The 57,671-nt window shown below is 66.0% G+C and carries 44 protein-coding genes, 1 pseudogene and 1 riboswitch (2 of these 46 only partly in view); of the genes and pseudogenes, 32 read left to right on the top strand and 13 right to left on the bottom strand.

Going from position 1 to position 57,671, the window contains the following annotated elements:
* Positions 1-397 carry the 3' portion of a DUF1810 domain-containing protein gene (locus AC56LU_RS19795; RefSeq protein ID WP_497177326.1) on the top strand. The gene continues 23 nt to the left of window position 1, outside the view, so only the last 397 of its 420 coding nucleotides appear in the window; its start codon lies beyond the left edge, outside the window; it ends in the stop codon at positions 395-397.
* Between the two features lie 42 nt (positions 398-439).
* Here AC56LU_RS19795 and AC56LU_RS19800 read toward each other — a convergent pair whose 3' ends face one another.
* Positions 440-2,377, bottom strand: a complete 1,938-nt coding sequence (locus AC56LU_RS19800) for a PAS domain-containing hybrid sensor histidine kinase/response regulator (RefSeq protein WP_497177327.1) — start codon at positions 2,375-2,377, stop codon at positions 440-442.
* A gap of 161 nt (positions 2,378-2,538) precedes the next feature.
* On the opposite strand from AC56LU_RS19800, the gene AC56LU_RS19805 reads away from it, so the two are divergent.
* From AC56LU_RS19805 to AC56LU_RS19895, 19 genes are all read left to right on the top strand, one after another.
* Positions 2,539-4,167 (top strand): NYN domain-containing protein, encoded by a 1,629-nt coding sequence (locus tag AC56LU_RS19805; protein WP_497177328.1) that lies wholly within the window; start codon positions 2,539-2,541, stop codon positions 4,165-4,167.
* Between the two features lie 137 nt (positions 4,168-4,304).
* On the top strand, positions 4,305-4,721 hold the full coding sequence (locus tag AC56LU_RS19810) for a hypothetical protein (protein WP_497177329.1): 417 nt from the start codon (positions 4,305-4,307) through the stop codon (positions 4,719-4,721).
* 161 nt (positions 4,722-4,882) lie between these two features.
* A complete protein-coding gene (locus AC56LU_RS19815; RefSeq protein WP_497177330.1) occupies positions 4,883-6,856 on the top strand; it encodes a type VI secretion system Vgr family protein in 1,974 nt (657 codons plus the stop codon).
* A 75-nt stretch (positions 6,857-6,931) separates the two neighbouring features.
* Positions 6,932-7,630: a DUF2345 domain-containing protein gene (locus AC56LU_RS19820; RefSeq protein ID WP_497177386.1), complete on the top strand. Its 699-nt coding sequence runs from the start codon at positions 6,932-6,934 to the stop codon at positions 7,628-7,630.
* Between the two features lie 22 nt (positions 7,631-7,652).
* Positions 7,653-9,410: a lipase family alpha/beta hydrolase gene (locus tag AC56LU_RS19825; RefSeq protein ID WP_497177331.1), complete on the top strand. Its 1,758-nt coding sequence runs from the start codon at positions 7,653-7,655 to the stop codon at positions 9,408-9,410.
* Between the two features lie 5 nt (positions 9,411-9,415).
* Entirely contained in the window at positions 9,416-10,882 is a 1,467-nt protein-coding gene (locus AC56LU_RS19830) for a T6SS immunity protein Tli4 family protein (RefSeq protein ID WP_497177332.1), read from the top strand.
* 3 nt (positions 10,883-10,885) lie between these two features.
* A complete protein-coding gene (locus tag AC56LU_RS19835) occupies positions 10,886-11,152 on the top strand; it encodes a PAAR domain-containing protein (RefSeq protein WP_497177333.1) in 267 nt (88 codons plus the stop codon).
* 127 nt (positions 11,153-11,279) lie between these two features.
* Positions 11,280-12,749, top strand: coding sequence for a sodium:solute symporter (locus tag AC56LU_RS19840; protein ID WP_497177334.1), 1,470 nt, complete (start codon positions 11,280-11,282; stop codon positions 12,747-12,749).
* A 42-nt stretch (positions 12,750-12,791) separates the two neighbouring features.
* Complete coding sequence (gene sppA / locus AC56LU_RS19845) at positions 12,792-14,648, top strand: signal peptide peptidase SppA (protein ID WP_497177335.1); 1,857 nt, start codon at positions 12,792-12,794, stop codon at positions 14,646-14,648.
* Positions 14,649-14,916: 268 nt separating this feature from the next.
* On the top strand, positions 14,917-16,260 hold the full coding sequence (locus tag AC56LU_RS19850) for an efflux RND transporter periplasmic adaptor subunit (protein ID WP_497177336.1): 1,344 nt from the start codon (positions 14,917-14,919) through the stop codon (positions 16,258-16,260).
* A 130-nt stretch (positions 16,261-16,390) separates the two neighbouring features.
* Positions 16,391-19,501 carry an efflux RND transporter permease subunit gene (locus AC56LU_RS19855; RefSeq protein ID WP_497177337.1) on the top strand — a complete coding sequence of 1,037 codons (3,111 nt, stop codon included), beginning with the start codon at positions 16,391-16,393 and terminating at the stop codon, positions 19,499-19,501.
* Positions 19,498-22,758, top strand: coding sequence for an efflux RND transporter permease subunit (locus AC56LU_RS19860; protein ID WP_497177338.1), 3,261 nt, complete (start codon positions 19,498-19,500; stop codon positions 22,756-22,758). The genes AC56LU_RS19855 and AC56LU_RS19860 overlap by 4 nt, the downstream gene beginning before the upstream one ends.
* Before the next feature lie 8 nt (positions 22,759-22,766).
* Positions 22,767-24,176: an efflux transporter outer membrane subunit gene (locus AC56LU_RS19865; RefSeq protein ID WP_497177339.1), complete on the top strand. Its 1,410-nt coding sequence runs from the start codon at positions 22,767-22,769 to the stop codon at positions 24,174-24,176.
* A 96-nt stretch (positions 24,177-24,272) separates the two neighbouring features.
* On the top strand, positions 24,273-26,411 hold the full coding sequence (locus AC56LU_RS19870) for a S46 family peptidase (protein WP_497177340.1): 2,139 nt from the start codon (positions 24,273-24,275) through the stop codon (positions 26,409-26,411).
* Positions 26,412-26,583: 172 nt separating this feature from the next.
* Entirely contained in the window at positions 26,584-28,536 is a 1,953-nt protein-coding gene (locus tag AC56LU_RS19875) for a rhamnogalacturonan lyase B N-terminal domain-containing protein (protein WP_497177341.1), read from the top strand.
* A gap of 20 nt (positions 28,537-28,556) precedes the next feature.
* The gene (locus AC56LU_RS19880) at positions 28,557-29,132 is read left to right on the top strand and encodes a proprotein convertase P-domain-containing protein (RefSeq protein WP_497177342.1); all 576 of its coding nucleotides are present in this window, start codon (positions 28,557-28,559) and stop codon (positions 29,130-29,132) included.
* Between the two features lie 106 nt (positions 29,133-29,238).
* Positions 29,239-29,832, top strand: coding sequence for a nicotinamide riboside transporter PnuC (gene pnuC, locus AC56LU_RS19885; protein WP_497177343.1), 594 nt, complete (start codon positions 29,239-29,241; stop codon positions 29,830-29,832).
* Positions 29,829-30,377 carry an AAA family ATPase gene (locus tag AC56LU_RS19890; protein ID WP_497177344.1) on the top strand — a complete coding sequence of 183 codons (549 nt, stop codon included), beginning with the start codon at positions 29,829-29,831 and terminating at the stop codon, positions 30,375-30,377. The genes pnuC and AC56LU_RS19890 overlap by 4 nt, the downstream gene beginning before the upstream one ends.
* A 93-nt stretch (positions 30,378-30,470) precedes the next feature.
* Positions 30,471-31,436 (top strand): HDOD domain-containing protein, encoded by a 966-nt coding sequence (locus AC56LU_RS19895; protein WP_497177345.1) that lies wholly within the window; start codon positions 30,471-30,473, stop codon positions 31,434-31,436.
* A 59-nt stretch (positions 31,437-31,495) separates the two neighbouring features.
* On the opposite strand, the gene AC56LU_RS19900 is transcribed toward AC56LU_RS19895, so the two are convergent.
* Entirely contained in the window at positions 31,496-33,631 is a 2,136-nt protein-coding gene (locus AC56LU_RS19900; RefSeq protein ID WP_497177346.1) for a TonB-dependent siderophore receptor, read from the bottom strand.
* Positions 33,632-33,722: 91 nt separating this feature from the next.
* Positions 33,723-33,831: riboswitch (TPP riboswitch) on the bottom strand.
* 119 nt (positions 33,832-33,950) lie between these two features.
* Positions 33,951-34,934 carry a DUF535 family protein gene (locus AC56LU_RS19905; RefSeq protein ID WP_497177347.1) on the bottom strand — a complete coding sequence of 328 codons (984 nt, stop codon included), beginning with the start codon at positions 34,932-34,934 and terminating at the stop codon, positions 33,951-33,953.
* Between the two features lie 385 nt (positions 34,935-35,319).
* On the opposite strand from AC56LU_RS19905, the gene AC56LU_RS19910 reads away from it, so the two are divergent.
* Positions 35,320-36,027, top strand: a complete 708-nt coding sequence (locus AC56LU_RS19910; RefSeq protein ID WP_497177348.1) for a glutathione S-transferase — start codon at positions 35,320-35,322, stop codon at positions 36,025-36,027.
* Positions 36,028-36,056: 29 nt separating this feature from the next.
* On the opposite strand, the gene AC56LU_RS19915 is transcribed toward AC56LU_RS19910, so the two are convergent.
* Positions 36,057-37,262 carry an MFS transporter gene (locus tag AC56LU_RS19915; protein ID WP_497177349.1) on the bottom strand — a complete coding sequence of 402 codons (1,206 nt, stop codon included), beginning with the start codon at positions 37,260-37,262 and terminating at the stop codon, positions 36,057-36,059.
* Between the two features lie 104 nt (positions 37,263-37,366).
* Between AC56LU_RS19915 and AC56LU_RS19920 the strand changes: the two genes are divergently transcribed.
* The 5 genes and pseudogenes from AC56LU_RS19920 (at position 37,367) to AC56LU_RS19940 (ending at position 43,828) form a co-directional block, all read left to right on the top strand.
* A complete protein-coding gene (locus AC56LU_RS19920) occupies positions 37,367-38,263 on the top strand; it encodes a LysR family transcriptional regulator (protein ID WP_497177350.1) in 897 nt (298 codons plus the stop codon).
* Positions 38,264-38,351: 88 nt separating this feature from the next.
* The gene (locus AC56LU_RS19925; protein ID WP_497177351.1) at positions 38,352-38,837 is read left to right on the top strand and encodes a VOC family protein; all 486 of its coding nucleotides are present in this window, start codon (positions 38,352-38,354) and stop codon (positions 38,835-38,837) included.
* Between the two features lie 70 nt (positions 38,838-38,907).
* Positions 38,908-39,761 (top strand): annotated as a pseudogene (locus AC56LU_RS19930) (PhzF family phenazine biosynthesis protein).
* A gap of 235 nt (positions 39,762-39,996) precedes the next feature.
* Positions 39,997-40,779 carry an N-acyl amino acid synthase FeeM domain-containing protein gene (locus AC56LU_RS19935; protein ID WP_497177352.1) on the top strand — a complete coding sequence of 261 codons (783 nt, stop codon included), beginning with the start codon at positions 39,997-39,999 and terminating at the stop codon, positions 40,777-40,779.
* 166 nt (positions 40,780-40,945) lie between these two features.
* Positions 40,946-43,828: a putative bifunctional diguanylate cyclase/phosphodiesterase gene (locus AC56LU_RS19940; protein ID WP_497177353.1), complete on the top strand. Its 2,883-nt coding sequence runs from the start codon at positions 40,946-40,948 to the stop codon at positions 43,826-43,828.
* Here the strand turns inward: AC56LU_RS19940 and AC56LU_RS19945 are convergent.
* The 3 genes from AC56LU_RS19945 to AC56LU_RS19955 all read right to left on the bottom strand — a co-directional run bounded on the left by AC56LU_RS19945 (position 43,825) and on the right by AC56LU_RS19955 (position 45,683).
* Complete coding sequence (locus tag AC56LU_RS19945) at positions 43,825-44,214, bottom strand: DUF4124 domain-containing protein (protein WP_497177354.1); 390 nt, start codon at positions 44,212-44,214, stop codon at positions 43,825-43,827. The genes AC56LU_RS19940 and AC56LU_RS19945 overlap by 4 nt on opposite strands.
* Before the next feature lie 111 nt (positions 44,215-44,325).
* Positions 44,326-44,697, bottom strand: coding sequence for a RidA family protein (locus AC56LU_RS19950; RefSeq protein WP_497177355.1), 372 nt, complete (start codon positions 44,695-44,697; stop codon positions 44,326-44,328).
* Positions 44,697-45,683: a threo-3-hydroxy-L-aspartate ammonia-lyase gene (locus AC56LU_RS19955; RefSeq protein ID WP_497177356.1), complete on the bottom strand. Its 987-nt coding sequence runs from the start codon at positions 45,681-45,683 to the stop codon at positions 44,697-44,699. Before AC56LU_RS19955 ends, AC56LU_RS19950 begins: the two co-directional genes overlap by 1 nt.
* A gap of 125 nt (positions 45,684-45,808) precedes the next feature.
* Between AC56LU_RS19955 and AC56LU_RS19960 the strand changes: the two genes are divergently transcribed.
* Positions 45,809-46,348, top strand: coding sequence for a GbsR/MarR family transcriptional regulator (locus AC56LU_RS19960; RefSeq protein WP_497177357.1), 540 nt, complete (start codon positions 45,809-45,811; stop codon positions 46,346-46,348).
* Positions 46,345-47,385, top strand: coding sequence for a TIGR01777 family oxidoreductase (locus AC56LU_RS19965; protein WP_497177358.1), 1,041 nt, complete (start codon positions 46,345-46,347; stop codon positions 47,383-47,385). Before AC56LU_RS19960 ends, AC56LU_RS19965 begins: the two co-directional genes overlap by 4 nt.
* A 1-nt stretch (position 47,386) precedes the next feature.
* On the opposite strand, the gene AC56LU_RS19970 is transcribed toward AC56LU_RS19965, so the two are convergent.
* Together AC56LU_RS19970 and ompR are read right to left on the bottom strand one after the other, a co-directional pair.
* Positions 47,387-48,760, bottom strand: a complete 1,374-nt coding sequence (locus AC56LU_RS19970; protein WP_497177359.1) for a sensor histidine kinase family protein — start codon at positions 48,758-48,760, stop codon at positions 47,387-47,389.
* Positions 48,760-49,461 carry an osmolarity response regulator transcription factor OmpR gene (ompR, locus tag AC56LU_RS19975; RefSeq protein WP_497177387.1) on the bottom strand — a complete coding sequence of 234 codons (702 nt, stop codon included), beginning with the start codon at positions 49,459-49,461 and terminating at the stop codon, positions 48,760-48,762. Before ompR ends, AC56LU_RS19970 begins: the two co-directional genes overlap by 1 nt.
* 292 nt (positions 49,462-49,753) lie before the next feature.
* Between ompR and AC56LU_RS19980 the strand changes: the two genes are divergently transcribed.
* Both AC56LU_RS19980 and AC56LU_RS19985 read left to right on the top strand, forming a co-directional pair.
* A complete protein-coding gene (locus tag AC56LU_RS19980) occupies positions 49,754-50,143 on the top strand; it encodes a hypothetical protein (RefSeq protein WP_497177360.1) in 390 nt (129 codons plus the stop codon).
* Positions 50,144-50,320: 177 nt separating this feature from the next.
* Entirely contained in the window at positions 50,321-52,240 is a 1,920-nt protein-coding gene (locus AC56LU_RS19985; RefSeq protein WP_497177361.1) for a flagellar assembly protein A, read from the top strand.
* Positions 52,241-52,264: 24 nt separating this feature from the next.
* Here the strand turns inward: AC56LU_RS19985 and AC56LU_RS19990 are convergent, their stop codons facing one another.
* The gene (locus tag AC56LU_RS19990; RefSeq protein WP_497177362.1) at positions 52,265-52,768 is read right to left on the bottom strand and encodes a nuclear transport factor 2 family protein; all 504 of its coding nucleotides are present in this window, start codon (positions 52,766-52,768) and stop codon (positions 52,265-52,267) included.
* Between the two features lie 16 nt (positions 52,769-52,784).
* Positions 52,785-53,654 carry a DUF817 domain-containing protein gene (locus tag AC56LU_RS19995; RefSeq protein ID WP_497177363.1) on the bottom strand — a complete coding sequence of 290 codons (870 nt, stop codon included), beginning with the start codon at positions 53,652-53,654 and terminating at the stop codon, positions 52,785-52,787.
* 152 nt (positions 53,655-53,806) lie between these two features.
* Here AC56LU_RS19995 and AC56LU_RS20000 point away from each other — a divergent pair, with 152 nt between their 5' ends.
* Positions 53,807-54,469: an NUDIX hydrolase gene (locus AC56LU_RS20000; protein ID WP_497177364.1), complete on the top strand. Its 663-nt coding sequence runs from the start codon at positions 53,807-53,809 to the stop codon at positions 54,467-54,469.
* A gap of 65 nt (positions 54,470-54,534) precedes the next feature.
* Here the strand turns inward: AC56LU_RS20000 and AC56LU_RS20005 are convergent, their stop codons facing one another.
* Complete coding sequence (locus AC56LU_RS20005) at positions 54,535-55,827, bottom strand: RNA-guided endonuclease InsQ/TnpB family protein (RefSeq protein WP_497177365.1); 1,293 nt, start codon at positions 55,825-55,827, stop codon at positions 54,535-54,537.
* Positions 55,828-56,052: 225 nt separating this feature from the next.
* On the opposite strand from AC56LU_RS20005, the gene AC56LU_RS20010 reads away from it, so the two are divergent.
* Positions 56,053-56,514 carry a chemotaxis protein CheW gene (locus AC56LU_RS20010; RefSeq protein WP_497177366.1) on the top strand — a complete coding sequence of 154 codons (462 nt, stop codon included), beginning with the start codon at positions 56,053-56,055 and terminating at the stop codon, positions 56,512-56,514.
* Between the two features lie 16 nt (positions 56,515-56,530).
* Here AC56LU_RS20010 and AC56LU_RS20015 read toward each other — a convergent pair whose 3' ends face one another.
* Positions 56,531-57,671, bottom strand: partial view of an ATP-binding cassette domain-containing protein gene (locus AC56LU_RS20015; RefSeq protein ID WP_497177367.1) — the 3' portion only. Its footprint extends 851 nt past the window's final position; only the last 1,141 of its 1,992 coding nucleotides appear in the window; its start codon lies beyond the right edge, outside the window; its stop codon occupies positions 56,531-56,533.

Below are 57,671 nucleotides of genomic sequence, written 5' to 3' on the forward strand. Positions count from 1 at the left end.
GCGTTTCGTCCGGGCGCAGGAACCGGTGTACGACACCGTGCTCGCCGAGCTGCGCGCCGGCCACAAGCGCAGCCACTGGATGTGGTTCGTCTTTCCCCAGATTGCCGGGCTCGGCCACAGCGAGATGGCGCAGCGCTATGCGATCGCCGACGCCGACGAAGCGGCCGCCTACCTGGCCCACCCGGTGCTCGGCAAGCGCCTGCGCGAGTGCGCCGCCATCGTGGCCGGGCTCGACAGCGACTCGGCGGGAGACATCTTCGGCCATCCGGACGAGCTCAAGTTCCGCTCGTCGATGAGCCTGTTCGCCGACGTCGCTCCCGACGAAGCGGTGTTCCAGGCCTGTATCGACAAGTTCTTCGATGGCGAGCCGGACCCGGCCACGCTGGCGCGCATCTAAATCAAGCCTGTCGGAAGGTTCTGTCCGACGTGCAAGCCGAGCTTACATCACCTGGCTGGCCTGGGCGGCGCCGGCCAGAATCGCCTCCAGCCGGGCCATGTCGACCGGCTTGACCAGGTGGTGGTCGAAGCCGGCCGCCATGATCTGCTGGCGGTCGCTGTCCTGGCCGTAACCGGTGACCGCCACCAGCACCGCGCCCGCGGTGGCTGGCTCGGCGCGCAGGCGGCGCGCCAATTCCTTGCCATCCATCTCGGGCAGGCCGATGTCGAGCAGGCAGACCTGTGGCGCCGCCTGGCGTGCCCGTTCGAGGGCGGCGTATGCGCCGTGCTCGACCAGCGCCTGGTGGCCGGACGCCTCGAGTACCATCGACAGGGTGACGGCGGCATCGACGTTGTCGTCCACCACCAGTACGCGCAGCGCTGCGGCGGCACCGGGGGCGAGGTCCGTGGCCAGGCCGGGGCCGTCCGCAGCCTGTGCGGCATCGGCGGCAAGGCAGGGCAGGCAGACCGAAAAGCGGCTGCCCTGGCCGAGGCCCGCGCTGGCGCAGGTAACCGAACCGCCGTGCAGCTCGACCAGGCTCTTGACCAGCGCCAGTCCCAGCCCGAGGCCGCCCATCGAACGGTCGACGCTGCGTTCGGCCTGGGCGAACAGCTCGAACACCCTTCCGGTCAGTTCCGGCGCCATGCCGATGCCATTGTCGCTGACCTCGATCCACGCATGCCCGTTTTCGGCGTGGGCCTGCACGGCCAGGCGCCCGCCTTCCGGCGTGTATTTGGCGGCGTTATGGAGGAGGTTGGCCACCACCTGCACCAGCCGCTTCTGGTCGCCCATGACCATGACCGGCCCCGGCGGCAGCGTGAATGACAGCGCATGGCGGCGCGCCTCCACCTGCGGCATGAGCTGTTCCACCGCATCCTGCAGCACCGTGCGCACATCGAGCGGCGCGCATTCCAGCTCCGCCAGGCCGCGGGTGACGCGCGACACGTCGAGCAGGTCGTCGATCAGCGCGGTCATGTGGCCGACCTGGCGCGCGATGATCTCGCTGGTACGGCGCACCAGCGCTTCATCGGGCTTCATGCGCTGCAGCAGCGCGGCCGCAGCGCTGATCGGCGCGATCGGATTGCGCAGCTCGTGCGCCAGCATGGCCAGGAATTCGTCCTTGCGGCGATCCGATTCGCGCAGTTTTTCTTCGGCCGCCTTGCGTTCGGAGATGTCGCTGGCGGCGCCGATCCATTCGTGGACGTGGCCGGCGGCATCGAGGATCGGCACGGCGCGCGACAGGGTCCACCCTTCGCTGCCGTCGACGCGCCGCACCCGGTGTTCCAGCTCGAAGACGGTGGCGCCGGCGATCGCCCGATGGATGGCGGCATGCACCCGTTCCTGTTCGTCGAGCGGGACGTAGTCGTTGATCCAGAACGACTGCGGCTGCTCGGTGTCCTTCACGAAGCCGCGGCCATCGAGCTCGCGCAGTTCGCTCCAGTCGGCGTTCATGCGGTAGACGACCTGGCCGGCCGTGGTCAATGCCCGGAACCGGTTCTCGCTTTCGCGCAGGGCCCGCTCGGACCGGATTTGCTCGGTGACGTCCTTGGTGGTGTGGGCGATGCACAGCATGGCGCCGTCCGGTCCGATGACCGGCGCACTGTGGGCGCTCCAGAACCGTTCCTCGAAGGCGATGGCGCCATCGGGACCGGCAACCGGAATCGGGTAGCGCTGCACCGGCAGGGTGTCCGCCTGGCCGGTCGTGCGCACCCGGTCCAGCGAAGCCCGCAGCTCCCGCTCGTTGGTGCGGGCCGGATCGTCCGGATCCGGCGGGAAGGCCACGAACAAGCTCACGCCCACCAGGTCTTCGCGCCGGCGCGACGATGCTTTCAGGAAGGCGTCGTTCACCGCAAGGATGACCGCCTCGGGTGTCGGGGACAGCAGGTACTTGCCGATCGGCGAACTGTTGAAAGCCGACTCGAACACGGATGGGGGAAGCATGGGGCGGTATCCGGTGGGGGCTTGAAGGAGCGGCAATTATAAAAGCGAAATTCTCTCAATGACACATTTACAAGCGTCTGGCGTGCGTGCGCCTCCAGGAAGCAGCGGGATGCGTATAATCGCGATCAGTTCGTCCTTTTATTATCTGAAAGCAATAACACATGGCTTCTTCCGACAACATCAGCATGGCGGTGTTCTGCGACTTCGAGAACGTTGCGCTCGGCGTGCGTGACGCCAACTACGAAAAATTCGACATCAAGCCCGTGCTGGAACGCCTGCTGCTCAAGGGCAGCATCGTGGTCAAGAAAGCATATTGCGACTGGGACCGCTACAAGACCTTCAAGGCGCCGATGCACGAAGCGAACTTCGAGCTGATCGAAATCCCGCACGTGCGCCAGTCCGGCAAGAATTCGGCCGACATCCGCCTGGTGGTCGACGCGCTCGACCTGTGCTACACCAAGTCGCATGTCGACACCTTCGTCATCATCTCGGGCGATTCGGACTTCTCGCCACTGGTGTCGAAGCTGCGCGAGAACGCCAAGCGCGTGATCGGCGTGGGCGTCAAGCAGTCCACCTCGGACCTGCTGGTGGCGAACTGCGACGAATTCATCTTCTACGACGACCTGGTGCGCGAGAAGAACCGTGCCGCCGCCAAGCGCAAGGAAGAACTCGACGCCCGCCGCGGCCAGCCGCAAGCGCGCCGCCCGAGCGACGACAAGCGCAAGGAAGAACTTGAAGCGCGCAAGGCGCAGGCGCTCGAGATGGTGGTCGAGACCTTCGACGCACTGGTGTCCGAACGCGGCGATACGGGCAAGATCTGGGCGTCGCTGCTGAAGGACACCCTGAAGCGCCGCCGTCCGGACTTCTCCGAGACCTTCTACGGTTTCCGCACCTTCGGCAACCTGCTCGAAGAAGGCCAGGCGCGCGGCCTGTTCGATTTCGGCCGCGACGAAAAATCCGGCACCTATGTGTACCGCAACGCCGGCGCATCGCTCGCGATGCCGGCGCCCGAAATGGTCGTGGTGCCGGAAGCCGGCGCCAGTGAGGACGAGGAAGGCGCGGACGATACCGCCGCAGTGGAAGCGCGGCCGGAGCCGCGCCGCCGTGGGCGCGGCGGGCGCAACAAGGGCGCCGGACGGGGCGAGGTGGCGTCAGCGGCCTCGTCGTTCGACGCGCCGCCTGACGTGACCATGGATGCGGCGCTTGACGCGGCCGATGCCGAGCCGCTCACGCTTGACGCGGACCTCGCCGCTCCAGTCGAAGACAAGCCGGACACGCGCCGCCGCGGCCGTGGCGGCCGCAACAAAGGTGGCTACCGTGGCGAGGCGACCGTGGTGGCGCCGGAGGCGGACGCAGCTGGCGTAGCCGACCTTGAGGCGGCTGCGCCGGCAGCGCCGCAGCCCGAAGAAGCTGCGCCGCAAGCGGACGAGGCGCCGGCGGACGCCGAAGGGGTGGCTGACGTCGCGGCGCCTGTCAAGGAACGCCGCCGCGCGCCGCGCAAGCCGGCGGCAAGGAAGACCGCGGCAGCGGACAGCACCGCAGTCGCAGAGAGCGTGGCCGCGCCGATCGAGCCGGCGCCAGCCGAGCCGGAAGCCCATGCGCCCGTATCGACCGGCAGCGATGCCGACGATGACTACGACGACGATACCAGCGACGATGTCGATGGCAACGTCGCCGAAGTCAATGTGGCGCGCAAGAAGCCGGCGGGCTCCGCCCGCAAGCCGGCGGCCCGCAGCACTGCGCCGCGCGGTCGCCGCCCCGCCAAGCCGAAGGCGCCGTCCAAAGGCTGATCGTCGGCCGGCACCCGGCAGTGGCAGCTGCGACGCGTGCGACATGCGCGCGCCGCCGCTATCATAATGACATCGCCCGCCTGCGCGGGCCTGCCGGGGCGGCCGCCGCGGCTGGCGCGACGTGCGAAGGAGCTGCCATGCGTGTGCTTGCCGGACTGTTGATGCTGTCAGCCCTGAACATCGCAGAGGCCGCGCCCCCGGCCGACCACCCCATCCTCGGCATCTGGAAACTGAGCCTGCCCGACCTCGGCTGCTCGGAAACCTACCGCTTCCGCGGCGACGGCACGACTCTCGTCACCAGCGCCGAAGAAGTATCCGAAAGCGAGTTCCGCATCCCTGCCAAGCCCAGCGCCAGGGGTTTCTACCGGCTGGAAGACCGCATCGTCAAGGACAACGGCAAGAAGGACTGCGCAGGCGCCATCATGAAGCCCGGCACCACGGCCACCAACTTCATCCGCTTCCACCCCTCCGGCGCGTTGTTCCTGATGTGCGCGGACGAGACCATGAATACCTGTATCGGGCCGTTCGAGCGAGTGCAGGGCGAAGAGGCTTGATTCCAGCAGATCGGGGCAAGCCTCCAGTCCGGCAGGGCGACATGTAACGCTTTGCAGGCATCAAGTTTATTTCAGCTCAAATTCCACTAGTAAATAGTGGCAATACTGTTCGTTGCGACGAAAGAATATCGTCTTACAAACAGTCACAGCTGGAATACTGAATGAACCCCAAGGAGCTAACCGATACGTTCGCCAGTTTGTCCGAAGCGAACCGACCCATCCGTTTACGGCTGAAGCAAAAGCGCCAGGTGCTCGATGACGTTTTGCTGGTCAAACGCGTCACGGGAAACGAAGCGATCTGCGGCGGACTCGAATATCGGCTCCTGTGTGTATCCACATGGGCCAACCATCCCTTGAAGGAGTTTATCGGGCTGCCAGCCGAGCTCCAGTTCGTGACAGACCGGGGGGAGTTGTGTACGGTATGCGGCATAGTGACGCAGGCCGCAGCAGGCCAGGGAGACGGCGGCCTGGCGACCTATCAGCTGGTAGTACGCGATGCAATGGCGCTGATGGAGTACCGCACCAATACGCGCATCTTCCGCAATCGAAATGAACTGGATATCACCAAGGCCATTATTGACGAGTGGCGGCAGAACAATCCAGTGCTCGCGGAAGCATTCGAGGTGGATTTGTCGTCTGTAAAAGGCGCTTATCCGGCGCGCGAATTCACGATGCAGCATAACGAATCGGATGCCGACTTTCTGCGCCGTCTATGGAAGCGGCGCGGCATTGCCTGGTACATCCGGCCCGGATCGGCCAGCCAGACGCGAAGCCAGGATACGCCGGGCCATGGCCTGGTCTTGTTCGATGACGGATTCCTGTTGCAGCGGAACGCGGCGGGTACCGTTCGCTATCACGAGGACGGCAGCACGGAACAGAGCGACACCATCATTACCTGGAGTCCGGTGCGGACCCTGAAGCCGGGCAGCCTGACTCGCATGAGCCTCGATTACATGCAGGCCCGTCCGATGTCCAGTACGACGCTTTCGTGTGCGGATCAGGGGGAGGCGGGCAACCGGCTCACAGCCAGCCTCGATGATTTCCTGATCGACGCACCGCATGCGGGTGCGGATGGCGATGATTACCGCAAACTCGGCGAACTGCGCATGAAACGCCATGAGTACGAGTCCAAGTGCTTCTATGGGGAAGGAAGCGTACGCACGCTGGGTGCGGGGCAGTGGATAGCGTTGACTGGTCATGGTGAGATCGATACTCATCCCGAGAACGAGCGGGAATTTGTCGTCACGCGCCTCGAGATCGACGCCGAAAACAACTTGCCCAAGACCGTTGACGATCAGGTACAGCGCCTGTTTGCCCTGAGTCGATGGGATGATGCGCCGTCGATAAACGCGCTACAGGAAGCGAGCGCGGAGCGCGGCATGCGGTACACCAACCGCTTCTCGTGTGTCAGGCGCGGCATTCCGATCGTTCCCGCTTTCGACCCACGCGTCGACCTGCCGAATCCGAAACTGCAAAGTGCGATTGTTGTCGGTCCGGCCGGCGAGGACGTGCATTGCGACGAATATGGTCGCGTGAAGGTGCGCTTTCCCGGCACCCGGACAGAGGACCACAGCCACGCGGACGGTGCTGGCGCCAGCGATAGCGACCGGGACTCAGCCTGGGTACGTGTTGCAAGCACCTGGGCCAGCAACCAGTGGGGAACGATAACGCTGCCCCGTGTCGGTGACGAAGTCATCGTCGACTTCCTGGGCGGGGACCCGGACAAGCCTGTTATCGTGGCGCAGGTCTACGGCGGCATGGCGCAGCCCCCTGCATTCAGTCATACCGGCGCGCTGCCTGGAAACAGATACCTGGCCGGCATCAAGAGCAAGGAGGTGCGCGGCACCCGCTACAACCAGTTACGGCTGGACGATACGCTGGGGCAAATCAATGCGCAACTCTCTTCCCAGCATGGGTATAGCGAACTGAACCTCGGATGGCTCACCCATCCCCGTAGCGAAGGTGAGGGCGAGGCGCGTGGCGAAGGGGCGGAACTGCGCAGTGACCATGCCCTCGCCCTACGTGGCGCGCAAGGCGTGCTCATCAGTGCTGCTGCGCGCCAGAGGGCAGGCGGCCGGCAGTTGGACCGTGCCGAGCTGATCGGACTGGCCGAGGCGCTGCAGGGCGTGCAGTAACAACTGGCGGAGCTGTCGGCGACGCACCACGCCGACGGCACGGAAGACAAACAGCTGGGACAGCTGATCGCTTGCCTGAAACAGTGGGAAGCCGGCAGCAATACCGAGTCCGGTAACACGGGAGGCGGACAGCCCATCGTCGCCGTGTCCGCGCCCGCAGGGGTCGCCATGACGAGCCAGGACAATATCGCGATCGGCGCGCAAACCCACGTCGACCTTGTCAGCCTCGGGAATACGCAGCTCTCGGTCGGCCGGAAGCTTCTGGCGCGTGTCTCGGAGAATATCAGCCTGTTCGCACATCGGCTCGGCATCAAGCTGATCGCGGCTAGTGGCAAGCTCGAGATGCAAACTCACGGCGACGACATCGAGCTCACATCCGCCAAGCGCATCGTCTTGACCGCGACCGACGAAATCGTACTGCAGGCTCCCAAGCTGCGCTTCGTCGCCCAGGGCGCCCAAGTGGATATCGGCGGCGGCGCCATCACACAGCAAAGCAGCGGCGAGCACACCATCAAATCGTCGAAATTCGCCCACCTCAAGCCGGGGGACAGCAGCCTCGCAGCTATGGAAATGCCGACGAGCGAAATGGCGCATGACCAGCAAACCGTCCTGCGCTGGATCGGGACCGACGAGCCGATGAAGAACCAGCGTTATCGCATTACGACGGAAGACGGCCGTATGTTCGAGGGACGCACCGACGCGACCGGCCTGACCGAGCGCTTTACCAGCGCAATCCCGTTCGGCAGCTACAGCATCGAAGCGCTCGACGACTGATTGAATCTGACGGAAGAAAACGATGACGACCGCAGAACACCCCTTACCCGCGCAACAGAACATCGGTGCCGCTCGCAAGGCCGAAGGCTTTGCGACGCCGAAGCAGGACAAGAAGCCGCAGTGCGCACGAATGCTGCCGAAGCGCGTTTTACCGGTCATTTTCCTACCGGGGATCATGGGGTCGAATCTGAGGATGAGCGCGGCGCGACAACGGCAAATGGGTAGGAGTAACAACATCGCCTGGCGGCCAGACGTCCTTGGTCCGACGAACATCACCGGTGCTGCCACCGAGAGCCCGAGAGATCGGCAGTTGAAACTGGATCCACTACAAACCACAGTGGACATTTACGATCCGTCAGGGCCGTCGGATGTCAGCGGCGATGGACGGCACGGCAATGTCGAACTGAACGACAGCTTCCGCTCACCGTTGCTGACGGACGACCCACCCACGGCGAAAAACCGGCGTACGGCGGTACAGAAGGCGCGCGCGCGCGGCTGGGGCGAAGTCTTTTTCAAGAGTTACGGGGAGTTGCTGCAGCATCTTGAACTGCGTCTTAACGACACTTTTTCCGAGGGAAAGCTTCGACAGCAATGGCGCGATGTAGTCGGCGTCGATCCACGCGTTTGGTTGGCCGATCCAGGCTTGCCGCAGCAAGCATTGACTCAGGAAGAGCTCAAGACGGTTGCCACTGGCTGCTGGTTCGCCGTCTATGCCTTTGGCTATAACTGGCTGCAGCCTAATGGCGACAGCGCCAAAGTCGTTGCAGCACGCATCAACAAGGTGATCGATGAACTTAACCAGTCCGGTTATGAATGCAATCAAGTCATCATCGTGACCCATTCCATGGGAGGCCTCGTCGGGCGGGCATTGATTCATCCCAAGTTCGGCAACCTGCAGGACAAGGTGGCCGGCATAGTTCACGGCGTAATGCCGGCCATCGGTGCACCGGCTGCCTACAAGCGCATGCGGGCAGGGTTCGAGGACCCGGGCATGATGGGTAATCCTCAGGAGAGCCTTGGCGCCAAGGTGGCTGGAAATTTCGGCGATGAGGTCACTGCAGTTCTGGCGAACGCCCCTGGGGGTCTGGAACTATTGCCGAGCGAGTCCTACGGTAACGGCTGGTTGCGTGTGACTCACAACGGACGCGATCTTGAAACGTGGCCGAAACGAGGGGACCCGTACAGTGAAATATACAAGGTGCGGGGTAAATGGTACGCCTTGTTTCGAGAAGAGTGGATCAATCCCTCAAAAGCGGGGCCAACTGAAGAAGGCGGTACGTTCGAGCGCACATGCACTTATCTCGATAAAGCCAAGCACTTCCACCGCATGATTGCGAACACCTATCATCCCAACAGTTATGCTCATTACGGCGCTGACCACCAGCGGCGGAGCTTTGGTGAAGTTGTATGGGCAATTGACAAAAACTGTGCTGATCCCACTGGCTGGCACGACTGGCCGATCCTTAACGATAACCGACAAGGCAAGCTGGAACTCGTTCGGTGGGACAGCTTCAGCGACAACAAGGCACTCTTGCCATTTAACGATAAGGTGCCGGATCCTATCCACGCCGTCATCGTCTCGCCTGCCGCGCCCGGCGATCAAACGGTGCCCGCGAAGGCCGCGGATCACCAATTAAAAAGTGGTGCGTTTAAAGCCGTGTTCCGTCAGACCGGTTATGAACACCAGTCCAGTTACAAGAATCCCCTGGCGATTGCATCGACTTTGTACAGCATCGTGCGCATCGCCCAAAAAGCAACCTGGAAATGCCAGGAAGGATGATGGACATGATCACACTCAAACACCTTTTTCCCATAATAACCGCAATCTTCATGCTGGTCGCTTGCGAACACAGCCCTAAGGAATGGAAGACGCCGAACATGACGACCCTTACACCACGACTTGAAACTATGTTCCAGAAGACTAAAACCATTTGTTTCGGTCGTTTTCTGGTGGATGTGCCAGCATCGGCAACGGTAGCCTGGGGGAGGGCCAGTGTTCCACTTAGTATTGGTATTTATCCGGACGGTATAGATGAAGTGGAAGAATTGGCGCAAAAGTATATCGATGAGCTGAAAAGTGAAAAAGCAATTTATCTCAATGATATTCCCTTGCTGCTGTCAATCGATCATGTCAGCCAGCCTGAAGGAAAACTAGTTACTGGCTATAATGGTTTTCAGGCCCTTGATGATATTAGGATCAAAGGATTTTTTAGGTTGAACAATGATGGTATTGTCTTTAATACATTCTCTTTTTTGCACGAGCGAAACGATACTGTTGCGCTCATCATGAGTATTGTCCGCCGACTTCGACAGCGCGCTGAAAACGAAATTCCAACGGAACCCGGAAATTGCGTCGAGTACGCCTTTTTGCCAGACGAGCCAGGGATAAGGAAGGAACCGCTTGGAGAATTGGTACATATTGGTTTTCGGTTGAAGGAATTCCCCGATACGCATCTTTCGATCGCCATCGGCCCATCCAACCCACATAAGCCCGAAAGCGACTCGCTGGAGTGGCAACTTCAACGACTCGAGAAAAACCTGAAAGCCGAGGATCCCAACCACCCACGCCTGAAGACAAAATACTTCCGTAGGGGTAAGCGCAATATCCATGACTGGGTCGACGGTTTCGAAGGACTCTCGCGTTCCCCGGATCAAGCAGACATTCACTCTATCCACGACTTCGGCATGGACTTCAGTGGCGTAGCGGAAGATCCATTGAAACCCCATGCCGACATCCGGATGCAGACCGGCGTCGCCAACAATGCCGCCGGTGCAAGCAAACCACTCCTGACCGACGAGGAAGCCATTGCGGTCTGGGACAAGATCACCAGCACTATCCGGGTGCGTCCGACAGGCGCCGCAGCAGTAAAGAGCGCTGGAACCACTCCTGAACCGCGTCTTCCGCTGGGAGAGCTTGCCGCGACCGGTCGAACCTGCCTCCAGACCGGCTTGTGGGAAGCCAGCGAACCTTCTGCGAGGGAAGGCGACCGGCGTCGCTACGTCAAAGCCGGTGAACTCATGCCGAGAGTGACAGCACCGGGCGAGCCGACTTTATGGCAAAAGCTCAAAGGGGAGACGCCGACCTACTATCTGGCGACAGTCTGGAAGCTGGTCGACTATGAGGATGTGCCGGTGCTTGCCAAGCTTGCGCCACCGATGCCAGCAGTCGCGCAAACGCGCCAAGATCATGGGGACGCAAAAAGCGCCGCAGGCGGCGTAAGTGGAGAAACCCGACCAGACGAACAGGGTTGAACAATGCCCAACGTGATCCGTCTTGGGGACCCAACCTCTCATGGCGGCAAGGTCGTCAGCGTGAGCGCCACACATTTTACGGTGGATGGGATCGCGGTCGCTCGCGTTGGCGATGCCTGCACGTGTCCCATCAAGGGCCACGACAACTGCAAGATTGCGGAAGGAGATCCACGCCACCTCATCGACGATATTGCGGTTGCGTACGAAGGACATAAGACGACCTGTGGTGCTTCGCTGATCGCGACGATCGCGACCTTCACCGGCGAATAGCCCGGTTTCCAGAAAATTTAGCTTGCGGCGCATAACCGGCAGGCATGGACGGTCCAGTTAGCTGCATTCCCGGTGACAACGCTTCGGTGTATATTGCTGGGCGAAACGACAACCGCACTGGAATTCCATGTCCCCGGCACTACTCTTCGCTATCCTCATCGGCTACTTCGCGCTCCTGCTCGCTGTCGCCTGGGCCACTTCACGCAACGCCAACAACGACAGCTTCTTCATCGGTAACAAGAGCAGCAACTGGATGCTGGTCGCCTTCGGCATGGTCGGCACCACGCTGTCCGGCGTGACCTTCGTGAGCGTGCCGGGCGCGGTCGGCGTCGACGGCTTCGGCTATGCCCAGATCGTGATCGGCTACGTGATCGGCTACATCGCCGTGGCCTACCTGCTGCTGCCGCTGTACTACCGCCTGCAGCTGACCTCGATCTACCACTACCTCGACGTCCGCCTCGGCCGGCGCGCTTACCAGAGCGGGGCGGGCTTCTTCATCATCTCGCGCCTGCTCGGCGCCACCGCGCGCCTGTACCTGGTGGTGAACATCCTGCAGGCGATCATCCTCGACAGCCTGGGCGTGCCGTTCTGGCTCAGTACCCTCGTCGTGCTGGGCATGATCCTGCTCTATACCTACAAGGGCGGCGTGAAGACCATCGTCTGGACCGACACCCTGCAGACCAGCGCCATGCTGTTCGGCCTGTTCGCCTGCGTCTGGATCCTGCTGGGCGAACTCAACATGTCGGTGCCGGAAAGCCTGAACCAGATGCAGTCGCAAGGCCTGGCCAGGATCTTCACGCACGATCCGGACAGCCCCAACTTCTGGCTCAAGCAGATCGTCGCCGGCGCCCTGATCACGATCACGATGACCGGCATGGACCAGGAAATGATGCAGAAGACGATCTCGGTCAAGACCTTGGAAGACTCGCAGAAGAACATGCTGACCCTGACCGCGGTGCTGGTCGTGGTGTTGCTCTCCTTTTTGTTCCTGGGCGGCCTGCTGTACCTGTACGCGCCGATCGCGGGCGTCACGGCAAGCGGCGACAAGATCTTCCCGGCCGTGGTGATGGGCCACCTGCCGGCGGCGCTGCAGATCGTGTTCCTGATCGCGCTGATCTCGGCCCTGTTCCCCAGCGCCGACGGCGCGATCACGGCGCTGACCTCGTCGACCTGCATCGACTTGCTGGGCATCAAGCGCCGTACCGACCTGACGGAAGCGCGCAAGGAAAGCCTGCGCCGCCGCGTGCACCTGGGGTTCGCCGCGCTGTTCCTGGTCCTGGTGCTGGGCTTCAAGGCGGCCGACAACCCGAGCATGATCGGCGTGATCCTGAAGCTGGCGGCCTATACCTATGGACCGCTGCTGGGCCTGTTTGCCTTCGGCATGCTGACGCGGCGGTCGCTGACGGACCATCTGGTGCCGTACGTTACGATTGGCGCACCGATTCTTTGCGCTGTCCTTGAGTACAATCAGGAACACCTGCTCGGTTCCTACCGCCTTGGGCTGGAATTGCTTATGGTAAATGGCATACTCGTGTTTGCCGGCCTGTTCGCGATCTCGCACAAGGAAAAGGCCGGGACGGCCGCGGTGACGGCGTAAGCGGGCTCACCGCCCACCATACTGACTGAAGACGGAGTTTCGATGGCTTTCAAACCCCTGAGTGCGCTGCGCCGCGCTTTCGGCATGCTGTGGCATGCGGTGGACGTATCGCGCCGCACCTTCATGAACCTGCTGTTCCTGCTGTTCGTGATCATCGTCGTGATGATCATGACCTCGGGCGGCGTCAAGCCGATCGGCGCGAAGACCGCGCTGGTGCTGGAACTGAAGGGCGACCTGGTCGAGCAGTACCAGTCGAGCCTCGAGGACACCGTGCTCGATTCGATCGGCGGCGACAGCAAGCGCAGCGTGCGCCTGCGCGACCTGCTGCGCGTCCTCGATGCGGCTGGCAAGGACAAGAACATCGGCACCGTGGTGCTGCTGCTGGACCAGATGAACGGCGGGGGACTGGCCCAGCTGCGCGAGGTGGGCGCGGCCATCGACCGCGTACGGGCGTCCGGCAAGAAGGTGGTGGCCTGGGGTGGCATGTACGACCAGAAGCGCTACCTGGTGGCCTCGCATGCCGACGAAGTCTACGTCCACCCGATGGGCATGGTGCTGATCGAAGGCTTCGGCGCGCGCCGCAACTACTACCGCGACGCGCTCGACAAGCTGGGCGTCACGGTCAACCTGATCAAGGTCGGCACCTACAAGAGCTTCGCCGAGCCCTATATCGCCAACGGCCCGTCCGAGGCGGCGCAAGAGGCCGACAGCTTCCTGTATAACGCGCTGTGGCAGGACTACACCGCCCAGGTCGAGAAGAACCGCAAGCTGCCCGCGGGCGCCGTGGCCAACTGGATCGAGACGCTGCCGCAGCAGATGGCGGCGGCGGGCGGCAGCGCGGCCCGGGTGGCGCAAGGGGCCAAGCTGGTGGATGGCCTCAAGACCCGCGACGAGATCCGCGACATGCTGGTCAAGCGCGGCACCTGGGACGAGGGCATCAAGTCCTTCCGCCAGGTCGGCTACCAGGATTACCTGGGCCGCCACGAGCCACGGCACTTCGGCGACGCGGTCGGCGTGATCACCGCTTCCGGCAACATCACCGAAGGCACGAGCGGCCCGGGCGTGGTCGGCGGCCTCACCACCGCCAACCTGATCCGCCAGGCACGCGAAGACGAGCACATCAAGGCCCTGGTGCTGCGCGTCGATTCGCCCGGCGGCAGCGCCTACGGCTCGGAGCTGATCCGGCGCGAGCTGGAACTGACCCGCGCCGCCGGCAAGCCCGTGGTGGTGTCGATGGGCAGCGTGGCCGCATCCGGCGGCTACTGGATCTCGATGGCGGCCGACGAAGTCATCGCCGATCCGGCCACCATCACCGGCTCGATCGGCGTGTTCACCATCCTGCCGACCGCCGAGAAGATCGGCGACAAGCTGGGCATCCACACCGCCGGCGTCACCACGACGTGGCTGGCCGACGCCTACAACCCGTTGCGTCCGATCGACCCGCGTTTCACCTCCCTGGTCCAGAGCAGCATCAACCACGTGTACGGCGAGTTCACCACCAAGGCGGCGGCGGCGCGCAAGACCACCGCCGCGAAGATCGACGAAGTGGGGCAGGGCCGGGTCTGGACCGGCGCCCAGGCCAAGGAACGCGGCCTGGTCGACCGCCTGGGCGGCTACCGCGACGCGCTGGCATCGGCCGCCAAGCGCGCCAAGCTGGGCGAGGACTACCGCGTGGCCTATGTCGAACGCCCGGTCAGCCGCGTCGAGCGTTTCCTGAACATGATGGGCGCCTCGACCGCGCAGGCCGTGAACATCCAGGTCAAGCTGGGCCTGATGGAAGACGTGCTCCCGAGCGGCCCGATGGCCCAGGTGGCCCAGGACATGGCTTGGCTGAAGGACGTCGCCGATGGCCGCAAACCCTTCGCGGCGGTCACGCACTGCCTGTGCGGCACGCCGTGACGATATAAAATTGTAGCCAGTTTGTAACTGCCCGCCGGGGCAAAATGACGGGTGCGGAAGCGATTCCGCACCCGTTTTCCGTTGACTTTCGGGGTACTGCGCCGAAGACGCGGCGATCCGTGTAAATCGGTGTAAAGACCGTCCCGGACATGTAACAGCATCGTGCGCGCAATGTACGTTACGAAACATAATTACCCAGGGGCCCGTGCTAACCTTTTCGGCATTGCGTTATCTGAATAACACTCTCGCCAAAAGAACAAGGTTGAACATGGATTCGAACCACACCGCCAAATCCGCTCTCACCAGCCCACCCCCAGTGTCGCCCGAGGCGCGGCGCCGCAAGCGCCTGATCGGTACCGCCATCGCGGTGCTCGCCATGGTCGGACTGGCCGCGCTGGCCTGGTACCTGACCCACCGGCCGGCCGGCGGCGCAGGGGCCGGCGGCCCGCCGGGAGCGGCGGGGGCGCGCCCCCAGGGAGGTGGCGGGCCCGGTGGTGGTGGGGGCGGAGGCCGGCGCGGCGCGCCGGCGACCACGGTCGGCGTGGCGACCGCCGAGCAGGTCGACATCCCGATCCATATCGACGCCCTCGGCACCGTGGTGCCGGCGGCGACGGCCACCGTGCGGCCGCAGGTCGCGGGCGTGGTGCAGAAGATCCTGTTCACCGAGGGACAGGCGGTCAAGGCCGGCCAGGTCCTCGCCACGATCGACCCGCGCCCCTTCGAGATGGCGCTGCTGCAGGCGCGCGGCCAGCGCCAGCGCGACGAAGCCCAGCTCGAGAACGCGCGCCTGACCCTGGGACGCTACCGCACCCTGCTCGAACAGGAATCGATCGCGCGCCAGGAAGTCGACACCCAGGCAGCGCTGGTCAAGCAGCTGGAAGGCACCGTCATGACCGACCGCGCCTCGGAAGGGGTGGCCCAGCTCAATGTCAGCTATACCCAGGTGAAGGCGCCGATCTCGGGCCGTGTCGGCCTGCGCACCGTCGATATCGGTAACCTGGTCAGTACGGGCGACACCAACGGCGTTGCTGTGATCACCCAGCTGTCGCCGATCGACGTCGAATTCACGGTGCCGCAAGACCAGGTGCCGGCGCTGCAGGGACGCATCGTGCAAGGCGCGAAGCTGCCCGCCACGGCGCTCGACCGCACCCGCACCGACAAGCTGGCCACCGGCAGCTTCATCGCGCTCGACAACCAGGTCGACGTGCAGACCGGTACCGTGCGCGCCAAGGCACGCTTCAGCAATACGGACAACAAGCTGTTCCCCAGCCAGTTCGTCAACCTGCGCCTGGTACTGGACACCATCGAGAACGCCGTGGTGGTGCCGGTGACGGCGCTGCGCCACAGCGCCAACGGCGACTTCGTCTACGTGCTCGATGCGCAGGAGAAGACCGTGTCGCAGCGGAAGGTGACGCGCGGGCAGGCGACGGTGGACAAAGTGCAGATCACGTCGGGCCTGAAGGTGGGCGAGCAGGTGATCACCGAAGGTGCGGACCGCTTGCGCGATGGGGCGAAGGTGACCTTGCCGGGTGATCGGCCGCAGGGTGCGCGCGCGGGTGGGCAGCAAGGTCAGGGCGAAGGCCGCCGTCAAAGGCAGGGAGCGCAGCAATGACAAACGTTCGCTGGACGCGTAGGCGGCAGAGCCGCCCACCCTACGTGAATCGCGATATCGTAGGGTGGGCGGCTCTGCCGCCCACGCGTTCAAATCATGCGTGTACTGATGCGACGCCGGGGAGCAGCCTATGAGCCCCTCCGCCCCCTTCATCCGCCGCCCGGTCGCCACGGCCCTCCTGATGCTGGCCATCGTCCTGGCCGGCATGGTCGGCTACCGCTTCCTGCCCCTGTCGGCGCTGCCGCAGGTCGACTTCCCGACCATCCAGGTCCAGACCCTGTACCCGGGCGCCAGCCCGGAAGTCATGGCGCGCACCGTCACCGCGCCGCTGGAACGCCAGTTCGGCCAGATGTCGGGCCTGACGCGCATGAGTTCCACCAGCGCGGCCGGGGTCTCGGTGATCACGCTGCAGTTCGGCCTCGGCCAGACCCTCGACGTCGCCGAGCAGGAAGTGCAGGCCGCGATCAATGCCGGCGGCTCGCTGCTGCCGACCGACCTGCCGGCGCCGCCGGTCTACGCCAAGGTCAACCCGGCCGACGCGCCGGTGCTGACCCTGGCCATCACCTCCGACACGCTGCCGCTCACCGACGTCCAGAACCTGGTCAACACGCGCCTGGCGCTGAAGATCAGCCAGGTCTCGGGCGTCGGCCTGGTGACCCTGTCGGGCGGCCAGCGTCCGGCGGTGCGCATCCAGGCCGACACCGAGGCGCTGGCCTCCTACGGCCTGGGCCTGGACACCCTGCGCAGCGCCATCACCGCCGCCAACGCCAACAGCGCCAAGGGCAATTTCGACGGCCCCACTCGCTCGTATGCGATCAACGCCAACGACCAGCTGCTGGCGGTCGAGGACTATAAACAGCTGATCGTCTCCTACCGCAATGGCGCTCCGGTGCGCCTGGGCGAGGTCGCACAGGTGGTCGACAGCGCCGAGAACGTGCGCATCGGCGCCTGGGCCAACCTGAAACCGGCCATCATCCTGAACGTGCAGCGCCAGCCCGGCGCCAACGTGATCGCCACCGTGGACGGCATCAAGGAACGCCTGCCCGAGCTGCAGGCCGGCCTGCCTGCGTCGGTGCGCATGGAGGTGCTGAGCGACCGTACCGCCGGCATCCGCGCCTCGGTCGAGCACGTGCAGCTGGAACTGCTGCTGGCGGTGGTGCTGGTGGTGCTGGTGATCTTCGCCTTCCTGCACAGCCTGCGCGCCACCGTGATCGCCAGCCTGGCGGTGCCGATCTCGCTGATCGGCACCTTCGGCATCATGTACCTGATGGGCTACAGTCTGAATAATTTGTCGCTCATGGCGCTGACGATCGCCACCGGCTTCGTGGTCGACGACGCGATCGTCATGATCGAGAACATCGCGCGCTACATCGAAGAGGGCGAAAAGCCGATGGCGGCGGCGCTGAAGGGAGCGCAGCAGATCGGGTTCACGATCATCTCGCTGACCGTTTCCCTGATCGCGGTCCTGATCCCGCTGCTGTTCATGGGCGACGTGGTGGGGCGCCTGTTCCGCGAATTTGCGGTGACCCTCGCCGTGACGATCCTGATCTCGATGGTGGTCTCCCTGAGCCTGGTCCCGATGATGTCGGCGCGCTGGCTGAAAAGCCATGAAGAGGAACGCCCGGGCCGCTTTGCGCAAAAGTCGCAGGCCTTCTTCGATCGCGTCATCCAGCGCTACGACGTGGCGCTGGGCTGGGTGCTGGCGCGCCAGGGCCTGACCTTGCTGGTGGCGCTCGGCACCCTGCTACTGACCGTGCTGCTGTGGATGGTGATCCCGAAGGGGCTGTTCCCGACCCAGGACACCGGCCAGCTCCAGGCGCGGCTGCAGGCGCGCCAGTCGATTTCCTATGCCGAGATGGCGAGGCTGCAGCAGCTTGCCGCCGCCGAGGTGCTGAAGGACCCGGCGGTTGCCTCACTCAGTTCCTACGTGGGCGTGGACGCGGCCAACAACACCATGCTCAATGCCGGCACCATGCTGATCAACCTGAAGCGCGAGGAGCGCGGCGACCAGGAAGCCATCATGAACCGCCTGCGCAGCCGGGTGGCCAACGTGGCGGGCATCACCATGTACCTGCAGCCGACCCAGGACCTGACCATCGACGCCGAGAGCGGACCGACCCAGTACCGCCTGTCGATCGAAGGCGCCGACAGCGCCACCGTGAACCTATGGGCCAAGAAGCTGGTGGAGAAAATGGCCACCATGAAGCAGGTGCGCAACCCCACCACCGACGCCGGCGCGGTCGGCGCCGCGGCCTACATCGACATCGACCGCGACACCGCCTCGCGCCTGTCGATCACGGCCGCCTCGATCGACGACGCCTTGTACAGCGCCTTCGGCCAGCGCATCGTCTCGACCATCTTCACCGAGACCAACCAGTACCGCGTGATCCTCGAGGCCCAGCAGGACGAGGCGATGTCGCCGGCATCCCTAAGCCGCCTGCAGCTGCGCACCGGCTCCGGCCAGCCGACACCGCTGTCGGCGGTGGCTACCATCCGCGAAGCCGAGGCCCCGCTGCAGATCACCCACGTGGCGCAGTATCCGGCCGCCACGGTCGGCTTCGACACCGCCGAAGGCGTGTCCCTCGGTACCGCGGTCGATGCGATCCGCGAGGCGACCGAAGAAATCAAGATGCCGAACGCCGTCAGCATGAGCTTCCTGGGCGCATCCGGCGCCTACCAGGCCTCGCTGTCCAACCAGCTGTGGCTGATCCTGGCGGCCGTGGTCTGCGTGTACATCGTGCTGGGTGTGCTGTACGAAAGCTATGTGCATCCGCTGACCATCCTGTCGACGCTGCCATCGGCCGGCGTGGGCGCGCTGCTGGCGCTGTGGGTGACCGGGCAGGGCCTGGGGGTGATCGGCATCATCGGCATCATCCTCCTGATCGGCATCGTCAAGAAAAACGCGATCATGATGATCGACTTCGCCATCGAGGCCGAGCGCGACGGCGGCAAGTCGCCGCTGGACGCGATCCGGCAGGCGGCGCTGCTGCGCTTCCGCCCGATCCTGATGACGACGCTGGCCGCGCTGTTCGCCGCCGTCCCCTTGATGCTCGGCTGGGGCGAGGGCGCCGAGTTGCGCCGTCCGCTGGGCCTGGCCATCTTCGGCGGCCTGATCGTCAGCCAGCTGCTCACCCTGTTCACCACGCCGGTGATCTACCTGGCCTTCGATCGCCTGGCGCGCCGCCGTGGTGGACGCAAGGGCGGCAAGGCCCCGAACAAGCTTGACGAGGTCGGCGCATGAACCTGTCGCGCCCCTTTGTCGAGCGCCCGATCGCGACCGTCCTGCTGACGATCGGGATCGCGCTGGCAGGCATCGCGGCCTTCTTTGTGCTGCCGGTGTCGCCGCTGCCGCAGGTCGATTACCCGACCATCTCGGTATCGGCTTCGCTGCCCGGCGCCAGCCCGGAGACCATGGCGTCGAGCGTGGCCACGCCGCTGGAGCGGCGCCTGGGCGTGATCGCCGGCGTCAACGAAATGACCTCGAGCAGCGGCAACGGCTCGACCCGCGTCAGCCTGCAGTTCGACCTGAACCGCAAGATCGACTCGGCCGCGCGCGAAGTGCAGGCCGCGATCAATGCCTCGCGTGCCGACCTGCCGGCCACGCTGCGCAGCAACCCGACCTACCGCAAGGCCAACCCCTCGGACGCGCCGGTGATCATTCTCGCGCTCACCTCCAGGACCCGCTCGCCCGGCCAGATTTACGAATCGGTCTCCAACCTGGTCCAGCAGCGCCTGGCGCAGGTGAAGGGCGTGGGCGAGGTCGAGATCGGCGGTGGCTCGCTGCCGGCGGTGCGGGTCGAACTGCTGCCCTACGCACTGAATAAATATGGCCTGTCGAGCGAGGACGTGCGCGCCGCGATCCAGGCCACCAATGCCAATCGCCCGAAAGGTGCGATCGAAGGTGGCGGCAACCGCTTCCAGATCTATTCGCAACCGGCTGGCGATAAACCGGGCCGGCCGCAGGCTTCCGCCTACCGCGACCTGGTGGTGGCCTGGCGCGATGGCGCCGCCATCCGCCTGCGCGACGTGGCCGAGGTCATCGACGGCGTCGAGAACGTCAACACGCTCGGCCTGTTCAACGGCCAGCCGGCGGTGATCGTGCTGGTGACCCGCCAGCCGGACGCCAACGTCATCGAGACCGTTGACGGAGTGCGCGCGCTGCTCCCGACGCTGCAGGCGCAGCTGCCGGGCGACGTGAACCTGCAGGTGGCCTCGGACCGCACCCTCTCGATCCGCTCCTCGCTGCACGAGATCGAGTTCACCCTGGTGCTGTCGATCCTGCTGGTGGTGCTGGTGGTCAGCGTATTCCTGCGCAGCATACGCGCCACCATCATCCCGGCGGTGGCCACCGTGGTGTCGCTGCTGGGCACCTTCGGTGTGATGTATTTTCTCGGCTTCAGCCTCAACAACCTGTCGCTGATGGCGCTCACCGTGGCGACCGGCTTCGTGGTGGACGACGCGATCGTGGTGCTGGAAAACACGGCGCGGCACATCGAATCCGGCATGGATCGCATGAAGGCGGCGCTGCTGGGTGCGCGCGAGGTGGGCTTTACGGTGCTGTCGATCTCCCTGTCGCTGGTGGCGGTATTCATCCCGCTGCTGTTCATGGGTGGGCAGGTGGGCCGGCTGTTCCGCGAGTTCGCGGTGACGCTGTCGGCGGCCGTGATGATCTCGCTGGTGATTTCGCTGACCACCACGCCGATGATGTGCGCCTGGCTGCTGCGCAAGGAAGACAAGGAAAAGAAGCCGGGGGTACTCGCACGCTGGTCCGAAAAGGGCTTCGGCAAGGTGCTGCGCGGCTACGAGCATGCGCTCGACTGGGCGCTCGACAGCAAGCTGCTGGTGATGATCATCCTCGGGTTCGTGATGGCCTTGAACGTCTACCTGTTTGCGGCGGCGCCCAAGGGTTTCTTCCCGCGGCAGGACACGGGCCAGCTCAACGGCGGCATCCGTGCCGACCAGAGCATCTCGTTCCAGGCCATGCAGGAGAAGTTGCGCCAGCTGGTGACCATCATCAAGCGCGACCCCGCCGTCGATACCGTGGTGGCCTTCACCGGCGGCGGCCGCGCCGGCGGCGGCTTCATGTTCCTCAACCTGAAACCGGTCGACGAACGCGCCGAAGGCGACACCGGCGAGGCCGTGATCGCGCGCCTGCGCCCGAAACTGGCGCGGGTGACCGGCGTGTCGATCTTCCTGAATCCGGTGCAGGACCTGCGCATGGGCGGGCGTTCCAGCAATTCGACCTACCAGTACACCTTGAAGAGCGACAATGCGGCCGACCTCAAACAGTGGGCCACGCGCCTGGCCGAGTCGATGAAGCGCCAGCCGGCGCTGGTGGACGTCGACACCGACCAGGCCGAGAACGGCGTCGAGACCTTTGTCACCATCGACAAGGACACGGCGGCGCGCCTGGGCGTCGGTACGCGCGACGTCAACAACGCGCTGTACAACAACTTCGGCCAGCGGCAGGTGGCCAATATCTATGATGAGCTGAACCAGTACCGCGTGATCATGGGCGTGGCCCAGCGCTACGCGCAGTCGCCGGAAGCCCTGCGCGACGTGTATGTGCCGGCCCGCGGTGGCGCGGCGTCCACCTCCGCCACGCAGTCCTCGTCCAGCACGCAGTCCGCGGCCGGCATGCCATCCGCACCCGCCAACCTGACGGCCGCGCGCGATCCGTCCAGCGGCTCGGCGCTGTCCTCAGGCGCCACCACGATGGTGCCCCTGACAGCGATCGCCAGCTTCGCCGAGAGCTCGACCCCGACCTCGGTCAACCACCAGGATGGCGAACTGTCGACCACCGTGTCCTTCAACCTGTCCGAGGGATTCAACCTGGAAGACGGCCAGACTGCGGTGAAACAGGCCGAGGCCGACATCGCCATGCCGTCCAATGTGCGCGGCAGCTTCCAGGGCACGGCGCGCGCCGCCCAGGAATCGAGCCAGGAGCAGCCGATGCTGATCGCGGCGGCCATCATCGTCATCTATATCGTGCTCGGCATCCTGTACGAAAGCCTGGTGCATCCGGTGACGGTGCTGTCCACGCTGCCCTCGGCCGGCGTCGGCGCGGTGCTGGCGCTGCTGCTGTTCAACATGGAGTTCTCGATCATCGCGCTGATCGGGGTCTTCCTCCTGATCGGCATCGTCAAGAAGAATGCGATCCTGATCATCGACTTCGCCCTCGAGGCGGAGCGGGCGCGCGGCTTGAGCGCGATGGTCGCGGTGCGCGAAGCCTGCCTGCTGCGCTTCCGCCCGATCCTGATGACCACCCTGGCCGCCGCTCTGGGTGCGCTGCCGCTGGCGATCGGCTTCGGCGAAGGCTCGGAACTGCGCCGCCCGCTGGGCATTGCCATCATCGGCGGCCTGGTCGCCAGCCAGCTGCTGACGCTGCTCACCACGCCGGTGGTCTACGTCCTGCTCGACAAGCTGCGCACGAAAAAACCCGACGAGCACGAGCTGACCCGTCACTTCGACGCCACCGATCCGGTCCCTGCAAAATAATGAAGACCATGCAAAAACAATCCATCGTGCGCCTCCACCTGATCGCCCTTGCCGCCGCTCTCGCATCCACTTTCGTTGCCGGCTGCGCCGTCGGTCCCGCCTACCAGCGGCCCACGACGCCCGAACCCGCGGCGTTCAAGGAAGCGGAGGGCTGGGTGCCGGCGGCGCCCGCCGATGCGCTCGAACGCGGGCCGTGGTGGCAGCTGTTCGACGATCCGGTACTGAACGCGCTGGCGGACAGCATCGAGATCTCGAACCAGAACGTGGCGGTGGCGGCGGCCAATTACGCGGCCGCGCGCGCGCTGGTACAGCAGGAGCGTGCCGCGCTGTTCCCGTCGGTCTCGCTGGGCCTGGGGGCCGACCGCAGCGGCGTGCGCGGGCAGGGCGCCGACAGTGCGTACCGGCTCAACCTGGGCGGCAGCTGGGAGCCCGACGTGTGGGGCCGCCTGCGTGCCGGCGTGTCCAGCGCACAGGCCGGCGCCGAGGCCTCGGCCGCCGACCTGGCCAGTGCCCGCCTGTCGGCGCAGGGCGAACTGGCGGCAAACTATTTTTCCGTGCGTGCGCTCGATGCCGGATACGCGCTGCTGGCCCAGACCATCACGGGTTACGAGCGCGAGTTGCAGATCACGCAGAACCGGTTCAATGTCGGCATCGTGGCCCGTACCGACGTGCTGCAGGCCGAAACCCAGCTTGCCAATGCGCGCGGCGACGCGCTCGGAATCCGGCGCCAGCGCGCCCAGTTCGAGCACGCCATCGCCATCCTGGTCGGTAAGGCGCCAAGCGAGTTCACGCTGGCCCCGCTGCCGGAATGGCGCGTGACGGTGCCGGCGGTGCCGGTCGGCGTGCCGTCCCTGTTCCTGCAGCGCCGCCCGGACATCGCGGCCGCCGAGCGCGACGTGGCCGCGGCCAACGCGGAGATCGGGATCGCGCGTTCGGCCTACTTCCCGAACATCGGCCTGAGCGCCTCGCTCGGTACCGGCGGCAGCCGCGTCTCCGATCTGTTCTCGGCCTCCAGCGCCGCCTGGTCCTTCGGGCTGTCGGCGGCGCAGTCGATCTTCAATGCCGGCGCCACCCGCGCCAGCGTGGCCGGCGCCGAGGCGCGCCACCAGGCGGCGGTCGCGCGCTATCGCCAGACCGTGCTCACCGCCTTCGCCGACGTCGAAGACCAGCTGACGGCCGTGCGGGTGCTGGAACAGCAGCAGGAACAGCGCCGGGTGGCGTCCCAAGCCGCCGACAGGGTCGAGCAGCAGATCCTGAACCGCTACCGCGCGGGGCAGGTGAGCTATTCGGAGGTGGTGCAGGCGGCGGCGGTGGCGCTGAACGCGCGCCGGTCGCTGGTGCAGGTCCAGGCCGACCGCCAGGCGGCGGCGGTGGCGCTGATCCAGGCCTTGGGCGGAGGATGGCGGGCAGGGCAGTAAGGGCGCAGCCCGCTGTCATTACGCCGAAAAACGACCAAGGCAGATGGTACAAAAGCTATACTCCCGGCTGCTTTTTTCCATTCACCCGGGGTCAAATTGTCCAAGTTCACCGTCCTGCCTGCCGCCTTGCTGAGTGTCGCGACCCTTGCCGTCGCCGACGAAGGCCAATGGCAACCGCACCAGCTGCCGCAACTCAAATCCGAACTCAAGCGCATCGGCATCACCATGCCGGCCGAGAAGCTGTCCGACCTCACCAGGCATCCGATGAGCGCGATGGTGTCGCTGGGCGGCTGCTCGGCTTCCTTCGTCTCGCCCGAGGGCCTGGTGGTTACCAACCACCACTGCGCGTATGGCGCCATCCAGCGCAACTCGACGCCGGAGAAGAACTACATCGTGGGCGGCTTCCTGGCCAAGACCCGCGCCGAGGAACTGCCGGGCGGCCCGAACACCCTGGTGTACGTGACCGAGAAGGTCGAGAACGTCACCGATCGCGTGCTGAAGGGACTGGGCGCAAGCATGTCGGGACGCGAACGCCACGAGCTGGTGGAGTCGCGCATCAAGGCGCTGGTGGCGGAGTGCGAGACCGATAGATCGGTGCGCTGCTCGGTGCCTGCCTTCCACCGCGGCCTCGAGTACTACCGCATCAAGCAGCTGTTGATCCGCGACGTGCGCCTGGTGTACGCGCCGTCCGACCGCATCGGCAACTTCGGCGGCGACGTCGACAACTACGAGTGGCCGCGCCAGACCGGCGACTACGCCTTCCTGCGCGCCTACGTCGGCCCGGACGGCCGCCCGGCGGACCCGTCGCCGAACAACGTGCCGTATAAATCGAAGGACTTCCTGGTGGTCTCCGCCGAAGGCCTGAAGAACGGCGACCCGATCCTGCTGGCGGGCTACCCGGGCCGCACCAGCCGCTACAAACTGCCGAGCGAGATCCGCTATGCGCGCGACGTCGACTTCCCGGCCAAGGTGGCCGGCATCACCGCCGACCTGTCGGTGATCTCGGCGGCCACCATGGGCAACCCGGCCTGGGACGTGCGCTACGCCAGCGTGGTCAAGAGCCTGAACAACGTGCTCAAGAAAACCCAGGGCCTGCTGGACGGCTTCGCGCGCAAGGACATCGCCGCCATCAAGGATGTGCAGGACGCCGGATTCCGCGCCTGGCACAAGGGGAACGGCAAGGGCGCCAAGGGCCTGCTGGGCGAGCTCGATGGCGTGATCGCACAGGACATGGCGGCCTCGCGCCAGGAAGCCGCCTGGCTGGAGGCGACCCACAGCGACCTGCTCAAGAGTGCGCGCACCCTGTACCGCCTGGCGCTGGAGCGCCAGAAGCCGGACGCGCAGCGTGAATCCGGCTACCAGGAGCGCGACCTGTCCTTCATCAAGGCGCGCCTGACCCGCCTCGAGCAGTCCTTCGTGCCCCAGGTCGACGAAGCCAGATACGGCGCGGCGCTGGCGCGCTACGCCCGCATCGACGCGAAACTGCGTCCGCAGGGCCTGGACGGCCTGCTGCCGGCGCCGAACGCGCTTAACGCGATGTACCGCGCGACCGAACTGGCCGACACCGCCAGGCGCCTGGCCTGGATCGGCAAGGAGCCGGACGCCTTCCGCAAGTCCGGCGACCCGTTTATCGCGCTGGCCGTGCGCCTGCACGACACCGGCATGGCGCTGGAAAACCGCCGCAACGAGATCGACGGCAACCTGGAGCGCGTGATCCCGCAATACATGGCGGCTGTCATCGCCTGGAAGAAGTCGCAGGGCAAGCCGGTCTACCCGGACGCCAACTCGACTCTGCGCGTCACCTACGGCACCGTGGCGCCATACGCGCCGCGCGGCGGCCTGGTGAAGGGCCCGTTCTCGACGGTGGACGGCATCGTCGAGAAGGCCACCAACAAGGATCCGTTCATCGCCCCAAGCGCGCTGCTCGATGCGATCAAGGGCAAGCGTTACGGCGTCTTCAAGGATCCGGTGCTGGGCACCGTGCCGGTGAACTTCCTGTCGAGCGCCGACACCACCGGCGGCAACTCGGGTTCGGCCGTGATGAACAAGCGCGGCGAACTGGTGGGCCTGAACTTCGATTCGACCTATGAATCGATTACCAAGGACTGGTACTTCGACAGCGCCATCACGCGCGCGATCCACGTCGACATCCGCTACATGCTGTGGCTGATGAAGGAAGTCGACCGCGCCGACAACCTGCTGAAGGAAATGACGATCAGGTATCCGAAGAAGTAAGCGAAAAGCAGGAACAAGCAATGCTTGATACCGCGGCCAGAGAAATCTGGCCGCGTTTTTTTTCGCTCACGCGGATGAGTATTTCCGTTTGTCTCAGCCACGCAATTGACCTGTTCTGTCTTTACATTGAATACTAAAAATGCAACTACAACAAAACATCAATGGAGACAGAATGACATCACCAAGCTTGAAAGCCCTGGTGCAGGGCTGCGCCTTGTTCACCATGCTGGCCGGCGCGAGCCTGCACGCCCAGGCGGCGTTCAGCGTCACCGCGACCAAGGACGCCAGCAACAGGGTCGTCAGTTACACCATCGATACCGATGCCGGACTGGTATTCAAGGTGCGCGGCTTCCCGAACGACACCAGCACCACCTCGCCCGGCGACCTGTCGAGCATCGTCTACAAGGGCGTCGAATACCAGGATGCCGGCCGCGGCACCCAGGTCAACAGCGGCTACGACTACATTTATACGGACCAGACCGGGGTCGAGGTCACGGCGGAGACCGTCGACGCCAATGGCAATGCGTTGCCCGTGGCCCTGCCGGCTGCCGGCCAGAGCGCCGTGACGGCTGCCAGCGACTACATCAAGGTCACGGTCAAGACCGTGGGCGGGGCCACCGGCGTGCTGACCCATTACTACCTGGTGCGCAAAGGCGACCCCCGGATCTACATGGGCACCCACTTCACCGCCGAGCCGACCGGCCAGGCGCTGGTGCGTTTCATCGCGCGCATGCGGATCGCCCCGCTACCATACGGCACCCCTGCCGGCACGCCGGGCGGCGTGGTGTTCAACGCCGATCCGAACCGTCCGCCATCCTGGCCCGACGACCTGCGCGGCACCAGCGGCGCCATCGAAGCCAGCGACATCTTCGGCATTGCGACCGGCGCAAATGCGGGCGAAACGCGCTCCAAGCACTATTCCAACATGCGCCTCAAGGATTGGGCCTACATCGGCGGCACCGGTCCCAACGTCGGCGTGTGGATCGTGCGCGACAATAACGAAGGCGGCTCGGGCGGGCCCTTCTACCGCAGCCTGCTCAACCAGATCACCAGCACCAACAACGAGATCACCTACATCGTCAATTACGGCGAGGGCCAGACCGAGGGCTTCCGCTTCAACCGCCTGAACGGCTACACCATGGTGTTCAACGATGGCGCGGCGCCGGGGACAGTGGACACGTCGTGGTTCTCGAAGCTGAACCTGCTGGGCTACGTGCCGCCAAGCGCGCGCGGCAGCGTGTTCATCCCGGCCATTCATGGCCGCAACGCGGCCTATCCGTACACGGTCGGATTCGCCAACGCTAGCGCGCAATACTGGGCCGATGCCGCCAGCAACGACGGCAACACCCGGGCCGACGGCATGCTCCCCGGCGACTACACGATGACGGTGTACAAGAACGAACTGGCGGTCGCTACCTCGCAAGTCAGCGTCACGGCCGGCACCACCAACATCGTGCCGGCGCTGACCATCGGCGCCGATCCGCTGGTGCACACCAATGACCCGCGCGGCAAGTGGCACCTGGCCAAGGGCGACCCCAGCCTGACGCAGGCGCTGTTCCGCATCGGCGAATGGGACGGCACGCCGCGCGAGCTCCTCAACGGCGACAAGATCACGGTGATGCATCCGTCCGACGTGCGCCTGGCCCCGTGGTTCGCGACCGCCAGCCTGGCCAGTCCCTACCTGGTGGGCAGCTCGAAGGCGGGCCTGCACATGCCGGCCTTCCAGTGGAAGGGTTTGACGACGGCGCCGAATGGCCCGCTCACGATCAACTTCACCCTGAAGCCGAGCCAGATCTCGGCCAACTCGACCTACCGCTTCCGGATCGGCATCACCGCCGCGCAGGCCGGCGGCCGGCCGCAGATCAACGTGAACAGCTGGACCTCGCCCTTCGTCGGTTCGCAGTCGGGCGACGTGTTCCCCCCAAGCCAGCCATCGACCCGCACCATGACGGTCGGCACCTACCGCGCACGGAACATCACCTACGACTACACGATCCCGGCCAGCGCCCTGGTCGCCGGCCAGAACACGATCAAGGTCTGGGTCGTCAGCGGGTCGACCAGCAGCTCGAGCTGGCTGACCCCGGCGGTGTCGTACGACGCCATGGACCTGATCAAGATTAACTGACAAGAAAGCAGAGAACCATCATGCAATTCAAATCCCTATGCCTCGGCCTCGCCGCCGCATTCGCCCTGAGCGCGGGCGCCGGCGCGCAAGCCGCTGTCATCACCGCGCTAAGCGCCGACACGCCGGTCGAGATCTGCGATACCTGCACCGTCAGCTCGACGCTGAACGTGGGCAGCCATGGCCGCATCCTCGACGTCGACGCGCTGGTCAACATCACCCACGGCTGGGATGCCGACCTGGTGCTGAGCCTCGCCCACGGCGGCGTCACCGTGCTGCTGTCGAACCGCCAGGGCGGCTCGGGTGGTGCCAACTACACCGATACCTTGTTCGACGATGGCGCCGCCATCAGCATCGCCGAAGGCTATGCCTATGCGCCGTACACCGGGTCGTTCCGGCCGCAGGAGGCGCTGGCCGCCTTCATCGGGCACGACGTGTTCGGCGACTGGACCCTGACGGTGGTGGACAGCGAAGCGGGCGACGCCGGCAGCATCGACGGCTGGGGCATCACCGCCGAGGTGCCGGAGCCGGCATCGCTGGCCTTGTTCGGCATCGCCGCGCTCGGCCTGGGCGGGTCGCGCCGGCGCAAACCTGGCTGAAGCGCTCTCGAAGCGCTGCTCGCCGTGCAGGCGGTGGGCGGGCGCTTCGGCTTGCGCATTCAGCGGCGAGTAGCCATAATCGCCTGCCGCTCTCCCTAGAATCCGCATGAACGAACCGCTCGCCCTCCTCGGTTTCAGCACCACCCCGCTGGAACTCGTCTCCTTCCTGCTGGCGGTCACCACCGTACTGCTCAACATCCGCCAGAAGCACTGGGCCTGGCTGTTCTCGATCGCCTCATCCGGCACCTATGCGGTGGTGTTCTTCGACGCCAAACTGTACGGCGACATGGGCCTGCAGTTCGTCTTCATCGGGGCCTCGGTGTGGGGCTGGTACCAGTGGCTGCACGGGGCCGGCAACCAGCCGCTGGTGGTCACGCGCCTGAAGCGCGGGGCCTGGGGCTGGGCCGTCGCCGCCTGGGCTGCGGGCTTCGTGCTGCTGTCGCAGTTCCTCGACCATCTCACCGATACCGACGTCCCGCATGCGGACGGCTTCCTCACCGCCGGCAGCCTGGTGGGCCAGCTCCTGCTGGGCCGCAAGAAGGTGGAGAACTGGCTGGTGTGGATCGTGGTGGACGTGCTGTATGTCGGCCTGTACGTCTACAAGGGCCTGATCCTGACCGCCTTCCTGTACGCCGTGTTCGTGGTGCTGGCCTGGACCGGCTGGCGCGCCTGGTCGAACATTGCGCGGAGGGAGGCATGATGCCTGGACCAGGCCCGGTGCAGCGGATCGCGGTGCTCGGCGCCGAATCGTCCGGCAAGTCGACCCTGTGCGACGCGCTGGCGCGGCACTACGGCACCGTGTGGGTGCCGGAATACCTGCGCGAATTCGTCGACACCCGTGGCCGCGTGCCCTTCGAGAGCGACCAGTACCCGATTGCCTGCACCCAGCGCGCCCGCGAGGACGCCGCCGCGGAAAGTGAAGGCGCCACGTGCTTCCTGTTCTGCGACACCACGCCCCTGATGACGGCGCTGTACAGCCGTCAGTACTGGGGCCGGGTCGACCCGCAGCTGGCGCGCCTCGACAGCCGCCACGACTACGCCCATACCCTGGTGACGGCCCCCGACAGCCCATGGGAGCCGGACGGCTTGCAGCGCGAGTCGGAAGAAGTGCGCCAGAAGGTGCACCGGATGCTGGTCGAGACGCTGGACGGGCGCGGTATTCCCTACCTCTTGCTGAAGGGTAGCCTGCCGCACCGGATCCGTCAGGTCGAGGCCGTGCTGGGTCCTATCGGTACGGGCTATTGATATGGATTAAGAGGACAAGTTTTTACAATTGTCTTTTTGTTGCCGTATGGTATTAAAATACGCGCCTCTGTCTTATCAATATGGCGGTGCGTTGTGAAAAAATGGATAGGCCGCCTGTTGGGCGGTACCGAGAAGGAGACCGCTGCAACGGCCGGCACCATGGCCGCCGCTGTAGCGAATGACGACGACATGGCGGCCGACGTCGACGCTGCCTATTACCGCTGGCTGGCCGCATCGAGCGGCACCAACGCCGCTGCGGAACTGGAACAGCAGATCCTCGACGAGGTGCGCGCGCTGACCGACGATCCCGGGAGCGCGGCCGGGCTGGTGCCGCGCGTGCCGGAACTGATAACGCAGCTGATGGGCGCCCTGTCGGACGAGAACATCTCGACCGCGGCCCTGTCGGCCGAGGTCGGGCGCGACCTGGTGCTGGTCGCCGAAGTGATCCGCGAGGCGAACAGCGCCTATTACCGTCCGGCCAAGCCGATCGAAACCCTGGACGGCGCGGTGACGATGCTGGGCCTGAACGGCCTGCGCATGCTGCTGGCGCGCATCGCCATCCGGCCGCTGGTCCGGGTCAAGGTGCAGGGCGTCGCGCGCCAGGTGGCGCCCAACGTGTGGCGCCATTCCGAACGCTGCGCGTTTGCCGCCAGCGTGATGGCGCCGGGGTTGTCGGCCGGCGTGTTCGAATCCTACCTGGCCGGGCTGATGCAGAACGTGGGCCTGCAGGTCGCTTTCCAGGTGGCCGACCGGCTGTGCGCCGGCAAGGTGCCGGGCTCCGGGACCTTCGGGGTCGAACTGTTCGCGGTCAGCCGCCAGCTTTCTGCGGTGATCGCGCGGCACTGGGAGTTCCCCCCGGAGGTGGTCGAGGCGATCGCCTGGGCCGGCGACCCCGATGGGCCGCACCTGGCCCAGGCGCTGGCCCAGGGCGACCGCATCGCCAAGCTGCGCCTGCTGCTCGATGCAGGCGTGATCGAGCCGGAGGACAGCTTTGTCAGCGTCGGTTTGAATGGGTTCCAGCGGCGTTGCCTGGGCAAGCTGGCGGATCTGGCCGACTAAGCTGTACTTGGGTTGTCGTACGGTGGGCGGGTCTCCCGCCCACCGTACGGTTCTCCAGCTTAGAAGTCGAACTGCGCCGACACCCTGACACTGCGCGGCGCGCCCGGCAGCAGGTAGCCGCCCAGCGACTGCGTCACGTCGCGCCAGTAGAACTTGTCGAACACGTTGTCCACGCGGGCGCGCAGGATCGTGTTCATCCCGCCGACGCGCAGCGCGTACGAGGCGCCCAGCGCGGCCACATGGTAGCCCGGCACGACCGCGCGGTTGGCCGGGTCGAAGGCCTTGCTGCCCGAGTACTGCCAGGTGGCGTCCACCTTCAGTCCGCTCAGGGCCGGCACGGCGTATTCCACCCAGGCGGTCGAGCGGAATTCCGGCACGTTGGTCACGCGCTTGCCTTCTACCTCGGGGTCGCCGGTGCCGGTCTGCTCCGCGTCGAGCGCCATCAAGGACAGGCTGTAGTTCAGGTCGGGATTGAGCTTGCCCTGGGCCGCCAGCTCGACGCCGCGGTGGCGCTGCTGGCCGGCGCGCACGAAGAGGTTGGCGCCGTTGACGTACTCCAGGCCCTGCTTGATGTCGAAGGCGGCGGCCGACAGCATCACCGCGTTGTTGACGATGCCCTTGACGCCCACTTCCACCTGCTTCGAACGGCTCGGCGGCAGCACGCTGTCCTCGTTGGCGGTGCCCATCTCGGCGATGCCGCCGTGCTGCAGGCCATGGCTCAGCGAGCCGTAGACGCTCCAGTCGGGCGCCGGTTTGAACACCAGCGCCACGCTCGGCAGCACGAAACTGTCGTCGGCATGCACCCAGCCCTGGTCGATCTCGGCCAGCTCGTTGCGCTTGAGCTTTACCCAGCGCAGGCCGGTGTGCAGCGTCACGCGCTCGGACAGGGTGGCCACGTCCTGCACGAAGAGCGCGCGTTCGACGTCGTTGCGGCGCTCCATCACCGGGCCGGTGCGCGGGTTGCCCGGCGCCGGGTCGACCGCCAGGTTGTTCCAGATGTTGCTGTAGCCGGCGTAGTCGTAGACGTATTCGCCGAAGCTGTCGTGGCGCTCGGACATCGCGGCGCCGACCGTGAACTGGTGGCGCACCGCACCCAGCGCGAAACGGCCCTGCAGCATGGCCTGCGCGCCCCACGGGGTCTTGCGCTCGCCCACGCTCTGGTAATCGTAGACGTCGTAGTCGCCGTTCGAGCAGTAGCCGGGATAGAAGCCATCGCCCTCGTTGCTGCAGCCGTAAGGGAAGGCGGTGTAGTCGTCGCGCTTGAACCAGTGCTTGTTGGCGTTGACGGTCGCCGTCCAGTCGGGATCGAGGCGGTATTCGAAGCGCAGGCCCAGGTTGCTGCTGTCGGTCTCCACCGGCTTGGTCCAGGGCTGGTCGTTCAGCAGGGTCTTGGGCGAGACGCCGGTCGGCAGGACTTCGTTGCGCAGCAGCTGGTAGCCCGGCGCGGTGATCTGCGACTTGTGCTGGTGGTCGAGATCCAGCTGCAACAGCGCATTCGGGCTGATCTGCCAGTCGAAGGCGCCGGATACGAACTGGCGTTCGCCATCGGCGCCGCGCACGGTCGGCTTCAGGTCTTCGGCCGCCGCGTTGATGCGGTAACCGAAGCGGCGGTCGCGGTCCTCGCTGCGGCCACCCAGGTCGATCGAACCGTGCAGGGTGCCGCGCTCGCTCGCTTCCACCAGGGCCGAGCGCAGCGGCGTGGTGGTCGGGCGCTTGGTGACGAAGTTGACCATGCCGCCCGGCGCCGCGACGCCCGCCTGCAGGCCGGCCAGGCCGCGCAGGATTTCGATGCGTTCCTTGTTCTCCAGCGGGATCTGGGTGTCGGCGGGGATCGCGATGCCGTCCTTGCGGTAGCTGCTCGCGTTGTCGAGGGCGAAGCCGCGGATCGAGAACTGCTCGGCATAGCCGATCGCGTTGTAGGCGTCGCCGACCGAGGCGTCGTAGCGCGCCGCGTCGCTCACGTTGCGGATCGACAGGTCCAGCATCTGGGTGCGGTTGATGGCGGTGATCGATGCCGGGGTGTCGAGCAGCGGCGCGTCGGAAAAGCCGCCGATGCTGGCGCGGTCGCTGGCGACCCAGCGGCTGCCGGTGACGACCACCGAGGTGACAGCGTCGGATTGTTGCGCGGATGCGGTCGAAGAGAATGCCTGCAGGATGGCGCAGGCAAGAAGGGAATGCTTCAGCTTGAATGTCATGGTTTGCTCGTCTTCGCGCGCCACGGCAAACATGGCGCGCTGCTTTCGAATAAAAAGCCGGAGCCAACGTGGGGGAAGGGCAAACAAAATTGGGAGCTGCGTTGCGCTTTCCTTCGCTGGCATTATCCAGATCAGGTACGAAGGGTATCTCTCACCCGGCAACGCGCTCATCGCACGCACCAGGACCCCTAGCGAGGCGGCAGTGTACCACGGACCCGGGCGGGCGTGGCGAATGTGGCAACGTGCTCGGCCGCTGCCGGCCGCGCGCCTGCTTGTGCGCTCGCTTGTACTTACTGCGGCGGCGGCAGGCTGCTGCGCTTCATGCTTCGGCTGTGGCCGGCGCCGCCACCGCGCGCGCCTGCGTGCTGGCTGCCGGCGCCATGTGGCGCAGCAGCGTGGTGCGGGTGGCGTCGCCGATGGCGCGCCAGAACTCGCGGCGCTGGGCGGCGCGCTTGCGATGCTTGGACGGCATCTCGGACAGCGGCTTGAGGTAGAAGGGCAGGCGGATCAGGTAGCTGCGGCCCGTCATCTCCGTGCCGCCCAGGATCTTCCAGAAGCCGTCGTAGGCGTTCTCGAAGTGCTTGACGTCGAGCGGATCGTAGGCGATGTGCGAGGTGCACTTGATGGCCACCACCTGGTCGATGCCCAGTGCCTGCGCGACGCCCTGCATGGCGGCGAAGCAGAAGAAGCTCGGCGAGTTGTTGGGGAAGGCTTCCTCGAAGGCGTCGAAGGCGGCGCCGGAGTCAAGCCAGCGGCCCTGGTTGCGCGTGACGAAGGGCACGGTGGGGAGGTCGACACCGGCGAGCTGCCCGTCTACCCAGGTGTAGGAAAGGCGGTGCAGGTACTTGCCGTCGGCGACCAGCGAGATGGTGAGGTCGCCCTCGGCGTCGTGGCGCGGCGCCATCTCGAGGCGCAGCAGGAAGTGGTGCTCGGCGCCGTCGGCATGCGCCACGTGCTGCGAGGTCTGCTGCCAGAGCGTGAGCCCGCCGCCGCCGTAGACCGCCTGGTGGTAGGCGTTGCTGAAGGCGGTGTCTTCGAAGCGGTAGTGCGACAGCACGCACTGTACGCGCTGGCGCGCGCTCAGGTCCTTCGCCAGGTAGTTGCGGTGACTGAGGTGGTGGAACAGGTCGTCGTGTGGTGCCGCCGCCACAAATCGGCGCACCAGGTCGAGCCGGCACAGGGCCTGGTGCTCGCGCCAGTAGCGCAGCACGCGCAGGCTGCGCACGATACTCAGCATCCAGGATGCGGGGGTGTACTGGCTGCGGCGCGCAAGCCAGGACCGGGACAAGTGAGCGAATATCATGGGGAACGCTCCAATCGGCGCAAAGTGGTGGGCGCCACCGTGGCGCCACTGTCTTTATCTTCGATGCCCGTCGATGTAAACGGGCTTGCATCGCAGAAAGTCACATTCTGCCATGCAATTTGCCGGGGAGCTAACTGGTGCCTGGGTAGTCCAGGGGACGGTGGAGAAAGTGCAGAAGAAAGTGAATGAAACCGCTGGAAAGGGTTGCGTTCATGTTGTCTCTCTCGATAGATCGGCTGGCGCGTCTTGTTGTGCTTTTTCCAACTCTTTTGCGACTTCTTGTATTCGCCTGACAGGCACTACAAGATTACCATGTTTGTGCGGCGCCACGCTTCCGGTTCATCATCGATAATTGCGCCAGACCGAACCAGACCCGAGGTGCGAGATGGCGTATGAACTTTTTTACTGGCCGGGTATCCAGGGGCGCGGCGAGTTCGTTCGCCTTGCGCTGGAGGAAGCCGGGGCCGAATACGTGGACGTGGCGCGCCGCCAGGGCGGCATGGACCTCCTGATGTCGGCGCTCGAGACGGAAGCCCATCCCGCGTTCGCGCCGCCGTTCCTGCGCGCCGGCGAACTGACCATCGGCCAGGTCGCCAACATCCTGCTGTACCTGGGCGAGCAGCATGGGCTGGCCCCGCGCACCGATCCCGGCCGCCTCTGGACCCACCAGCTGCAGCTGACCATCGCCGACCTGGTCGCCGAGATCCACGATACGCACCACCCCATCGCCACCTCGCTGTACTACGAAGACCAGAAGCCGGAAGCGCAGCGCCGCGCCGCCGACCTCATCGAAACGCGGCTGCCGAAGTTCTTCGGCTATTTTTCGCGCCTGCTGACCAATCCGGAAGCGCGCGACTGGCTGGTGGGCGACAAGCCGACCTACGCCGACCTGTCGCTGTTCCAGGTAATCGACGGCCTGCGCTATGCCTTCCCCAATGCCATGAAGCGGCTCGAAGGCGATTACCCGGCCCTGGGAGCGCTGCACGCACGCGTGGCGGCGCGTCCCAACATCGCCGCCTACCTGGCCTCGCCGCGTCGCATCCCGTTCAACCAGAACGGGATCTTCCGCCACTATCCCGAACTCGACGAGTGAGCATGCCGGCGCCGCCCCGGCCTTGAGTATCAGTGGGTGGCGACGGCGCCCGCCGGCACGGCTTTTGCCGGCAGGCCGTCGCGGCGGTCCAGCCGGCGCGCCAGCGTGGCAAGCAGGAAGGCGCCGGCGACGATCAGCGCGCCGATCGGGGGCGTGGCCATCAGCCCCAGCCTGGCGACGATCAGGCCGCCGCCCCAGGCGCCGAGGGCGATGCCGACATTGAAGGCGGCGATGTTCAGGCCGGAGGCCACGTCCACCGCATGCGGCGCATCGCGTTCGGCGCGCTGCACCACGTAGACCTGCAGGCCCGGTACGTTGCCGAAGGCGACCGCGCCCCAGGCCAGCACGGTGGCCAATACCAGCCACTTGTTCGGCGCGGTAAAGCCCAGCACCAGCAGCACCAGCGCCAGCAGGGCGAACACGATCTGCAGTGCCGGCAGCGGGCCCTTGCGGTCGGCCAGCTTGCCGCCCCAGATGTTCCCGGCCGCGACCGACACCCCGTACACCAGCATCACCAGGCTGACGCTCGACGCGGCAAAGCCCGAGACTTCCTGCAGGATCGGCGCCAGGTAGGTAAAGGCGATAAAGGAGCCGCCGTAGCCCAGCGTGGTGATGGCGTACACCAGCAGCAGGCGCGGCTTCTTCAGGACCGCAAGCTGGGTGAGGAGACTTGCCGGCTTGCTTCCCGCGATGTTCGCCGGCACAAGGATCCAGCTGCCGATCATTGCCACCACGCCCAGCATCGACACCGCCAGGAAGGTCGCCTGCCAGCCGAACTGCTGGCCGATGAAAGTCCCGAGCGGCACGCCGGTGACCAGGGCCACGGTCAGGCCGGTGAACATCAGCGCGATCGCGCTGGCGGCTTTCTCCTTCGGCACCATGCTGGTGGCGATGGTGGAGCCGATCGAGAAGAAGACGCCGTGCGCGAGGCCGGTCAGCACGCGCGCCGCCATCAGGGCGGTGTAGCCCGGCGCCATCCATGCGACCAGGTTCCCGACGGTAAACAGCGCCATCAGGCCGAGCAGCAAGGCCTTGCGCGGCACGCGCTTGGTGAGCGCGGTGAGCACCGGTGCGCCGACGGCGACCCCGAGCGCATACAGGCTCACCAACAGGCCGGCCGAGGGCACCGACACGTGCAAGGCGGCGGCGATGGTGGGAATGAGGCCGACGATCACGAATTCGGTCGTGCCGATGGCGAAGGCGCTCAGCGCGAGCGCCCAGAGGGCGAGTGGCATGGTGTTCTCCTTGTTGCCAGATTGATCCAGGCCCGCAGTGTGCCGCGCCGACGCGCGCAGAAAAATGCCTTGGCGTACAATTTACTTTTGATCTGGAGTCACGAATGATCGATGTAGAGGCATTGATTGCCTTTGTTGCCGTCATAGATACCGGCTCGTTTTCGAAAGCTGCCGAGCGCCTTGGACAGACGCCCTCGGGCGTATCGCGCACCATCTCGCGCCTGGAAGATCACCTTGGCATGACGCTGATGCACCGCACCACGCGGCGCCTGCAGCTGACGGAAGAGGGAAGCTGGCTGCTGGGCCGGGCCCGCGGCCTGCTGCTGGAGCTGGCCAACACCGAAGCGGAAGCCGCCGCGCGCCGCTCGCAGCCGGCCGGCCTGGTGCGGGTGAATGCCGCCACGCCCGCGCTCGACCACCTGCTGGCGCCGCTGCTGCCGGAGTTCCTGGATGCCTATCCGCTGGTGCAGCTGGAACTGGTCAGCGGCGAGACCTACGTCGACCTGATCGAAGAGCGGGCCGACCTCGCGATCCGCATCGGCGCCCTGCCGGATTCGACGCTGAATGCGCGCCGCCTGGGCAGCTCGCGGCTGCGCGTGCTGGCCGCGCCCGCGTATCTCGAGAGGCACGGTTTACCCGACAGCGTCGAGGCTTTGAAGGGGCACCGCACGCTGGGCTTCACGGCGCCGGCGCTGCTCAATACCTGGCCGCTGCGGCACCCGGACGGGGAAGGGTGGACGATCACGCCCGCCGTCAGCGCGTCGAGCGGCGAGACGGTGCGCCACCTGGCGCTGGCCGGCGCCGGCGTGGCCTCGCTGTCCGATTTCCTGACCCGCGCCGACGTCGCGGCGGGCCGGCTGGTGCCGGTGCTGGAAGCCGCGAGCCTGCCATGGACGCAGCCGGTGTGGGCGGTGTTCTACAAACAGGGTTCGCTGGCGCCGCGCGTGGCCGCGCTGGTGGATTTTTTGGCGCGGCGGCTGCAGGACGTGCTGGACCGGTAAGCGGTGGGCAAGGTCAAACTTTTTAGGGATTCCCCGAACCACCTTTCAGCGCTAGTGTCTGTATGCTTGTCCACACCGAGGAGACGTCATGAACACCGGTCACGCAGCAGGCAACACCGCAGTCAAGCCCGTCGAAGACGGCATGCACACCATCACGCCCCACCTGGTTTGCGCCGGCGCCGCCGACGCCATCGCCTTCTATGCGCGCGCCTTCGGCGCGGTCGAAGTCATGCGCCTGCCGGGGCCGGGCGGCACGCTGGCCCACGCCGCCGTGCGCATCGGCGATTCGATGCTGATGCTCATGGACGAGTTTCCCGACTGGGATGCCAGCGGCCCCGCGGCCCTGGGCGGCACGCCGGTCACCATCCACCTGGCCTTGCCGGACGTCGACAGCGCCTTCGAGCGCGCCGTCGAGGCCGGCGCCATCGCGCGCATGGCGCCCGCCGACATGTTCTGGGGCGACCGCTACGGCGTGGTCGAAGATCCCTTCGGCCACCGCTGGTCGATGGCCACCCATGTGCGCGACGTCTCGCCCGAAGAGATGGCCGCCGCCATGCAGCAGGGCTGTCCCTGAGCGGCGCTCCTGCAGCCCGGGCACGGGCCGATTATGATGGCAATCCGCTCAATCACAAGAAAGGGAAGCCATGAAGGAATCGGACATCCAGCGCATTGCCGCTTTTTCCGACGGCGACGAGGGCGGCAACCCCGCCGGCGTCTGGATCGGCGAGTCGCTGCCGCCCGCAGCGGAGATGGCGTCGATGGCGCGCACCATCGGCTTTTCCGAAACCGTGTTCGCAGCGCCGCAAGCGGGCAGCACGGACGGCGGCACGAACACCCGCTGGCGCGTGCGCTACTTTTCGCCGGAGTCCGAAGTGCCGTTCTGCGGCCACGCCACCATCGCCCTGGGGGCGGCACTGGCGCGCCGCTTTGGCGACGGCCGCTACGCCCTGGCGCTGAACGCGGCCGCGATCTCGGTCGAGGGACGGGTGGAGGGAACGCGGGTGGCGGCCAGCCTGCAGTCACCGCCCACCAGCAGCAGCCCGGCGCCCGGTGCGCTGGTCGATGCCGCGCTGGCGCTGTTCGGCGCGCCGATCTCGACGCACGCATCCCGCCGGCACTGGCCCATGGCGGCGCCGACCACCTGGTGCTGGCGCTGAACAGCCGCGCCGCGCTGGCGCGCATGTCCTACGATCTCGATGCCGGACGCCGCCTGATGAAGCAGCACGGCCTGGTAACGGTCGTGCTGGCCTGGACCGAGCACCCGCAGCTCTTCCATACCCGCAACCCGTTCGCGTCCGGGGGCGTGCTCGAAGACCCGGCTACGGGCGCCGGCACGGCTGCCCTGGCCGGCTATCTGCGCGACCTTGGCTGGCCGCACGGCGGGCGGATCGAGGTGGTGCAGGGGGAGGACATGGGCATGCGCTCGCGCCTCACTGCCGAAATCGGACCCGAGGCGGGCGGATCGATCCGCGTGTCCGGGATGGCGCGCAGTATGTAGGAGCGAGGCGCGCACTGTGGCGCCAGCCACATGACGGGAAATGTGACAGCTCATTCGGGGAAGATGAACACATTATTAAGAACGATCGTGCTTTTATGTAGGATTAATCTTAGAAATTATGTAGGACAAATTGAGGGCAAAAAGTGCTTCAGCTCAGCAGTTAGAAACTTGCTGATCGGATTGATAATTTGAGTCAGGCAAATTCTGTTTCAAAAATCCAATCCTGGAGTATCTTATGTCGCTGTTCGACCCCGTCGTTTCCAACCCAACCGGTGCAGCACGCGCCGTCCGTGAAGCACGTGCCGCCGGACGCACGGTCGAGCGCCTGCCGTTCACCATTCGTCGAGTCGAAACCGAAGCGGACCTGCTCAAGGCAGTGCAGATCCGCCACGCGGCCTATGCCCGCCACGTGCCCGATTTCGCGCGTTCGCTGGCACTGCCCGAGGCGGCCGACTACGAAAGCGACACCATCGTGCTGCTGGCCGAATCCAGGCTTGACGGCACGCCGATCGGCAGCACCCGCATCCGCACCAACCTGTATCGCCCGCTCGGCGTCGAGGGATCGGTCGAGCTGCCGGCATGGCTGCAGGGCCGCCGCCTGGTGGAAGCGACCCGCCTCGGCATCGACGAAGGCCGCACCGGCCGCGTGGTCAAGATGGCACTGATCAAGGCCTGCTTCATGTATTGCGAAGACAACGACATCGACTATTCGGTGGCCACTGGCCGCCCGCCGGTCGACCGCCAGTACGAACAGCTGCTGTTCACCGACGTGTTCCCGGAGCAGGGCGCGGTGCCGCTGCGCCACGTCGGCAACATCCCGCACCGTGTGATGTCCTTCGAGATCGCCAGCTTCGAGCAGCGCTACCGCGATGCGCAACACCCGCTGCTGAAGTTCTTCTTCGAGACCCATCATCCGGACATCGACGTCGGACCCGGCACTCCGCCAGCGCTGGTGCGGACGCAGATCGCAAAAATGACGGATTTGCCGTTGCAAGTGCGTCAATTCGCCTTCAGCTGAGCACATATTGCATGACGGCATCACTTTAAAGCTGTATCCTTGCGACTTGACGCACCGCCGCTCGCTTCGGTGGTAGCATTGATTCGCACTGATCCAGCCTATGCCCATCCCGACACCCCAACGACGTTCTTCGATTCTTGCCGCCGCGCACGCGGTGGTGGAACGGGTGTTGAAGTTGTTCTCGTATTACCTGATCCCGCTCGGGATCGGTCTGGTCTCCCTCATCGCCCTGATCTTCTGGCATGACCAGTACCTGACCAGCGGCGACGTGCCGCTGTCGATGCACGTTGCGGTCGAGACCGAAGGCGGCTTGGCGCCCGGCGCCGCGCTGGCGCGTGCACGGGCCACCGGTTTGAGCAGCGGCCATGACACCCACCTGTCCGAAGCCCCGGTCTGGTTCGCCTTCGAGCCGATGCCGCGTGCCGGCGTGCAGGTGGTCGAGTTCCCGTCGCGCCATGCGCTCGACGTTGCCTGCTGGAACGCTGCCAGCCTGGCGCCGGTCGGCAGCGCCACCCGTGGCGCCGCCAGCGGTCTTCTAGCCGCGTCCAAAGCCGGTTTCGTCCTCAAGCTGAACCCCTTGCCGTCCGAACTGCTGTGCCGCGCGCGTTTCGCGGGCCCGGCGCGCCTGTCGGTACTGCAATGGCCGGCCGATCAGTATGAGCTGTCGGTCGAGCAGTACCACCGCAAGTCCGGCCTGCTCGACGGCGGCATGGTGGTGCTGGCGCTGTTCATCCTGATCACCGCCCTGATCAACCACCAGCCGCTGTACGTGCTGTTCGCCGGCTGGCTGGTGCTGAACCTGCGGGTCGCCGCGCTGTCGGCCGGCTGGGACATCCAGTGGCTGGGCCAGACCATTCCGTCCGACTGGCTGCTGCGCAGCCGTTCGGTCACCATCACCCTGTACGGCATCGCCACGCTGACCCTGTACCAGGCGCTGCTCAAGGAAAACATTGCCGCGCTGCGCTACGTGCTGCCTTTCCGCATCATGCAGTGGCTGTGCATGCCGATGCTGGCAGCCGCCATGTTCCTGCCCTACGGCGTGTACCTGCCGCTGCTGTGGGGCATTACCGTGGGCTGCATGTCGGTGATGACGGTCGGGCTGTTCAAGATCATCGCCGAGTCGCGCAACCGCGTCGCGTCCTGGTTCGCGGCCTCGTTCGCGGTCAGCTTCCTGGCCACCATCGCCGAGGTCGCGTCGGCGGCGCTCGGCATGCGCGAGCTGCTCGGCATCATCAACAGCGTCACCGCCGCGCTCGCATCGAGCCTGCTGGCGGCGCTCGCCGTGGCCGAGCAGATGCGCCTCGAGACCGAGCAGCGCCAGGCCGCCCAGCAGGAGCTGGAACACGCCTACCAGGCCATGCCGGTGGGCCTGTTCACGCTCGACATGTACGGCCACTTCCTGAGCGTCAACCCGGCCCTGCAGAAGATGCTGGGCATCGCCAACCTGAATCCAGGCCGCACCGCGTGGCGCCAGTTCTTCACCGAAAGCACCTGGACCGAGCTGCACGAACAGGTCCATAACAAGGCCGAGGCCGAGATGGAACTGACCAGCCGCGACGGCAGCCAGCGCTTCCTGGTGAGCGCCACGCTGGCGCGCGCGCGCATCGAGGGCGTGCTGCAAGACACCACCGAAAAGCACAAGGCCACCCAGCAGCTGCAGTTCATGGCCAACAACGACCCGCTCACCAAGGTCTTCAACCGCCGCGGCATCGAGCGCGAGTTCGCGCTGGCGGCCAATGGCCTGGCCAGCGGCAAGCCGATGGCGCTGGCCTACGTCGACCTCGACCGCTTCAAGTTGATCAACGACCTGTTCGGCCACGCGGCCGGCGACGAGGTGCTCAAGCAGGTGTGCGAACGGATGGCGACCATGCTCGCCGGCGGCCAGCAGATCGGGCGCGTGGGCGGCGACGAATTCGTGGTCCTGATGCCGGAAACGGCGATCCCGCTGGCCTCGATCATCTGCCGCGGCATCGTCGACCGCCTCGGCAATACCCCGTACCGGGTGGGCGACAAGGCCTTCCACGTGCGCGGTTCGGTCGGCCTGATCGAAGTCACGCCGGGCATCGCCATGAAGGATGCGGTCTCGACCGCCGACCGCGCCTGCCGCGAAGCCAAGACCGGGGCAGGCGAGGGCCTGGTGGTGTACGAACGCGGGGCCGAAGCCTTCCGCCAGCGTGCGGCCGAGCTGGACATGGTGGAACGCCTGTCCGGCCCCGACGCCACCGACTGCCTGCTGCTCGAGATGCAGCCGATCATGTCGCTGCGCAGCCCGCGCGAATCGCTGAATTTCGAAGTGCTGCTGCGCATGCGCGAGCCGGACGGCCGCATCGTGCCGGCCGGCGCCGTGATCGCCGCCGCAGAGAAAAGCGGCCGCGCGAGCGTGATCGACCGCTGGGTGCTGAACAGCACGCTGGCCTGGATCGCCGAGCATGCCGAGCAGCTGTGCAATACCCGCTTCGTGTGCATGAACCTGTCGGGCGCGTCGCTCAACGACGAGCGCTTCGTGCAGGACACCTTCGACATCCTGGGACGCTATGTGCACGTGGCCAGCCGCCTGTGCCTCGAGATCACCGAGAGCGTCGCGCTGCATGACCTCGACAACACACGCCGCTTCATCGACCAGGTGCGCAGCTTCGGCGTGAAGGTGGCGCTGGACGATTTCGGCGCCGGCTATACCTCGTTCTCCTACCTGAAGGAACTGCCGGCCGACGTGCTCAAAATCGACGGCAATTTCATCGTCAACATCAACGCCCACCCGGCCAACGTGGCGATCGTCGAGGCGATCGTCAGCCTGGCGGGCAACCTCGGTATGAAGACCATTGCGGAATGGGCCGAGGACGCGGCCACGGTGCAGACACTGGCGGAGATCGGTGTGGATTACGTGCAGGGCTGGGCGGTGGCCCGCTCGCAGCCGCCGGAGCGCCTGCTGCAGGCGCGCTCGGCCGCGGATTTCATCACCCATCCGGAGGTGCTGGAGGTGCTGCGGATGCTGGAATCGCCGTCACCGCCGCATCTGGCGAGCGTGACGCGCCTGCACGATCTACATTAGTTCAGGGTCGCCAGGGTCTGTCTTGCAGCACCCGCGCCCGCATCCATCAACAGGAACTGCGCCCGCGCCGCTTTCAGCGTGACCACGTCGCGCATCATCGGCTTGGCTTTTACGCGTGCCGGCGCATGGCGGCGCTGCACGGGCGGGGGCGGCAGCACGCCCTGTTCGGTAACGAGCGGATAGGGCTCGGCACGGCTGACGCCTTCGTCGGCCGGGGTATTGGCCAGGCGCACCATGGTGGCGCCGCTGTCGCAGGGCTGGTCGGTCAGGGTGATGCGGCCGGCGCCGTCCACGCACTTGACGATGTCCGCGCCGGCAAAGGCGACGGGGGCGGCGGGCAGGGCCAATGCCGCGGCGAGGATGCTGAGGCAGAGATGACGCTTCATGGTCGACTCCTTATCTGGAGCCTCCATTGTCCGTGTCTGTCTTACACGGCTCTGTTCGCTGCCACACGTGTGCGCGGCATGCACACAGGAATCTCTCAGCCGTTCGGACGCTCAGTGCGGTCGCTCTGCCACCAGCTGTACTTCCACCAGGAAACCGTAGTGCAAGGCCGGTACCGGCACCACCGCACGTGCCGGCCGGTGGCCGCCAAAGAACCCTGCATAGACGGTATTGAAAGCCGGCCAGTGCTCGACGCCAGCCAGGTAGGCCGTGCATTGCACCACGTCATTCAGCCCGCAACCGGCCGCCAGCAGGATAGTCTCGCACTGCGCGAATACGGAGGCGCATTGGGCATCAAACGAGGTGTCGGCCAGGTCGCGCGCCGGCAGCACGCCCGACACGAACACCAGGCCGCCGCGGGTGACGACGGCCTGCGAATAATGCCCGGCGGGCGCGGGCAGCTCGGGCGACTGGACGAATTCCATCAGGCGTCCAAAGTCTGCATGAGTTCGGCGAAGCGCGACAGGTCGACGTTGCCGCCGCTGATCAAGATGCCGACGCGCTTGCCCTTGACGTCGACCACGCCGTGCAGCGCCGCAGCAGCGGCCAGGCAGCCGGTCGGCTCCACGATCATCTTCATGCGCTCGGCGAAGAAGGCCATGGTCTGCACCAGCTGGGCATCGCTCACGGTGACGATGTCGTCCACCGCGCGGCGGATCACCTCGAAATTGTGTTCGCCGATGTGGGTCACCATGGCGCCGTCGGCAATGGTCTTCGGCACCGCGATGTGCACGATCTCTCCCTTGCGCAACGACTGCTGGCCGTCGTTGCCGGCTTCCGGCTCCACGCCGATCACCTTGCAATGCGGCGACAGGGCGCGCGCCGCCAGCGCCGAGCCGGCCAGCAGGCCGCCGCCGCCCAGGCACACCAGCAGGATGTCGAGCTCGCCGACTTCGTCGAACAATTCCTTGGCCGCCGTGCCCTGGCCGGCGATCACGTCCGGGTGGTCGTAGGGCGGAATCAGGGTCATGCCGCGCTCTTGCGACAGGCGCGCGCCGATCTCTTCGCGGTTCTCGGTATACCGGTCGTAGGTGATGACTTCGCCGCCGTATTCTTTGGTCGCCTTCACCTTCAGCGCAGGCGCATCGCTGGGCATGATGATGACCGACTTGATACCCGCCAGTTTCGCCGACAGCGCGATGGCCTGCGCATGGTTCCCCGACGAGAAGGTGAGCACACCGGCCGCGCGCTGGGCCTCGTCGAACTTCGCGATCGCGTTGTAGGCGCCGCGGAACTTGAAGGCGCCCATGCGCTGGTAGTTCTCGCACTTGAAGAACAGCGTGCCGCCGGACAGCTTGTTGGCCGTGGTCGACGTCAGCACCGGGGTGCGGTGCGCGGCGCCAAGCAGGCGCTCGGCGGCCAGTTCGACGTCACGGTAGGAGAGGGCGGAAGCGGCGGAATGCGCTGTCATGGCGGGCTCGCGAAGGTCGAAAGCCGACAGTATAGCGAAAAGGCAGGCATGCAAGACAGGGAGTGCTTGACCTTTTGTTCATTTTGTTCTTTAATTTCTGTATCGACAGAAATAAAGGAAATATCATGGCACTGAGCCCGACCGCACAGAAATTCGTGCTCCACTGGGGAGAAATGGGCACCCGCTGGGGTGTGAACCGGACGGTGGCGCAGATCCATGCGCTGCTCTACCTGTCCGAGCGCCCCCTGAACGCCGACGACATCGTCGAGACCCTGGGCGTGGCGCGCTCCAACGTCAGCAACAGCCTGAAGGAGCTGCAGAGCTGGAAGCTGGTGCGCGTCAGCCATGTGCTGGGCGACCGGCGCGATCATTTCCTGGCCTTGCAGGACGTGTGGGAAATCTTCCGGGTCATCCTCGAGGAGCGCAAGCGGCGCGAGATCGACCCCACCCTGAGCGTGCTGCGCGAATGCGCCATCGAAGGAGAAGAAGACCCGGACCTCGACCCGGCCACGCTGGCGCGCATGCAGGTGGTGCTGGAATTCCTCGAAATGCTCAGCACGACCTTCCAGGACTACCAGCACCTGCCGCCGCAGACGCTGCAGCGTTTCCTGAAGATGGGCGCACAGGTCGCGCGCTTCCTCCCGGCCGGCAAGGAGCAGCCATGAGCGCGGCCGCAAGGAGCAGCCGGCTCTCCGGCCTGCGCGAGGTGCTGGCCGCCATGCGCACCCCCGCCCCCGCCGGCGACGGCGCCACACCGTCGCTGTCCTTCGACACGGAGGCGCGCACGGTGCTGGTGACCGGCGCCACCGGCTTCATCGGCCAGCACCTGGTGCACGCCCTGCTGCGCGACGGGCATGCGGTGATCGTCCTGAGCCGGCAACCGCAAGAGGCGGACCGGATCTTCGGCGGCAGGGTGCGCAGCATCGGCGCGATGCAGGCCTTGCCGGCTGACTGTCCGGTCGATGTCGTGGTCAACCTGGCTGGCGCGCGCATTCTGGGCCCGCGCTGGAGCGCGGCGCGCAGAGAAGCCTTGCGGCGCAGCCGCATCGGCCTGACCGAAGCGGTGGTGGCCTGGATCGCGCGGGCCGAGCGCAAACCCTTCCTGATGTTGTCGGCCTCCGCGATCGGCTACTACGGCGTGCAGCGCATCGGCGACGACACCGTGCTCGACGAATCCTCGCCGCCGCAGCCGGTGTTCATGTCGGACCTGTGCCGCGAATGGGAACAGGCGGCGGGGGCGGCCGTGCAGCACGGCGTGCGGGTGGAATGCATGCGTTTCGGCCTGGTGCTCGGGGCCGGCGGCGCGCTGCCGGCGCTGCTGCTGCCGATCCTGCTCGGCCTGGGCGGCCGGCTCGGCAGCGGGCGGCAGTGGCAGTCGTGGATCCATGTGGACGATGTCGTGGGCGCGATGGCGCACCGCTGGCGCCACGCGCTTGCGGAAAACGGGAAAAAGGCGGGGGCGGGCGTGAGCAACTTCACCGCGCCCGAATGCGTGAGCCAGCTTGACTTCAGCCGCATTGCCGCGCGCATCTGGCGCCGCCCCAGCTTCATGCCGACGCCCGGCTGGCCGTTGCGACTCGTGCTGGGCGAGCAGGCCGACCTGTTATTGGAGGGCCAGCGCGTGGCGCCGCGCCGGCTCGAACGCGAAGGCTTCGTGTTTCGCTATCCGACGCTGGCACAGGCCCTGCAAAGTTTGAGGTAGCTTAGCTGGCTAGCGGCAAGGCGAGCTGCAACAGCAGTCCGCCGCCTTCGCGGTTGCTCACCGTGAGCTCGGCGTTGTGGCGCGTGAGCACGCGCTCGACGATGGCCAGCCCCAGGCCGGCGCCGTTGGCCTGGCCGCGCGCGCTGTCCAGGCGCGTGAAGGGTTTCAGCAGCTGGTTGATCTGGTCGTCCGGCACGCCCACGCCATGGTCGCAGATCTCGATCACGGCCCGGCGTCCATGGCCCGTCGCTTTGACGCGCAGGACGATGGCGATCTCGGTATAGTCCTGGCCCGGCGTCTTGCCGTACTTGCGCGCGTTCTCGATGATGTTGTTGACCACGCGCCGCAAATCGGTGGCGTTGCCCAGCACGTGCACGCCCGGCATCAGGTCGACCTTCACCTGCAGGTCGCGGATGCGGCCCGCCTCGCGGCCGACGTCGGACAGCATCTCGGACAAATTCACCGACACGAAGGTGGCCGCGTCGGTCGGCTTGGCGTAGTCGAGGAACTGGCCGATGATGGCGTCCATCTGGTTGATGTCCGACTGCATGCCTTCGCGCGCATCCTGCGGCAGCTGGACCATCTCGAGTTCGAGCTGCATGCGTGCCAGCGGCGTACGCAGGTCGTGCGAGATGCCGGCCAGGATCACCGCGCGGTCCTTCTCGACCTGGGCCAGGTCGTCGACCATCTGGTTGAAGCTGCGGTTGGCCTCGACGATCTCCTGCGAGCCCTTTTCGGGCAGGGGCGCCGGCTTCTCGCCCTTGGCGATGGCGCGCGCGGCCGCCGTCAGGCGCGCCAGCGGCCGGTTGACCAGCGACGAGATGAAGGCCGCGCCGATCAGCGACAGCAGGCCCACCAGCGTGGCCCAGCCGAGCCACTGCACCCGGGTCAGGCCGGCCAGTCGCTCGCGCTCGAGCATCAGCCAGTATTGGTCCTCGTCGATGTTGAAGCTGATGTAGAAGCCCGGCACGCCGTTCACGCCGCCCGAAAAGCGGGTCTGCTTGCCGAGGCGCTCGCGCACCGCGGTGGCGATGTCGGCCATCAGCGGGGTGTTGGGCGGCGGCTCGACGATGTCGTCCTCGTTGAGGGTGAGGACGCGGATGCCTTCGTTGGAGACCAGTTCGAGCAGCAGTTCGAGGCGCTGCGCCGGCGCCGAGTGGATCAGGGCGGCGCGGGTGAGGGTGACCACCGACCCGACCAGCTCGGCCGTCTGCTGCACCTGCGGGCCGCGCTGGAACACGCTGATCATGCCGATCCACGAACCCATCGAGGCCGCGGTCAGTGCCGACATCAGCAGGAAGGTGCGCCAGAACAAACCGCTCCGGTACCAGGCGAAACGGGCGGCGCGGCGCGCCGCCGAGAATGGCGAAAACACTAGCGCGGCTGTCCTTCAGGGATGAACACGTAGCCCAGGCCCCAGACGGTCTGGATGTACAGCGGGCTGGAAGGATCCGGCTCGATCAGCTTGCGCAGGCGCGAGATCTGCACGTCCAGCGAGCGGTCGAAGACCTCGTACTCGCGGCCGCGGGCCAGTTCCATCAGCTTCTCGCGCGAGAGCGGTTGGCGCGCGTGGCGCGCGAACACCTTGAGCACCGAGAATTCGCCGGTGGTCAGGGGCACGGTCTCGCCGTTCTTCTTGAGGGTGCGGGTACCCAGGTCGAGAACGAAGTCACCGAACTCGAAGCTCTGCGGGGTTTCGCTCGGGGCGCCCGGGATTTCGTCCGGGCCCTTGCGGCGCAGGACCGCGCCGATGCGGGCCACCAGCTCGCGCGGGTTGAAGGGCTTGGGCAGGTAGTCGTCGGCGCCCATCTCGAGGCCGACGATGCGGTCCACATCCTCGCCCTTTGCGGTCAGCATGATGATCGGGGTCTGGTCGCCGGCGCCGCGCAGGCGGCGGCAGATCGACAGGCCGTCTTCGCCCGGAAGCATCAGGTCCAGCACCAGCAGGTCGTAGCGCTCGCGCAGCCACAGCTTGTTCATGGCCGGCGCGCTTTCGGCGGTCACCACCTGGAAGCCCTGTTCGGTGAGGTAGCGGCGCAGCAGGTCGCGCAGGCGCACGTCGTCGTCCACCACCATGATCTTGGCGGAGTGGCCGCCCTGGGCGCCGGTACTGCCGGAAGCGCCGCTGCCCGCCGGGTTACTGCCCGTATTGTTGGTCGATGCGTTCATATGGAATCCAGAATTGTCAGAAGCATGTCGCTATGGTAACGTGTTATCGCTTGGACATCTCGTTCGTATGGCTGAGCCATTACATTGTGTTACAAACTTTACCCATTCGGTCTTACACCTCAAGGGCTATGCACATACACTGGCTGCAAGTGGAAATCACAGCTTATCTGTTTATATGGCATCGCGGAAGAGGTACACCATGAAGAACGTGCTCACCAAAACTCAGGCAGCAAACGGCAAGCCGCTGGCGCGTTTCGTCAGGCAGGGTGTCGTCGCCTGCATGCTGGCCTGCACCGCCGTTGGCGCCTTGGCGGCTGGCCAGGACCGCAGCCCGCGCCGCGAAGAGATGCAGCAGCAAAACATGCGCGAGCGTTACGACGCCCGTGTGCAGGATCCGCGCTACGACCAGCGCGCCAACGAGTTGCGCGAGGAAGCCCGCATGCGTCAGGAACAGTCCAGGCGCGAGGAATCGATGCGCGAAGACAGCCGCCGCGGCAGCGGCCGGATGACCGCGGACGAGCGCAGCGACCTGCGCCGCCAGATCAACGAAGCCAACCGCGACCTGTACCCGAACGCGCGCCGCCGCTAGCTTCGTCGCTGCCTGCGGCAGCGCTCCCATCACGACGGCGCCTGCGGGCGCCGTCGTCGTTCACGTCGCCCGTCCCCGATCGGTGAGGTTTCGTTTAGGAAATCTTGTTGCCATACGTTTATTTGTGTGTCACAACATGCTATCTTACGAGGACCTTACAAGATGGGAGAGCATGTCGTGTCCAGCCCAGTAGCAAGCGGCGCCCAGGCTGTACCTGCGGCCCGATCCGCCGCGCCAGGTGCGCCTGTCGTCCCTGCGAGCGCCGACGGCCCGATCGCCTGCCAGCCTGACGGTGTCTATTGCGATGTGGCCGCGCTCGGGCCGGCATTGCTGGCGGCGGTCGAGGGCATCCTGCTCAAGAACCAGTATTTCGCCGGCCTCGACTACCCCGTGCTGGTCAAGGCGCTGTTCGGCCATGGCCCGGAGCTGCCGCGCAATGCGCGCGGCGAGACGGTCGTGCGCCTGGCCGACGCGATCCTGTCCTTCGACCCTGCGCGCCGTGCCTTGTACCGCGCGGCCAAGATCGCCGATGGCCAGGCCGAGTATTACTTTGAACCCGTGTTCATGCCGGACGTCGATGGCGTCGAGCAGCCGGCACGGCTCGACATCGACGAGTTCATCGCCGACATGTGGATGAAGGGGATCCGCTTCGGCATCGATGTCGCGGCGGTCAGCAGTGCGATCACGCTTGGCACGGCCGGCCGCATCGTGGTGGCGCGCCGGCTGCCGCCGCAGCCCGGCCAGGACGCGCGGGTGGTCGAGGTGTCGAACGAGCTGCACCGCAGCGACGCCCCGCGCCAGCTCGCCAACGGCAAGCTCGACCTGATGAGCTTCCAGAACCGCTTCCCCCAGGTGCAGCGTGGTACGCGCCTGCTGCAGAAACTGCCGCGCGTGCAGGGCGAGCCGGGCTTCGACCTGTCCGGCATCGTCATCGCGCCCGATATCCCGTCCGACCTCGACCTGGCCGGCTGGAGCGGCCCCGGCACCACGGTCGACCGGATCACGGAAGGCGAGTTCGTGGTGGCGCTGCAGGACGGCTTCCTCAATGTGGAAGGCACGCGGGTCTCGGTGGGCGACAAGATCGTCAGCCGCGACGGCGTCAGCGCCAGGACCACCGGCAACCTGCACCTGGAAGGCGACTACGAGGAATTCGGCGAGGTGCAGGAAAACCGCGTGGTCGAAGGCGAGAGCATCACCGTGCATGCCGACGTGTTCGGCAACGTGGTCTCGCGTGGCGGCGTGGTATGCCTGAACGGCAACCTGATGGGCGGCAGCGCGAGGAATAGCGATGGTCCGATCGAGGTGCGGGGCGTCGCGGCGAGCGCCACCATCCAGAGCGCCAACGGGGAAGTCAGGCTGCAGCGCGCCGAGAATTGCACCATCTCCGGCAGCAAGGTCACGGTGGTGGAAGCGGTCAACTGCGAGATCGTCGCCGACGTGGTGGAGATCAGCCAGGCCGAAGGCTGCGCCATTGCCGCCAAGCGCATCACGATCGAACGCGCCGCGCCGCGCGGGCACAGCGAGATGCGGCTGTTCGTGCTGCGTCCCGACTGCGCGCGCCTCGATGCGGCGCTCGGCATGATCCGCGAGCGCGTCGGCCAGTTCGGCGAGCTGGCCGCCCAGCGCCGCGCCGCCATGGGCGCGGTGGCGGCCCAGCCGGAAGTGGCCAGCTACGTCCGGCTGGCGGGGCGCGTGCGCAAGGGCGAACTGGTGCTCACGCCGGAACAGCAGCCGGCCTTTAAAAAGCTGGCCGCCGGCGCCGCGCCGGCGCTCAAGCAGATGGCCACGTTTTCGCAGGAGATCAAGGACATCGAGGCCGAGCAGGGCTCGGGCATGGCGCTGCTTGCGCGGCTGGAAGCGCAGCGCGCGGAGCACAGCGGCGCGGTGAGCGTGGCGGTTGGGCAGGTGGTGGGCGACATCACGGTGCGTGCGATCGACGTGGAGCCGGACAGCCCGGAGGCGCCAGGCGTCAGCCACTACGACCAGGCGCCGCGCGAAATCAAGGCGCGCCTGCGCGACGCCAGCGGCGCCGAACTGCTGTTCGCCGGGAGCAGCGGCAGCTTCAGCTGGAGTACGGCCGACGTCGTCGTGTCCTGAACCGGCCAACGCCACCGCCCCGACTCACTTGTCGCCGCCCGGCCTGATTTCGGTGCTCTGGTGGAAGCGGCTCTTCCAGCCGTCCGGCTGGCGCACCCACAGGTGGGCGAAGCGCCCGCGGAAGGGCCTGGCCGCGGCGCCCGCCTGCAGCGAGCGGAAGGTGCCCGTGACCACGGCCGCGCTGCCGCCTTCCAGCACCTGCACCTCGGTCGATTCGATCTCGTAGACACGGAAACGGAAGCGGTCGCGCTCGAGCGCGGTGAGCAGCTCGGTCTTGCTGCGCATTCGCCCGCGGCTGTCGACGTGGGAGTACTGGCGGTCCATCAGGTGGCGCAGGACGGCGACGTCGCGCCGCAGGATGGCATTGGCGCGCTGCCGTTCGAGCCCGGACAGCTGCGCCTGGAGGTCGACCTCGTCGGCGGCGATCGCACGATCGCTCTGGAGGCCGGCCGCGTGCGACGGGGCCGGCGCCGGCATGACAGCCAGCAGGGCTGCAAACAGCGCAGCAAGGCCGGTCGGCGTTTTCATGGTGCTGGTGTCGGAACTAGGCGCGGGCAATGTGGATCTTTTCCTTGATGTGCTTGAGGTTGGCGACGATGGTGAAGGTCATGATCACCAGCAGCGACCACGAGCTCCACTTGCTCACGTGGACCACCGACCAGGCGCCCAGCTGGTTCGGGTAGCGCCACACGCCCCAGAAGGTGCCGATGTTCTCGGCCAGCCAGATGAAGAAGCCGATCAGCACGAAGGACAGCAGCAGCGGCATCTTGCGGTCGCGGTCCAGCGGCCGGAACACCACCGTGGTGCGCGAGTACAGGCCGAGCGCGCAGGCCGCCAGGTACCAGCGGAAGTCGCCGATGTAGTGGTGGGTGAAGAAGTTCAGGTAGATCAGGATCGCGATCGTCCACGCCATCCAGTGCGGCGGATGGTGGCGGATGCGCAGGTCGAACAGGCGCCAGGCCTGCACGATGTAGCTGCCGATCGCCGCGTACATGAAGCCCGAGAACAGCGGCACCTCCAGCACCTTGGTATAGGCGAAGTCGGGATAGGCCCACGACTGGATCGCGCTTGATACCTTGAAAGCCTCCAGCGCGAAGCCGATCGCGTGGAACAGGCAGATCGCCTTCAGCTCGTCCATCGTTTCCAGGCCGGAGCGCACCATCCACAGCTGGATCGCCAGCGCCACCAGCAGCAGAACGTCGTAGCGCGGGATGCCGAACACGCCGGCGCGGGGCGTGAGCATCATGGCGGCGAAGAACAGCCCTACGAACAGGCAGGCGCGCGCGTTCTTGAAGCCGAAGTAAAGGAATTCGGCGCCGCCGCGGCGCCAGCCGCCGAGCTGGCGCGGGCGGGTGTCCAGCAGGACGTTGTCGAGCGCAAGCGTGATGGGGGCGGAGCCGGGCGTCTTGTTCATTGTTGTGGGCGGGCAGGGAGGTCAGCCGATCTTGTCACAGAAGGGATGGCGAAGCAATGCCGGATGGCGGCGACGACGTCCAAAGTGAACGAAATCTCGGGCGCCATCCGGTCAAGCCGGTTGACGTCCGGCTGCAGCCGTAAAATGGACGCATGAGCTTCTATCATCCCCGACCCGACGACGACGGCCTGCCCGTGGCGCTTCATTTCCCGACCCCGGCCACGCCGGTCGAATGCTGGCTCGACCCCGCGCGGGTGGCCACGGTGATCCCGCACGGCGCGCTCCCCGCGGCCCTGAACGGCATAGCCTTCGAGGCCTGGCGCGACGCGCCGCGGGACGATGCCGGCTGGGCCGTCGTGCCAGGGCAGGATGCGCTGTTCGACGAGCCGCCTTTCGTTCCGGCGCCCGGCAAGCGGGTGGCCGCGGGCGTCGTCATCCTCGAGGACGACGGGCGGGTGTGGGTGGTGCACCCGTCGAATGCCTTTGGCGGCTACCCCGCCACTTTCCCGAAAGGCACGCTCGATCCGGGCGTGCCGCTGCGGGCCAACGCGATCCGCGAAGCTTTCGAAGAGAGCGGCCTGCGGGTGGCCTTGAGCGGCTTCCTGGGCGACCTGACCCGCAGCCGCAGCCGGACCCGCTACTACCTGGGCCGGCGTCTTGGGGGCTGTCCGGCCGACATGGGCTGGGAAAGCCAGGCGGTGTCGCTGGTGCCGCGCGCGCTGTTGCACACGGTGCTGGTCAATCCGAACGATGCGCCACTGGTGGCGATGCTGCAGACGGGAGTCTGGCCCACCCCAGCCAGCAATGCGGGGTAGGATTCCTGCTATCAAAAACGTGCGCAAACGTGCGCACCGTTCTCTTCCTGCCCCGAACCGTTTTGTTAACCGTGTTCGTGCTTGGCAGGCGTCACTTTCCCGCCTCCCGCCGGAATCGTTCCGGCGGCAGTGCTCGGCATCACTGCCTGGCTCGCCACGGGTAACGCCTTTTGCGCCCCAAGGGCGCCGGTGGCGAGCCGTTGAAGGTTGATGGCGGCGTTAACGTCGCGATCGTGTCGCGTCCCGCAGTTGCAGGTCCAGGCCCGCTCGCCCAGCCCCGGGGCCGTGTTCTTCGCGCCGCAGTTCGAGCACAGCCTGCTGGACGGATACCAGCGGTCGGCCACTACGATGGTGGTCCCATAGCGCAGCGCCTTGTACGTCAGCTGGCGCCGGAACTCATAAAAACCGATATCGGCGATGCTGCGCGCCAGCCGCCGATTGGCCAGCATCCCTGTTACGTGAAGATCCTCGATCCCGACCGCTTGGTTTTCGCGGCACAGGTAAGTCGTCAGCTTGTGAAGAAAATCACGGCGCACGCGGGCGATGCGAGCCTGCTGGCGCGCCAGCGACTTTGCTCCCTTGACCTGGTTCTTCGACCTTGGCAGCCTCGCGCCTTTCGGAAGCGGCCTGGCTATCCCTGCCCGGCCTTTGGCCGCCTCGTGCTTGCGGCTCTGGCGCCGGCTACGGATGCGCAGGCGCCGCAACGCCGCTTTCAAGGGACGCGGGGCGGCGATCTTCTCTCCGCTGTCCAGGGTGGCAGCGGCCGTCACCCCGAGGTCGACGCCGACAATGCCGTCGCCGCTTCTGCGGCAGCGCGCGACGTCGTCCGGCACCTCGACCTGCACCGCCAGGTACCAGTGGTCCGCCTCACGCGAGACCGATCCGCCCATGATTTTCCCGGACCATCGCAGCGCCTCGGACATCAGCACCTTGCCAACCTTCGGCAGGACGGCAGTCCTGTCCGCGATGCGGAACTTGTCATTGGCAAGGTAGAAACTGTCGCGGCAGCGACCCTTCTTTTTGAAGCGGGGCTGGTGCGCCGTCTGGCCAGCGCGGCGCTGTTCGAAGTAGCGGCTCCAGGCGCGTTTCAGGTGTGCGAAGGGCTGGGCATGGGCGTCGCGGTGGATGGCGGCAAGCCATGGCCTGCCTTCGGCATCGAGCCAATCCGGGTGCGTGTATTTGATGGCGTTAAACTGCTTCTTCAGCTGCATCGCGTCCACATGCTGGCCGACCGCTGCCAGGCGGTTCCACTCAGCCAGCGCCCAGTTCCAGACCCGGCGCGCGGTGCCGGCTGCCTGCGCGAAGTAGGCGCCCTGCTCAGCGCTTGGTTCTAGGCGTATGCGGTGGGTCAGCAGCATGGAAATGGAACTCCGGCAGTCGTGCCTGTTGGACCGCTGCCGGGCGGGAAGGTTCCGGACTCTCCGGCGGACAATGTGCGCGGTCCTGACCACGATTGTCTACATTCGTGCACCTTTCTGACAACTAGATAACAGCTCCCAACGCAAGGCGACAATTGACTACAGTCAACATTTCCGGAAGAGCTCACCCGTAGGATTGGATGGTGCCGATGAAAAGGAACCACCATGTCGAACAACTCCCTCGCCGTAGCCCGGCAGTTCCTCTGTTTTACCCTGGGCGGGCTCGAATACGGGCTCGACTATGCTGCCGTGCAGGAACTGAAGGTGTTCAGTTCGCTCGAGCGTTTCTGCAGCGACGGCGAGATCATCGGCGGCGTGGCCTTGTCGCGCGGGGTGATCATGCCGGTGATGGATTTGCGGGCCGCATTCGCGCCGGGCTTCTCGCTGCCCGAGCCGGATACCGACGTGGTCATCGTACGGGTGGCGGCCGGCATGGTGGGGGTGGTGGTGGAGCGCGTGACCGGCGTGGTGCGCCTGCGCCCCGAAGAGGTGGCGCCGCTGCCGGGCGCCCAGCGCCAGGCAGACTACCTGATCGGGCTGGGCTTGAGCAGGGGGCGCCGCATGATCCTGATCGACATCGAGCGCCTGATGTCGGTGGCGCCCGCGGCGCCGCGCCAGGTGGCCTGATTCTTAAGCCACCAACTTACGCCGCCAGGCCTTCCAGTTGTTCCTGCAGCTCGAGCCATTCCATTTCGAGCTGCTCCAGGTCGCGCACCGCAAAGGCCTGGTCGGCCACCAGCGTCTTGAGCTTGTCCTTGTTCTCGGCCTCGTAGACGCTCGGCTCCAGCAGCTGGGCGTCGATCGATGCCTTCTTCGCGTTCAGCTTGGCCATCTGCTCTTCGAGGCGCTTGACGCGGTTCTCGATCGGTTTGCGCAGCGCGGCCAGGCGCTGGCGTTCGCCGGCATCGAGGCGCTTCTGTTCCTTGCGGTCGACCTGTGGCGCGCTTGGTGCAGAAGCGGGCGCGGACGGCTTGGCATCCTTGCCTGGCAGCGGCGCCGGCAGGGTGTCGGTGCCCTTGCCGAGCTTGGTCTTGAACAGCCACTCCTTGTAATCGTCCAGGTCACCGTCGAAGGGCTGCAGCTTGCCGTCGGCGACGATGATGAACTCGTCGGTGGTGGCGCGCAGCAGGTGGCGATCGTGCGACACCAGGACCACGGTGCCCTCGAACTGCGCCAGCGCCAGCGTCAGCGCCTCGCGGGTTTCCAGGTCGAGGTGGTTGGTCGGTTCGTCCAGCAGCAGCAAGTTCGGGCGCTGCCACACGATCAGGGCCAGCGCCAGGCGCGCCTTTTCGCCGCCGGAGAAGGGCGCGATCGGGCTGGTCACCATGTCACCCGGGAAGTTGAAGCTCCCCAGGAAGTTGCGCAGCTCCTGCTCGCGCACGTTCGGTGCGATCTTCAGCAGGTGCCACAGCGGCGATTCGTCGTGGCGCAGCATCTCGACCTGGTGCTGGGCAAAGTAGCCGATCGACAGGCCCTTGCCCAGGGTCGCCTTGCCCTCCAGCGGCATCAGCTCGCCGGCGACGGTCTTGATCAGCGTGGATTTACCGGCGCCGTTCACGCCCAGCAGGCCGATGCGCTGGCCGATCTGCAGCGAGAAGTTCACGCGCTTGACGATCGCCTTGCCGCCGACCTTGTCGCCATGTTCGTCGAGCAGCGGGTAGCCGGCATCGACGTTGTCCAGCACCAGCAGCGGGTTCGGTGCCGCCAGCGGGTCGCGGAACTCGAAGGAGAATTCGGCGGCGGCGCGCAGCGGAGCCAGTTCTTCCATCTTGGCCAGCGCCTTC

This window comes from Telluria sp. PB2R4, from assembly GCF_059685695.1.

Coding starts and splice junctions, on each gene's coding strand:
- AC56LU_RS19800 (WP_497177327.1), bottom strand. CDS start 2,377: ATGCTTCCCCCATCCGTGTTCGAGTCGGCTTTCAACAGTTCGCCGATC.
- AC56LU_RS19805 (WP_497177328.1), top strand. CDS start 2,539: ATGGCTTCTTCCGACAACATCAGCATGGCGGTGTTCTGCGACTTCGAG.
- AC56LU_RS19810 (WP_497177329.1), top strand. CDS start 4,305: ATGCGTGTGCTTGCCGGACTGTTGATGCTGTCAGCCCTGAACATCGCA.
- AC56LU_RS19815 (WP_497177330.1), top strand. CDS start 4,883: ATGAACCCCAAGGAGCTAACCGATACGTTCGCCAGTTTGTCCGAAGCG.
- AC56LU_RS19825 (WP_497177331.1), top strand. CDS start 7,653: ATGACGACCGCAGAACACCCCTTACCCGCGCAACAGAACATCGGTGCC.
- AC56LU_RS19830 (WP_497177332.1), top strand. CDS start 9,416: ATGATCACACTCAAACACCTTTTTCCCATAATAACCGCAATCTTCATG.
- AC56LU_RS19835 (WP_497177333.1), top strand. CDS start 10,886: ATGCCCAACGTGATCCGTCTTGGGGACCCAACCTCTCATGGCGGCAAG.
- AC56LU_RS19840 (WP_497177334.1), top strand. CDS start 11,280: ATGTCCCCGGCACTACTCTTCGCTATCCTCATCGGCTACTTCGCGCTC.
- sppA (WP_497177335.1), top strand. CDS start 12,792: ATGGCTTTCAAACCCCTGAGTGCGCTGCGCCGCGCTTTCGGCATGCTG.
- AC56LU_RS19850 (WP_497177336.1), top strand. CDS start 14,917: ATGGATTCGAACCACACCGCCAAATCCGCTCTCACCAGCCCACCCCCA.
- AC56LU_RS19855 (WP_497177337.1), top strand. CDS start 16,391: ATGAGCCCCTCCGCCCCCTTCATCCGCCGCCCGGTCGCCACGGCCCTC.
- AC56LU_RS19860 (WP_497177338.1), top strand. CDS start 19,498: ATGAACCTGTCGCGCCCCTTTGTCGAGCGCCCGATCGCGACCGTCCTG.
- AC56LU_RS19865 (WP_497177339.1), top strand. CDS start 22,767: ATGCAAAAACAATCCATCGTGCGCCTCCACCTGATCGCCCTTGCCGCC.
- AC56LU_RS19875 (WP_497177341.1), top strand. CDS start 26,584: ATGACATCACCAAGCTTGAAAGCCCTGGTGCAGGGCTGCGCCTTGTTC.
- AC56LU_RS19880 (WP_497177342.1), top strand. CDS start 28,557: ATGCAATTCAAATCCCTATGCCTCGGCCTCGCCGCCGCATTCGCCCTG.
- pnuC (WP_497177343.1), top strand. CDS start 29,239: ATGAACGAACCGCTCGCCCTCCTCGGTTTCAGCACCACCCCGCTGGAA.
- AC56LU_RS19890 (WP_497177344.1), top strand. CDS start 29,829: ATGATGCCTGGACCAGGCCCGGTGCAGCGGATCGCGGTGCTCGGCGCC.
- AC56LU_RS19900 (WP_497177346.1), bottom strand. CDS start 33,631: ATGACATTCAAGCTGAAGCATTCCCTTCTTGCCTGCGCCATCCTGCAG.
- AC56LU_RS19905 (WP_497177347.1), bottom strand. CDS start 34,934: ATGATATTCGCTCACTTGTCCCGGTCCTGGCTTGCGCGCCGCAGCCAG.
- AC56LU_RS19910 (WP_497177348.1), top strand. CDS start 35,320: ATGGCGTATGAACTTTTTTACTGGCCGGGTATCCAGGGGCGCGGCGAG.
- AC56LU_RS19915 (WP_497177349.1), bottom strand. CDS start 37,262: ATGCCACTCGCCCTCTGGGCGCTCGCGCTGAGCGCCTTCGCCATCGGC.
- AC56LU_RS19920 (WP_497177350.1), top strand. CDS start 37,367: ATGATCGATGTAGAGGCATTGATTGCCTTTGTTGCCGTCATAGATACC.
- AC56LU_RS19925 (WP_497177351.1), top strand. CDS start 38,352: ATGAACACCGGTCACGCAGCAGGCAACACCGCAGTCAAGCCCGTCGAA.
- AC56LU_RS19935 (WP_497177352.1), top strand. CDS start 39,997: ATGTCGCTGTTCGACCCCGTCGTTTCCAACCCAACCGGTGCAGCACGC.
- AC56LU_RS19945 (WP_497177354.1), bottom strand. CDS start 44,214: ATGAAGCGTCATCTCTGCCTCAGCATCCTCGCCGCGGCATTGGCCCTG.
- AC56LU_RS19950 (WP_497177355.1), bottom strand. CDS start 44,697: ATGGAATTCGTCCAGTCGCCCGAGCTGCCCGCGCCCGCCGGGCATTAT.
- AC56LU_RS19955 (WP_497177356.1), bottom strand. CDS start 45,683: ATGACAGCGCATTCCGCCGCTTCCGCCCTCTCCTACCGTGACGTCGAA.
- AC56LU_RS19960 (WP_497177357.1), top strand. CDS start 45,809: ATGGCACTGAGCCCGACCGCACAGAAATTCGTGCTCCACTGGGGAGAA.
- AC56LU_RS19965 (WP_497177358.1), top strand. CDS start 46,345: ATGAGCGCGGCCGCAAGGAGCAGCCGGCTCTCCGGCCTGCGCGAGGTG.
- ompR (WP_497177387.1), bottom strand. CDS start 49,461: ATGGTGGTGGACGACGACGTGCGCCTGCGCGACCTGCTGCGCCGCTAC.
- AC56LU_RS19980 (WP_497177360.1), top strand. CDS start 49,754: ATGAAGAACGTGCTCACCAAAACTCAGGCAGCAAACGGCAAGCCGCTG.
- AC56LU_RS19990 (WP_497177362.1), bottom strand. CDS start 52,768: ATGAAAACGCCGACCGGCCTTGCTGCGCTGTTTGCAGCCCTGCTGGCT.
- AC56LU_RS19995 (WP_497177363.1), bottom strand. CDS start 53,654: ATGAACAAGACGCCCGGCTCCGCCCCCATCACGCTTGCGCTCGACAAC.
- AC56LU_RS20000 (WP_497177364.1), top strand. CDS start 53,807: ATGAGCTTCTATCATCCCCGACCCGACGACGACGGCCTGCCCGTGGCG.
- AC56LU_RS20005 (WP_497177365.1), bottom strand. CDS start 55,827: ATGCTGCTGACCCACCGCATACGCCTAGAACCAAGCGCTGAGCAGGGC.
- AC56LU_RS20010 (WP_497177366.1), top strand. CDS start 56,053: ATGTCGAACAACTCCCTCGCCGTAGCCCGGCAGTTCCTCTGTTTTACC.